General features: G+C 72.4%; 45 protein-coding genes (1 of these 45 running past the window's edge). 19 read left to right on the forward strand and 26 right to left on the reverse strand.

Annotated features, from left to right (window positions below; translation table 11 throughout):
* The 8 genes from P3T41_RS32730 to P3T41_RS32765 form a co-directional block, all read right to left on the reverse strand.
* A partial coding sequence (locus tag P3T41_RS32730) for an MFS transporter (protein WP_280694233.1) occupies positions 1-721 on the reverse strand: 721 nt, incomplete at its 3' end.
* The gene (locus P3T41_RS32735; RefSeq protein ID WP_280694234.1) at positions 718-2,283 is read right to left on the reverse strand and encodes a class I tRNA ligase family protein; all 1,566 of its coding nucleotides are present in this window, start codon (positions 2,281-2,283) and stop codon (positions 718-720) included. The genes P3T41_RS32730 and P3T41_RS32735, both read right to left, overlap by 4 nt.
* Positions 2,280-2,687: a cupin domain-containing protein gene (locus P3T41_RS32740; RefSeq protein WP_280694235.1), complete on the reverse strand. Its 408-nt coding sequence runs from the start codon at positions 2,685-2,687 to the stop codon at positions 2,280-2,282. Before P3T41_RS32740 ends, P3T41_RS32735 begins: the two co-directional genes overlap by 4 nt.
* An 80-nt stretch (positions 2,688-2,767) precedes the next feature.
* Entirely contained in the window at positions 2,768-4,075 is a 1,308-nt protein-coding gene (locus P3T41_RS32745) for a SidA/IucD/PvdA family monooxygenase (RefSeq protein ID WP_348533716.1), read from the reverse strand.
* 245 nt (positions 4,076-4,320) lie between these two features.
* Positions 4,321-5,382 (reverse strand): FAD-dependent oxidoreductase, encoded by a 1,062-nt coding sequence (locus tag P3T41_RS32750; RefSeq protein WP_280694236.1) that lies wholly within the window; start codon positions 5,380-5,382, stop codon positions 4,321-4,323.
* Complete coding sequence (locus P3T41_RS32755; protein ID WP_280694237.1) at positions 5,379-5,852, reverse strand: VOC family protein; 474 nt, start codon at positions 5,850-5,852, stop codon at positions 5,379-5,381. Before P3T41_RS32755 ends, P3T41_RS32750 begins: the two co-directional genes overlap by 4 nt.
* A gap of 239 nt (positions 5,853-6,091) precedes the next feature.
* Positions 6,092-7,423, reverse strand: a complete 1,332-nt coding sequence (locus P3T41_RS32760) for an MFS transporter (RefSeq protein ID WP_280694238.1) — start codon at positions 7,421-7,423, stop codon at positions 6,092-6,094.
* A 67-nt stretch (positions 7,424-7,490) separates the two neighbouring features.
* Positions 7,491-8,660, reverse strand: coding sequence for an ATP-grasp domain-containing protein (locus tag P3T41_RS32765; protein WP_280694239.1), 1,170 nt, complete (start codon positions 8,658-8,660; stop codon positions 7,491-7,493).
* Between the two features lie 552 nt (positions 8,661-9,212).
* Here P3T41_RS32765 and pepN point away from each other — a divergent pair.
* Positions 9,213-11,690 carry an aminopeptidase N gene (gene pepN / locus P3T41_RS32770; RefSeq protein WP_280694240.1) on the forward strand — a complete coding sequence of 826 codons (2,478 nt, stop codon included), beginning with the start codon at positions 9,213-9,215 and terminating at the stop codon, positions 11,688-11,690.
* Between the two features lie 59 nt (positions 11,691-11,749).
* Here pepN and P3T41_RS32775 read toward each other — a convergent pair whose 3' ends face one another.
* Positions 11,750-13,006, reverse strand: a complete 1,257-nt coding sequence (locus P3T41_RS32775) for an amino acid permease (protein ID WP_280694241.1) — start codon at positions 13,004-13,006, stop codon at positions 11,750-11,752.
* Between the two features lie 523 nt (positions 13,007-13,529).
* Between P3T41_RS32775 and P3T41_RS32780 the strand changes: the two genes are divergently transcribed.
* Positions 13,530-14,324 (forward strand): polysaccharide deacetylase family protein, encoded by a 795-nt coding sequence (locus tag P3T41_RS32780; RefSeq protein WP_280694242.1) that lies wholly within the window; start codon positions 13,530-13,532, stop codon positions 14,322-14,324.
* A 217-nt stretch (positions 14,325-14,541) separates the two neighbouring features.
* Complete coding sequence (locus P3T41_RS32785) at positions 14,542-14,865, forward strand: putative quinol monooxygenase (RefSeq protein WP_280694243.1); 324 nt, start codon at positions 14,542-14,544, stop codon at positions 14,863-14,865.
* Between the two features lie 33 nt (positions 14,866-14,898).
* Here P3T41_RS32785 and P3T41_RS32790 read toward each other — a convergent pair whose 3' ends face one another.
* The 3 genes from P3T41_RS32790 to P3T41_RS32800 form a co-directional block, all read right to left on the reverse strand.
* Positions 14,899-15,606, reverse strand: a complete 708-nt coding sequence (locus P3T41_RS32790; protein ID WP_280694244.1) for a DUF3592 domain-containing protein — start codon at positions 15,604-15,606, stop codon at positions 14,899-14,901.
* A 69-nt stretch (positions 15,607-15,675) separates the two neighbouring features.
* On the reverse strand, positions 15,676-16,692 hold the full coding sequence (locus tag P3T41_RS32795) for a LysR family transcriptional regulator (protein ID WP_280694245.1): 1,017 nt from the start codon (positions 16,690-16,692) through the stop codon (positions 15,676-15,678).
* A 107-nt stretch (positions 16,693-16,799) separates the two neighbouring features.
* The gene (locus P3T41_RS32800; RefSeq protein WP_280694246.1) at positions 16,800-17,411 is read right to left on the reverse strand and encodes a TetR family transcriptional regulator; all 612 of its coding nucleotides are present in this window, start codon (positions 17,409-17,411) and stop codon (positions 16,800-16,802) included.
* Between the two features lie 97 nt (positions 17,412-17,508).
* On the opposite strand from P3T41_RS32800, the gene P3T41_RS32805 reads away from it, so the two are divergent.
* Positions 17,509-18,348 (forward strand): oxidoreductase, encoded by an 840-nt coding sequence (locus tag P3T41_RS32805; protein WP_280694247.1) that lies wholly within the window; start codon positions 17,509-17,511, stop codon positions 18,346-18,348.
* A 47-nt stretch (positions 18,349-18,395) separates the two neighbouring features.
* Here the strand turns inward: P3T41_RS32805 and P3T41_RS32810 are convergent, their stop codons facing one another.
* Positions 18,396-19,301, reverse strand: coding sequence for an AraC family transcriptional regulator (locus P3T41_RS32810; protein ID WP_280694248.1), 906 nt, complete (start codon positions 19,299-19,301; stop codon positions 18,396-18,398).
* Positions 19,302-19,440: 139 nt separating this feature from the next.
* Between P3T41_RS32810 and P3T41_RS32815 the strand changes: the two genes are divergently transcribed.
* Positions 19,441-19,821 (forward strand): nuclear transport factor 2 family protein, encoded by a 381-nt coding sequence (locus P3T41_RS32815; protein WP_280694249.1) that lies wholly within the window; start codon positions 19,441-19,443, stop codon positions 19,819-19,821.
* A gap of 33 nt (positions 19,822-19,854) precedes the next feature.
* On the opposite strand, the gene P3T41_RS32820 is transcribed toward P3T41_RS32815, so the two are convergent.
* The 3 genes from P3T41_RS32820 to P3T41_RS32830 form a co-directional block, all read right to left on the reverse strand.
* Positions 19,855-20,949 carry a M20 family metallopeptidase gene (locus P3T41_RS32820; RefSeq protein ID WP_280694288.1) on the reverse strand — a complete coding sequence of 365 codons (1,095 nt, stop codon included), beginning with the start codon at positions 20,947-20,949 and terminating at the stop codon, positions 19,855-19,857.
* A gap of 174 nt (positions 20,950-21,123) precedes the next feature.
* Positions 21,124-22,044, reverse strand: a complete 921-nt coding sequence (locus tag P3T41_RS32825; RefSeq protein ID WP_280694250.1) for an alpha/beta fold hydrolase — start codon at positions 22,042-22,044, stop codon at positions 21,124-21,126.
* A gap of 205 nt (positions 22,045-22,249) precedes the next feature.
* Positions 22,250-23,614, reverse strand: coding sequence for a ricin-type beta-trefoil lectin domain protein (locus P3T41_RS32830; RefSeq protein ID WP_280694251.1), 1,365 nt, complete (start codon positions 23,612-23,614; stop codon positions 22,250-22,252).
* Positions 23,615-23,945: 331 nt separating this feature from the next.
* On the opposite strand from P3T41_RS32830, the gene P3T41_RS32835 reads away from it, so the two are divergent.
* From P3T41_RS32835 to P3T41_RS32855, 5 genes are all read left to right on the forward strand, one after another.
* Positions 23,946-28,628, forward strand: coding sequence for a choice-of-anchor D domain-containing protein (locus P3T41_RS32835; protein ID WP_280694252.1), 4,683 nt, complete (start codon positions 23,946-23,948; stop codon positions 28,626-28,628).
* A 263-nt stretch (positions 28,629-28,891) separates the two neighbouring features.
* Positions 28,892-31,660, forward strand: a complete 2,769-nt coding sequence (locus P3T41_RS32840) for a glycosyltransferase family 2 protein (RefSeq protein ID WP_280694255.1) — start codon at positions 28,892-28,894, stop codon at positions 31,658-31,660.
* A complete protein-coding gene (locus P3T41_RS32845; protein ID WP_280694257.1) occupies positions 31,661-33,241 on the forward strand; it encodes a glycosyltransferase family 39 protein in 1,581 nt (526 codons plus the stop codon).
* A gap of 87 nt (positions 33,242-33,328) precedes the next feature.
* Positions 33,329-34,027, forward strand: a complete 699-nt coding sequence (locus P3T41_RS32850) for an alpha/beta hydrolase (protein ID WP_280694258.1) — start codon at positions 33,329-33,331, stop codon at positions 34,025-34,027.
* Positions 34,028-34,167: 140 nt separating this feature from the next.
* Entirely contained in the window at positions 34,168-35,163 is a 996-nt protein-coding gene (locus tag P3T41_RS32855; protein WP_280694259.1) for an alpha/beta hydrolase, read from the forward strand.
* 21 nt (positions 35,164-35,184) lie between these two features.
* Here P3T41_RS32855 and P3T41_RS32860 read toward each other — a convergent pair whose 3' ends face one another.
* Positions 35,185-35,847 carry a DUF998 domain-containing protein gene (locus P3T41_RS32860; protein WP_280694260.1) on the reverse strand — a complete coding sequence of 221 codons (663 nt, stop codon included), beginning with the start codon at positions 35,845-35,847 and terminating at the stop codon, positions 35,185-35,187.
* Between the two features lie 190 nt (positions 35,848-36,037).
* Here P3T41_RS32860 and P3T41_RS32865 point away from each other — a divergent pair, with 190 nt between their 5' ends.
* The 3 genes from P3T41_RS32865 (at position 36,038) to cydB (ending at position 39,671) form a co-directional block, all read left to right on the forward strand.
* Positions 36,038-37,063 (forward strand): alcohol dehydrogenase catalytic domain-containing protein, encoded by a 1,026-nt coding sequence (locus P3T41_RS32865; protein ID WP_280694261.1) that lies wholly within the window; start codon positions 36,038-36,040, stop codon positions 37,061-37,063.
* Between the two features lie 179 nt (positions 37,064-37,242).
* Entirely contained in the window at positions 37,243-38,625 is a 1,383-nt protein-coding gene (locus P3T41_RS32870; RefSeq protein WP_280694262.1) for a cytochrome ubiquinol oxidase subunit I, read from the forward strand.
* Positions 38,626-38,651: 26 nt separating this feature from the next.
* Positions 38,652-39,671: a cytochrome d ubiquinol oxidase subunit II gene (gene cydB, locus P3T41_RS32875; protein ID WP_280694263.1), complete on the forward strand. Its 1,020-nt coding sequence runs from the start codon at positions 38,652-38,654 to the stop codon at positions 39,669-39,671.
* Positions 39,672-39,674: 3 nt separating this feature from the next.
* On the opposite strand, the gene P3T41_RS32880 is transcribed toward cydB, so the two are convergent.
* The 3 genes from P3T41_RS32880 to P3T41_RS32890 form a co-directional block, all read right to left on the reverse strand.
* On the reverse strand, positions 39,675-41,450 hold the full coding sequence (locus tag P3T41_RS32880; RefSeq protein ID WP_280694264.1) for a cation:proton antiporter: 1,776 nt from the start codon (positions 41,448-41,450) through the stop codon (positions 39,675-39,677).
* Positions 41,447-41,944 carry a gluconokinase gene (locus P3T41_RS32885; RefSeq protein WP_280694289.1) on the reverse strand — a complete coding sequence of 166 codons (498 nt, stop codon included), beginning with the start codon at positions 41,942-41,944 and terminating at the stop codon, positions 41,447-41,449. The genes P3T41_RS32880 and P3T41_RS32885 overlap by 4 nt, the downstream gene beginning before the upstream one ends.
* 62 nt (positions 41,945-42,006) lie before the next feature.
* Entirely contained in the window at positions 42,007-42,957 is a 951-nt protein-coding gene (locus P3T41_RS32890; protein ID WP_280694265.1) for a DUF389 domain-containing protein, read from the reverse strand.
* A 160-nt stretch (positions 42,958-43,117) separates the two neighbouring features.
* On the opposite strand from P3T41_RS32890, the gene P3T41_RS32895 reads away from it, so the two are divergent.
* From P3T41_RS32895 to P3T41_RS32905, 3 genes are all read left to right on the forward strand, one after another.
* Complete coding sequence (locus P3T41_RS32895; protein WP_280694266.1) at positions 43,118-44,938, forward strand: glycoside hydrolase family 15 protein; 1,821 nt, start codon at positions 43,118-43,120, stop codon at positions 44,936-44,938.
* An 89-nt stretch (positions 44,939-45,027) separates the two neighbouring features.
* Entirely contained in the window at positions 45,028-45,975 is a 948-nt protein-coding gene (locus P3T41_RS32900) for a cyclase family protein (protein WP_280694267.1), read from the forward strand.
* 36 nt (positions 45,976-46,011) lie between these two features.
* On the forward strand, positions 46,012-47,592 hold the full coding sequence (locus P3T41_RS32905; RefSeq protein ID WP_280694268.1) for a GMC family oxidoreductase: 1,581 nt from the start codon (positions 46,012-46,014) through the stop codon (positions 47,590-47,592).
* A gap of 21 nt (positions 47,593-47,613) precedes the next feature.
* On the opposite strand, the gene P3T41_RS32910 is transcribed toward P3T41_RS32905, so the two are convergent.
* Both P3T41_RS32910 and P3T41_RS32915 read right to left on the reverse strand, forming a co-directional pair.
* The gene (locus P3T41_RS32910; RefSeq protein WP_280694269.1) at positions 47,614-48,420 is read right to left on the reverse strand and encodes an SDR family oxidoreductase; all 807 of its coding nucleotides are present in this window, start codon (positions 48,418-48,420) and stop codon (positions 47,614-47,616) included.
* A gap of 182 nt (positions 48,421-48,602) precedes the next feature.
* A complete protein-coding gene (locus P3T41_RS32915) occupies positions 48,603-49,172 on the reverse strand; it encodes a PadR family transcriptional regulator (protein ID WP_280694270.1) in 570 nt (189 codons plus the stop codon).
* Between the two features lie 85 nt (positions 49,173-49,257).
* Between P3T41_RS32915 and P3T41_RS32920 the strand changes: the two genes are divergently transcribed.
* Entirely contained in the window at positions 49,258-49,689 is a 432-nt protein-coding gene (locus P3T41_RS32920) for a nuclear transport factor 2 family protein (protein ID WP_280694271.1), read from the forward strand.
* Positions 49,690-49,738: 49 nt separating this feature from the next.
* Here P3T41_RS32920 and P3T41_RS32925 read toward each other — a convergent pair whose 3' ends face one another.
* Entirely contained in the window at positions 49,739-50,113 is a 375-nt protein-coding gene (locus tag P3T41_RS32925; protein WP_280694272.1) for a hypothetical protein, read from the reverse strand.
* A gap of 124 nt (positions 50,114-50,237) precedes the next feature.
* Here P3T41_RS32925 and P3T41_RS32930 point away from each other — a divergent pair, with 124 nt between their 5' ends.
* Positions 50,238-50,690, forward strand: coding sequence for a hypothetical protein (locus tag P3T41_RS32930; protein WP_280694273.1), 453 nt, complete (start codon positions 50,238-50,240; stop codon positions 50,688-50,690).
* Between the two features lie 33 nt (positions 50,691-50,723).
* Here the strand turns inward: P3T41_RS32930 and P3T41_RS32935 are convergent, their stop codons facing one another.
* The 3 genes from P3T41_RS32935 to P3T41_RS32945 all read right to left on the reverse strand — a co-directional run bounded on the left by P3T41_RS32935 (position 50,724) and on the right by P3T41_RS32945 (position 55,880).
* Entirely contained in the window at positions 50,724-51,833 is a 1,110-nt protein-coding gene (locus P3T41_RS32935; protein ID WP_280694274.1) for a PP2C family protein-serine/threonine phosphatase, read from the reverse strand.
* A gap of 307 nt (positions 51,834-52,140) precedes the next feature.
* The gene (gene fusA, locus P3T41_RS32940) at positions 52,141-54,288 is read right to left on the reverse strand and encodes an elongation factor G (RefSeq protein WP_280694275.1); all 2,148 of its coding nucleotides are present in this window, start codon (positions 54,286-54,288) and stop codon (positions 52,141-52,143) included.
* A gap of 386 nt (positions 54,289-54,674) precedes the next feature.
* Positions 54,675-55,880, reverse strand: coding sequence for an aminotransferase class V-fold PLP-dependent enzyme (locus P3T41_RS32945; protein WP_280694276.1), 1,206 nt, complete (start codon positions 55,878-55,880; stop codon positions 54,675-54,677).
* 520 nt (positions 55,881-56,400) lie between these two features.
* Here P3T41_RS32945 and P3T41_RS32950 point away from each other — a divergent pair.
* Positions 56,401-57,671, forward strand: the 5' portion of a protein-coding gene (locus P3T41_RS32950; protein ID WP_280694290.1) for a S53 family peptidase. Its footprint extends 4 nt past the window's final position; only the first 1,271 of its 1,275 coding nucleotides appear in the window; its start codon is at positions 56,401-56,403; its stop codon lies off the right edge, out of view.

The following is a 57,671-nucleotide window of genomic DNA, read 5'->3' on the forward strand; positions in this document are numbered from 1 at the left end:
TGTTGGCCGTGGTCACGATGACGCTACCGATGCAGTACAAGGCACCGAGCCGGACCACCGGCCCGTCGTGGAGCCGTTCCGACTCCCGCTCGGCCAGAGCCGGTTGGGCCACCGGGCGATGGCGTCCGATCAGCAGCATGCACACCGCGGAGGCCAGGAAGGTCACCGCGTTGAAGAAGAACAGCGGTACCACCCCGGCGAACTGGGCGACCAGCCCGCCGACCAACCCCGAGAGCACCATGCCGGCCTGGACCGCCACCTCGTAGCGAGAACTGAACGTCCCCAACCGCTCGGTGGCGATCCGCTCCTTCACCAGCGCCTGGCTGGCGGGCGTGAAGAGCGCCGCCAGACAGGCCAGCACGAAGCTGACGACGTAGGCCCCGATCCGGGCGGATCCATGAGCCAGCAGCCACACCGGCAGCGTCAGCGCGGCCAGCGCACTGGCCACATCGGCCAGCAGGCACAGGGTCCGCCGGTCGAACCGATCCGCCACCCGCCCGAACAACGCCGAGAGCACCACCTGCGGAAGCGCCGTCACGATGTACACCCAGCCCACCGACAGCGCCGTGCCGGTACTGCGGTAGATCAGCAACGAGGCGGCGATCAGCTGGATGTTGTTGCCCAGATTGGTGACGAACGCGGCCGGCAGCAGCAGCCGTTCGGCCCGGCTCACCCGAGTGTGAGCGGCCGCGGCCTCCGGTCGCAGGAAGATCGAGGTCACGGCAGCGGCGGCAGACGAAACGGCGCGATCTTGTCGACCGGGTCCAGGGCGAGCGACAGCTCCACCCCGGCCTCGGCGGCCAGCCTCGCGGTGTCCACCAGGATCGGCGCCGCCCAGGCGAGCAGCGACCTCACGGCCAGCAGCAGGTCACCCAACTCCCCCTGCTCGCGGGAACGTTCGTCGAGCGTGGCGATCCGCTCGGCGATCAGCTCGGCCGCCCGGGCCAGGCTGAACCCGGACAACGCGAAGCAGCCGCGCAGCTGTGCCGCGAACCGCTCCTCCTCCGCCCGGCCCGCCGCCGTGACCTGCTGCGGCCCGCTGCCGGCCGCGTCCGTCAGGCCTGCCAGCCTGGCTGCCAGCTCGTTCCACGGACCGGTCAGCCGGCGGGCGGTGACCTCGGCCAGGTCGGCCCGGTCGAAGTTGGTCCGCTCCCGCTCGGGCAAGGTCAGCGCCAGGTAGAACCGGGCGGCATCGCGCGGGGTGGTGGCCACCAGCTCGGAGCCGCGGATCAGGTGGTTGCGGCTGGTGGAGAACTTGGCGTGGTCCAGCTCGTAGAACTCGTTGACCACACTCGCGCTCGGCCGGATGTAGCGCTCGCCGTGCGCCAGCAGCAGGACCAGGTCGATCAGGCCCCAGTGGTAGACGTTGTCGAAACCATGGAAGTAGACCAGCTCGGCGCCGTTCGACGCCTTCCAGTACTCGTCGTACGGGAGCTGCCGGTCCCCGCCATTGGCCCACCAGGTGGCGTACATCGCCGCCGGCATCGCCTCCACCCACGGGTAGACGATCTGACCCGGGGCCGGCGCGAACGGCGCCGGGACACCCCAACCACCCGGAACCGTCACCGGGATGACCGGCAACGGGCCGGCCAGCAGGTCCCGGATCAGCTGGGCCGGATGCGGACGCCAGCGCGGCAGCACCTCGGCGAAGTGCGCCTCCAACTCGGCCCGGTACTCCTCCATCGGCAGCACCAGGACGGTCTCCTCCCGGAACGACACCGGGTCGTCCGGATCCAGCGCGTAGCGGGCGTCGAGCAACTCGTCGAAGTTGTTCGGGTGACCGCAGTCCTCGCACGCGCCACCGCTGCTGCCGGCCCCACAGGACGGGCAACTGCCGGTCAGCAGACCGTCGTAGAGGTAGCGTCCGGCCCGCTCGGCGTACGGCAACCGCACCGTCAGCCTGCGCAGCCGGCCGGCCTCGTGCAACGCGGTGACGAACTCCGTCACCGCCTCCCGGTAGCGCGCGTCGACCGGCGGCAGCACCCGACCCTCAGGAGCGGTCGTCTCGATCCCCATCGCCGTCAGCGAACGCTCGATGGCGACGGTGGACTCCGCCGCCAGCCGGGCCGGCGTCGTGTCCTGGCGCAGGGCCGTGGCAAGGACGTAGGTCTGGCTGTCGTCGGTCGCCGTCGTGTACGTCACCGGCAGGCCGGTGGCCCGCAGGTACCGGGCGTACACGTCTGCGGCCAGGTACGGACCGGCCATGTGGCCCACGTGCAGGTCACCGTTGGGCGTCGGGGTGGCCGCGATCAGGATCCGCGGCCGCCGGTCGGAGTCGGTCATGCCCCGGCACCCTCAGCCGGCCCGGTCCCCGCGTGCGGGCCCGCCTGATGACGGGTCAGGAAGCCGCCCGCCAGGTCGGCGTCCCACCAGATCGCGTAGAACTCGAAGTCGGTGTCCGAGCCGTTGACCACCTGGTGCACGGTCTGCGGCTCGAAGTGGATGACGTCACCCGCGACGAACGGCACCTTCCTGCCCTCGGTGCGGATCTCCGCGGCGCCGGACAGCGCGATCCAGATCTCGTACTCGTGGTGCCCGTGCTCGCCCGACTCGTTCCCGGGTGCGACCACGCACCAGGAGCCCTCGAACGGGGCGTTCAGCAGCGGCCAGGGCACCAGCCGCTGGGCGCGCAGTTGGTTGTCGAGCTTCAGGCCTGCCCGGTCCAGCGAACGGACTTCATGCGCCATGCTGATCCTCCTCGAAGCGTGCTGGTGGAGAGTGTGAACCGCCGTGAGCTGACGGTTCGTCAGACCGTGTCGGGTGGAGGTCAGGCGACGTCGGCCAGCAGACGGGTCTGCCGGCCGTCCTGCCCGCGGTGCAGCAGCAGATCGGAGACGATCTCGCTGGAGCGGCCGGCCAGCACGCTGAGCAACGAGTCCGAAATGCCGTGGGTGGCCTCGTTCACGCCCTGCAGGTAGCACGAGGCACCGTCGGTGACCTGCGGAACATCCAGCCGGTAATGGCGGTCGACGGTGATCTCGGCAAGGCCGAGTTCGTCGGCCAACTCCTGGACGAGCCTCGGCATCGCCCCCTCGAATCCGGTGCCGAGCAGCACCAGGTCACAGCGCGATTCGCTGATCTTCCCGGTCTTCCGATCGCGCATCGACAGGACGATCTCCGAACCCTCCATGCGGGTCGCGGTGATCTCGGTCATCGTCACGATCTTCAGCCGCTCGGCTCCGCCCAGGCGCTCCAGATACCGCTGACGGTAGAGCGTGTCCAGCATGGCCGGCGCAAGTCCCGCGTAATTGCTCAGATGCATCTCCCGGAGCAGCTGCTCGCGGGCCTCCGGGGGCGCCGAATGGAACTCGTCGATGAACGAGGTGTAGTAGATCTCGTTGGTGAACTTGCTCGACTCGTAGTTCTTCAACCCGATCGAGCGCATCACCAGCGTGGTCTCCGCCCCCGGGAATCCCTGGTGCACCGCCCAGAGCAACTCGGCGGCGCTCTGCGCCCCGCCGATCACGGTGATCCGCTTCAGCCCCGCCGGGTCCAGGCCGGCGATCCGCGCGGAGTACTCCGCGCTGTGGATGACCCGCTCGGGCGGCAGCCCGGCGAACTCGGCGGGGATCCGGGCGTCCCGCCCGGCGCCGATCACCAGGTCCCGGGCGGCCACCTCGGAGCCGTCGGAGAAGCGGGCCAGCCAGCCCGTCACCTTTCCGCCGGCACCGCGCCTCGGGACGATGCCCTCGCACCTCCTGCCGTAGGCGACCCGCACCTCGCTCAGCTCGTCGGCCACCCACTGCAGGTACCCGGAGATCTCCTGGCGGTACGGCGTGAAGGTACCGAGGTTGATGAACTCGTCGAGCCGGCCGACCGAGTGCAGGTAGTTGATGAACGAGAACTTGCTACGCGGATTCCGCAGCGTCACCAGGTCCTTGAGAAAGGAGACCTGACTCTGCGTCCAGGGCAGCAGCATGCCGCGCTGCCAGACCACGGAATCATGCTGCTCCACCAGGAGGGTGTTTCCGGCCACCTCGCCGGGCGCCAATTCCTCCAGAGCGATGGCCAGCGCGAGATTCGCCGGGCCGGCCCCGATGGCGAGCAGTTCGACTTCCTGTCCGTCCAATGCCATCCCCTATCAGTGAACACAGGAACTCTGAAACTCTGGAAAATCACGATCTCTGGAGCTCGAGAAGACTGGAGCTCAGCAGGCTGGAAATCAAGAACTCGGGAACCGGGAGTCCGGCTGTCCAGGAGTTCGGGAACTGGAGAGTCCGGGGCTCGGGAATCCGGGAACGTGGGGGTCCGGGAGTCCGGGAGCTCGGCGGCTCGGGAATGAATCCGATGCTGCCAGCCGGCTATTCTCCCGGCAAGCGTTCAACTGCCCATTTCGGTGAGAATTTCACCGGAGATCAGCGCGGCGGCGGCCGAACGGCCCGCCCCGAGCGCGTACTTGGCCGCGCCACCGGTCCCGCCGGTGAACGTGAGCACCGGCGAGCCCGGCAGGCAGGCGCGCAACCGCAGCCCGCCGGACGGTGCGTAGCAGTCGGCGGCGGCCACCGTGACGGCGTCCGGCCCTGGCCAGGAGTCCAGGCCCAGCCGCGCCTCGGCGCACCCGGCGACCCGCTGGGCCAGCTCGGTGTCGGTCCGCAGCGCCGCCGGATCGACCCCCCAGCGGTCGGTGGGCAGGCCCAACAGGAAGCGGCCCGGGCCGGCCGGGCGTCCGTAGAGACCGGAGGTCTCGTCGACGAAGGCACCCAGGCCGGGCGGCGCACCCCGGCCCAGCGTGTACTGGATCTGTTTGACTCTCAACCCCCCGCCCGGAAAGCCCCAGGCGGCGAGCAGTGCCGGCGTCCAGGGCCCGGTGGCGAGCACCACCGTGTCGCAGTCGAGTCCGGTGCCGGCGGCCGTCCGCACGGTGCCCTCGGGCAGCACCCGGACCACCGGCTCGGGGCGGAGCACCGCGCCCGCGCGGACCGCCTGCTCCAGCAGGGCGTCCCGCAGTGCCGCCGGGGAGAGGTAGCCCGCCTGCTGTTCGACCACCGCGACGGCGCCGGGCGGGAGTCCCAGGAAGGCCTTCAGGTCGGGGAGTTCGCGCAGTTCGGCGGAGCCCGGCAGCAGCTCGTCGAGCAGCCGCAGCACGGCGGTGACCGCCGACCGGTCGGTGTCCGGCGGGAGGACCATGGTGGAGTCGAGCTCGCGGTAGCCGGCCCAGCCCCGCAGCAGGGGCGAGCCCCGCAGTTCGGCCAGGCTCTCGGCGGCCGCGCGGGCCGCCGCCGGGTCGGTCTCGAAGCCGCGCAGCAACCCGCCGGAGGCCTGGGTGGCATCCGCCGAGCGGCCCTGCTCACTGATGAATACCGTTGGTGTCAGGCCGAGTTCGGTGAGTCGCCAGGCGAGCACGGCGCCGGCCAGGCCGCCGCCGACGATGGCGGTTCTCACGGCGCGCCGGCCGCGGTGCCGAGGTGGGCGTCGGCGGGCGTCCCAGTGGGGCCCGCATCGGTGCGCCGGTACTCGACCAGCTCGATCAGCAGCCCCGCCGGGCGCTTGGCGTAGACGAAGGCCACCCACATGCCGGGACGCGCCCCCGGCTGCGGCTCGCTGTCCAGCGCGACCAGGCCGAGCCCGCGCAGCCGCGCCAACTCCGCTGCCACATCGTCCACTTCGAAGGCGATGTGGTAGAGGCCCGGTCCGTGTTCGGCCAGCCGGCGACTGACCGCCGCCTCGTCGTTCAACGGCGCGACCAGTTCGATGGCGCCGCCGCCCTTCTCGGCCTGCCAGAACTCACAACTGACGCCGTACGTCTCGGCGTTCCCGCGATCCCCGGCGGCCAGGCCCAGGGTGGCCAACAGGTCGCCCACACCCTGGGGGTCGCCGGTCGCCACGCCCACGTGGTCAAGTCTGATGATCACGATCTCCCCTCTCCGATCTGCCGTGCGCGCATGCGTGGCTGCGCGCATGCGTGACTGCTTTGGAACGTCGCGGAGTTCACACTTCAGCTCGCCGGCCGCCGCCACCCGCGGTCCGGCCCTGGCGTTCAACTGCACACTCTCACCGGTCGAACGCCGGCAGAACTCGCTGCCCGGCGCGCTCGACCGGTTGAGGTTGGCGGTGCGGGCCGGCCGTCCGTGACGACCGGCCCGCACCGGGCTCAGACGGACTCGGTGACCGGCTCCGGCTCCGGACTCCCGTCCTTGGCACCCTTGTCGGCGCCCGGGAAGGCGAACAACCCGAGCACGCAGGCCACGGCGGCGAGCAGGCCGAGCGTCGGCCAGACCGCCCGGCCCAGGCCCAGGAAGAGCTCGCCGCCGATGACCGGGCCGATCGCGGTGCCGAGGTTGAAGGTGAACTGGAAGCTGCTGATGTACACCGGCTTGAGGCGGGCCGGCCCTGCGATGGCCGGGAAGGAGAAGACCGCCGGGCCGCCCATGATCTCGGCGGCGCTCCAGATGAAGGTGCCGATCAGGATGACCGCCCCGCCCAGCGGGAAGCCGTAGAACATCTCACCGAGGCCGACCAGCGCCCAGGAGAGCACGACGCTCAGCCGCAGCGGCCACTTCTGGGTGAACTTGGTCAGCGGCAGCTCGAAGACGATGACCATGAAGCCGTTGAGCGCCACGGCCAGCGTGTACCAGAGCACGTTCACGTGCTCCTTGGCGACGTCCAGCGGCAGCGTGCTGGTGTACTGCACGTAGACGATCGTGTTGAACAGCATGCCGATCAGGAAGAACAGGTACCGGCGGTCCCGCAGCACCGCGCGGTAGCCGCTCTCCCCGGGCTCAGCGGACTCCGCGGCGGGCTGCTCGACGACGGGCTCCGCCGCCGGCTCGGTGGTGTCGGCCTTGGCCGACGCGGCGACGTCGGCCTCGTCGTGCTTCGCGGGGATCAGGAAGAAGGCGATCAGCGCGTAGACCACCGCGACCAGCGCCTCGCCCCAGAAGAGCACGGTGTAGCTCTTGTGGCGCAGGTTGAACAGGGCGTACCCGAGCAGCGGCGAGGCCATCGTGCCCAGGTTCAGACCCCAGCGGTAGATCGCGAAAATCATCACCTGCCGGGTGTCCGGGGTGAGTTCGGAGAGCAGCGAGGCCGAGGCCGGCCGGTACATCAGGCCGAGCAGGCCCACCAGGAAGACGGCGAGCACCTTCGCCGGGTAGCTCGGCACGTACACGATGGTGGTCAGCAACAGCGCCGAGCTGGCCATGCTCAGCACGGTGGCGTTGCGCGCGCCGAGCCTGCTGGCGAGCGCACCGCCGATCAGTACGCCCACCATGCCGCCGGCGCCGTAGGCCCCCAGGGCCAGCGAGGCCTCGGCGGTCGAGTAGCCCTTCGCGATCAGGTAGAGCACGAGGAAGATGGTGAGGAAGGCGCCGAGGCGGTTGACGATGACACCGGCCAGGATCGCCTTGACCGCGAGGTGCGATTCCTTGAACGTGACCCAGGCCCCCGGGCCTTGGGAGGAGGGCTGCTGCTCGTTCTCGGTCATTTGCTATGGCTGTCTTTCAGTCGGATGGCAGACGTCGGTCGGACGGCATACGGCGGGACGGAGTTGTTCAGACCGAGACGACGACCAGCGCGGCGCCGGCCTCGTCCAGCGCCTGCCGGCAGGAGTCCACCGAGTCGCCGGCCACGGTCGCGAAGGCGATCCGGCCCCAGACGGTGCCCCTGGGCGGCGGCGAGACGACGGCGCCGGGTGCGGCCACCACCACCGACTGGTCGACGGCGGCGGGCAGTTCGCCTTCGAAGGCGACGGAGCCGAGGGTGGTGTCCTCCTCGGCGACGTAGAAGAAGCGGACCCCGGTGACCTGGTGACGCAGCTGCGCCAGGTCGGGCGCCAGCCCGCAGGCCACCGAGGCGGCGGCGAGCCCCGGGTCGATCCCGGTGGCCAGCAGGCCCAGGTAGGGGATGAGGTCCCCGCCGAGCCGCCCGTTGACCTCGATCAGCTTGGGGCCGTCGGCCGTCAGCATGAACTCCGTGTGGGTCCAGGCGTTTTCGACGCCGAGCGCGGCGTGCGCGCCCGTCAGCGCGGCGACCAGCGCCGGGTCGGTGAGCAACGGGTCGTCGGCGTCGACGAAGTGGCCGATCTCCTCGGCGTACGGCGGGTAGCCGACCACCTTGCGGCCGACGAACAGCGGGGTCACCACGCCGTTGCGGATCACCGCGTCCACGCTGATCTCCTCGCCCGTGACGCACTCCTCGACCAGGTACGGCTCCGCGGAGTTGAAGAGGACCGGCTCCGGGATGACGATCGAGCTGGTGAAGGCGAAGCCCGCGCTCAGCGCGGCGGCGTCCTCGACCCGGATCACGCCGAGGCTGGCGCCGAAACCGCGGGGCTTGAGCACGACGGGGTAGCCGAGCGACTCAGCGGCCGCCAGGGCCTCCTGCGCGGTGGCGACGGGTATCGAGGCGGGCTGCGGCACGCCGGCCGCGGCGAGCGCCGCACGGGTCTGCCCCTTGTCGCGCAGCCGCCAGATCACCGCCGGGTCCCCGTTGGGCAGCCCGAGCGCCTCGGCGATGTACGCGGTGGCGTGGATGCGGACCTCGTCCCAGCAGAGCACGCCGGCCACCGGGGTGGCGGCGTGCAGTTCCAGCGCCGCCTTGGCCATCGCCGGCCCGTCACAGGTGTCGGGGAGCACCGTCCAGCCGTCCAGATAGGCCTTCTCCCAGGACGGTTCGACGGTGTGGAAAAGGTGAACCGTAAAGCGAGTGGCGATCGACCTCAAGAGATACTCGCGGTACGGACGCAGACCTGATGCGACCAGGAGGAGAAGTGGCCGCTCTGTCGCTTCGTCACTGCCGGTGACCATAATTCCGGATTCCTTCCCTGATCTCCATGCTCGGCCCGTCCGTGGCACGGGCCGAGTCGCCCCTTTGGAGTCTCAGTGAGCGCGATGGCACAACCTACAAGTCGTCCTGACGGACTGTCGAGGTGCCACCCGCGCCGCGAGCGCCGCCGGCCTCCCGTCGGCCTCCCGCAGGCCACTCCCAGGCCCGTTCAACCGGAGGTTCTCGACAGTTGAACAGCGGATAGCCATGCACTCCGGCGCATCTGACTGCTACTCAAACCGGTGTCCGCGTACATGGAGCCGCCACCACAGGCGCGGGCGTCAGGTTTTCCCCACCCGGACCCTGTCGACGACTCGCTCCGACAGGCATCATGTCCCTCTGTCGGCTCTCCCGGGGCCGGGACCGGGTCCGGATAGGCGAACCGCAGGCCACCGGACGTCTCCGGGTATTCCGGATTCCCCGAATACTTCTGGAAAGGGGAAAGCAGAATGTCCAGCCTCACCAAGGCGGAAGCCTCCCAGCGGGCTTCCGTCATCTCGGTCAACGGCTATCAGGTGAATCTCGACCTCACCGGGACGGACGAGATATTCCGTTCCACCACCACCATGCACTTCACCGCCGCACAGCCGGCGGCACAGACGTTCTTCGAGCTCCGGCCCGCGGTCCTGCACGAGGTCACCCTGAACGGCAGGCCGCTGGACCCGGCCCGGCTGAGCGACGGGCGCTTCCCCCTCACCGAGCTGGCCGGCGAGAACGAGCTGACCGTCGTGGCGGACATGCCGTACTCCCGCAGCAACGAGGGCCTGCACCGGTTCACCGACCCGGCGGACGGGCAGGTCTACGTCTACGGCTTCCCCTACGCGGACCAGGCGCCGCGGATCTTCGCCTGTTTCGACCAGCCGGACTTGAAGGCCCCCTTCGCGTTCACCGTCGCCACGCCGGCGCACTGGCGCGTCCTGTCCACCGCCGAGGCGACGCAGACCGCTCCCGGCCAGTGGGAGATCGGCCCGACCGCCCCCCAGGCCACGTACCTCACCACCATCGCCGCCGGCCCGTACGCCTCGTTCACCAGCGACCACGACGGTATCCGGCTCGGACTGCACTGCCGAGCCTCGCTGGCCGAGGCGATGAAGGCCGATGTGGCTGAACTCTTCGACGTGACACGGCGATGCCTCGACGAGAGCCACCGGCTGTTCGGGGTCCGCTACCCGCTGCCGAAGTTCGACCAGATGTTCGTTCCGGAGTTCAGCGTCATCTCGCTGGACCACCCCGGACTGGTGCTGCTCCGCGAGCAGTGGCTCTTCAACTCGGCGGCGCCCGACAGCGAGCGGGAGACCAGGGCGGTCATCCTCGCCCACGGCATCTCGCTGATGTGGATGGCCGGCCTGGTCACCAACGCCTGGTGGGACGAACTCTGGCTCGGCCAGGCGTTCGCCGACTACCTCGCGCACCGCATCCCCTCCGAGGTCACCCGGTTCACCGGCCCGCCGACCACCTTCGCGGCCCGCCGCAAGGGCCAGGCGTACGACGCCGACCAGCGCCCGTCGACCCACCCGGTCAGTGTGGCGGGCGAGTCCGTCGCCGCCGCCCTGCTCGACCTGGACCGGATCTCCTACTTCAAGGGACACGCGGCGCTGCGCCAGCTCTCCGCCGCGATCGGCGACGACGCGCTGCGCGCCGGGCTGCGCCTCTTCTTCGAACGGCACGCCCACCGCACCGCCACCTACAAGAACTTCCTGGACGCGCTGAGCGAGGCCGCCGGGCAGGACCTCACCCACTGGTCCGACAGCTGGCTCAAGTCGGCGAACGTGAACACCCTCTGGCCGGAACTGGAGACCTCCGACGGCGTCATCACCGCCGCCGCGATCCACCAGTCCGCCCCGCAGAGCCACCCCGTGCTGCGCCGGCACACCTTGGACATCGGCCTGTACGACGCCACCGGGACCCGCACCGCGCTGGTCCGCGCGGTGGCCGACGGCTCCCACACCCTCGTTCCCGAACTGGTCGGCCGGCCCGAGCCCGCCTTCCTGCTGCTCAACGACGGCGACCTGACGTACGCCAAGATCCGCCTGGACGAGCGCTCCCAGCAGGCGCTGCCCGGCCTGCTGGCCCACCTCGCACCGATCAACCGCGCGATGCTCTGGTGCCAGCTGCTGCTCGCGGTCAAGGACGGCGCCTACCCCGCCGCCGCGCACCTCGCGCTGGTCGCCGACATGGTCCGGGTGGAACCGGAACTGGCCATCATCACCGAGGTGTTGGAACAGGCACGGTTCCAGGTGGCGGACACCCTGCTGGACCCCGCCGAGCGTCCGGCGGCGGTGGCGAAGATCGCCGACGCGCTGCGCAGCCGCCTCGCGGGCACCGGGCCCGAGGCCGAGGAGGGCCTCACCCTCTTCCGCGGCCTGATCGACTTCACCCCGGATGCGGCGGAACTCGCCTCCTGGCTGGGCCCGGTGGAACTCCCGGCCGGGCTCACCCTGGACACCGACCTGGCCTGGCGGATCCGGTTGCGGCTCACCGCGCTGGGCGGACTGGGCGCGGCGGAGATCGAGGCGGCGCAGCAGGCCGAGCCCGGCTCGGACAGTGCGCTCGGCGCCCTCAAGTGCCGCTCCGCGCTGCCCGATCCGGCCGCGAAGGAGGCCGTCTGGAACGCGCTGCTCTCCCCCGGCGACCTCTCCAACTTCGAGGTCTTCGCGCTGGCCGACGGCTTCTGGCAGCCCGAGCAGGAGGAGCTCACGGCGCCGTACGTCGTCCGCTTCTTCGAGGAACTGCCGGCGGTGGCCGGGAAGCAGGGCGACCTGGTGCTGGACCTGCTGGTCAAGGCCCTCTACCCGAGGCACTCGGCCCGCCCCGCGACCGTGCGGCTGGCGCGGACGCTGCTGGACAGCGGCCAGCTGCCCGCCTCACTGCGCCGGGCGGCCGCCGACCTGACGGACGACCTGGCCCGGGCGGCCGCCGTCCGCTGACACGCTGTGGCTTGCGGGGGCGGGTGAACAGCACCCGCCCCCGGTCAGGTCAGGTCAGGTCAGGCCGGTTCGGTGCTCCGTGCCACCTTCGGCGCGCCCGGGCCGTACTTCCCGTACGCCAGCGCCCCGGCGCCCACCAGCAGCGGCCAGATCATGTAGCGCCCCGACATCACCAGCAGGACCGCCACCGCCACCAACGCCACCAGCGCCGCGGCCCGCGCCGCGCTCCGCTTCGGCAGCAGCTTCACCGCCGCCCCCACGCCCAGCGCGTACACCATGACGAAGGACCCGGTGGTCAGCAGCACCAGCGGCGCCGGGCCCACGTCGGCTGCTTCCACCGCGCCCAGCGCCAGCAGCGAGAGCACGGCCACCGCCATCAGGCTGCGCCGCGGCACCTCCCCCGCCATGCTGCCGCGCGCCAGCACGGCGGGCAGCTGCCCGTCCCGACCCAGCGCCGCACCGAGCTTGGACGCGCCGGCCCAGTACGCGTTCATCGCCCCCATCGTCAGCAGCAGCGCCGAACCGGCCGCCAGCAGACGGGCGTTGCCGCCCAGGCCGCTGGCCATCAGGTCGCCGAGCGGCGCGGTGGAGTTCGCCGCGCCGGGCCCGAGCACCACGATCACCGCGAAGGCCAGGGCGAGGTAGAGCGCACCGACGATCGCCACGGCCAGCCCGGTCGCCCTGGGCAGATCCCGGGCCGGGGAGCGGAACTCACCGGCCAGGTAGGTGATCGCCTCCCACCCCGCGAAGCTCCACACCAGCAGCGCGGCAGCCGGTCCGATCGCCGACCAGCCGTGTGGCGCGAACGGGTGCAGGTGGGCCAGCCGCGCCTGCGGCAGGGAGGCCGCGATCGCCGCCAGCAGCAGCGTCACCAGTAGGGCCGCGAGGCCGAGTTGGAGCCGTCCGGAGACCTTCAGTCCGACCCAGTTGGCCAGGCCCACCACCGCCATCAGACCGGCCGCCGTCACCACGACCGTGGCCTTCCCACCGCCGAGCGCCGACGAGACGTACGCCCCGCCGAACAGCCCCGCGGCCGCCGAGCCCGGCGGCACCGCGAAGTAGAAGCACCAGCCCGCGACGGCGGCGGCCCGGGGACCGAAGGCCAGCCGGGCGTAGTACGAGACCCCGCCCGCGTCCGGATACCGCGAGCCGAGCGCCGCGAACGCCGCGGCCAGCGGGGCGGAGAGCACCACCAGCGCGGCCCAGGCGAGCAGCGAGGCCGGCCCCGCCACCTTCGCCGCCATCGCGGGCAGGGCGATCACGCCGGTGCCCAGCACCGCGCCGACGTACATCGCGGTGCCCTGGACGAGGGACAACGTGCCGTGGTGCGGCGGGGATTGATCGGATCTACCGGGAATGTCAGCTGCATCGGCCACCGGCACACTATGACAGCTCCGAGTCCAAAACTCCCGAACTCCGGGGCGTCCCCCACCCGTCCCGGCGCTACCACCAGTCTCCGCGAACCGGGTGACCAACTCATGCAGTGGTTGGACCGCCTGATGGGGCGCCAGCGGCGTGTCCGGACCGAGCACCTCGACCTGCCCGAGCAACTGCCCGAGCCGACCGCGCGGGCCCCCGGTCGAGCAGCTGGTCCTCGACGCCGCCACCGCCGAGGACCAGCCGGGCCCAGGTGTGGGCGGGCCGGTAGTGCGCGTTCAGCCGGGTGCACCGGACGCGGCCCAGGTGCCGCGGCGCGGTGCAAGAGGGTCCGCCAGTAGGGGGCCGGCGTCGCGCCGACGCGCCGCCCCATCGCCTCGCCGACCCGCCTCGGCGACCCGCAAGGAGCAGCGTCCGGCGCGGCTCACCCCTGGTCGGGCCGCCGCCGCACAGACTGGTCCGATGCCACAGAGCCACCGTTCGCTGCCCCGCCGCCGCTTCCTCGCCGCGGGCGCCACCGCACTGCTCGGCCTCGGTGCTTCCTCGGGGCGGGCCGCCGCGCGCACCCGGTCGGTCCCGACGCCCGAGACCCAGGTCAACGCCGGTCCCATGGTGATGGCCCTCACCTTCGACGACGGCCCCAGCCCGCAGTACACGCCGCAGGTGCTGGACATCCTGCGTGACCACAGTGTCCATGCGACCTTCTTCGTGTGCGGCGACAACATCCAGTTGTACCCGGACGTCGTGCGCCGGATCGTCGCGGAGGGGCACACCATCGGAAACCACACCTGGTCCCACCCCCATCTCGGCGACCTCTCCGACGACGATGTCCGCGACCAGATCCAGCGGACCCAGGACGCCGTCACCCAGGTCAGCGGGCGGACGCCGGTGCTGTTCCGCGCCCCCTACGGCGAGTTCGCCGATGCCTCGCTGGCTGTCTGCGCCGACCTCGGCCTGCGCCCGATCTCCTGGTCGGTGGACCCGACGGACTGGGCCAACCCCGGGTCCGACGCCATCACCAGCCGGGTCCTCGCCGGGGCCGCCACCGGGGCCATCGTGCTGGAGCACGACGGCACCGAGGGCGGCGACGACGATCCGCCCGCCGGCACCGGCGGCGACCGCTCCCAGACGGTGACCGCCCTGAGCGACTACCTGCCGCAACTGCTCGACGCCGGCTACACGTTCACCACCCCCGACGCCCATCCACCGCTGCAGACCGGGCAGGCGCAGTGCCCTGAGGTACCGACAGGACGCTGACCTCGTTCCGGCAGGTCCCGGGCCGCACCGGGGCGGCGGCCAGGGCCTCTCTTACGGATCTTGTCGGATCAGCGCGCGGCGGTGGGCGCCCGGCTGGGCGTGCCGGCGAAGCGTCCTCGTACTGGGTCGTACTTGGATGATTCGCCGGTGCGTCCAGCCGGGATGCCCGGCGTCGTGCGCCCGGCAAGATCCGTAAGAGAGGCCCTAGACTCACTGAATGATCTTCATTGCCGTCAAGTTCCCGGTCCGGCCCGAGTACACCGACTCCTGGCTGTCCCACGTCGAGGCGTTCACCCTGGCGACCCGCGCCGAGCCCGGCAACCTGTGGTTCGAGTGGTCGCGCAGCGTGGAGGAGCCCGACACCTTCGTGCTCCTCGAGGCGTTCCAGGACGGCGCCGGCGAGGCCCATGTGAACTCGGATCACTTCCGCGCCGCGATGGAGACCCTCCGTCCGCTGGTCCAGCGGGCGCCGCAGATCGTCAGCACCACGATCGAGGGCGCCGACGGCTGGAGCAGGATGGGCGAACTCGGCATCGACTGACGTAGGGCGCCGGGGCGGGCTCGCGGCACGGCGTCAGTCGCACAGGTACTGTGCCGTGACCCACCAGACACCCAGTGCGATCGGGGTGCCTAGCGCGCCCAGGACGATCCCGATCCACAACCCCCAGTAGTCGCCGCCGAGTACGCCCGCCCGCGCCGGGTGCGCGGGATCGATCCGCACGCTCACCTGATGCCCGTCGGGCCACTGGTCGGCCGCACCGTCCCGGGTGCTGTACGCGCGCCCGTCCACCAGCCAGTGGTAAGTGCACGCGGTGCTGGAGTCACTGTCGGACTGGCAGTCGGTGACGGTGGCCGGCACCCGCAACGTGGCGTGCCGGTCGCGGTCCTGCTCGTGGAACAAGCCACTGAGAGCGAACGCGAAGAGGCCCGCGAAGAGGCAGAGCAGCACTGTCGACAGGGCGGTGTTGAACAGGGCGCCGGCCGCAGCGCCGAGTTGCCGGCCCTGGCTCAGGACCACGCGCACCGGGGCGGCCAGCGCCGCGAGCCCCGCGGCGATGCTCGCGCCGACCCAGCCGGCGAACCAGGGGTCCGATCCCCACGGCGCGAAGGCCGTCACGGCCGCGCCGACCAGGACGGCGGCGCAGGCGAGACGCTGGAACGTGCGCATGGCGCGGCCCGCCCGCTCGCGCCAGCGCCGGGCCCGGGGCGCCGTCCCGGTCGGCGCGGCGCGGGGTCGCTGGTCCTCGGGAGTGGGGGGTCGCTGGTCCTCGATGGTGGTCACCCGGTCACGCTGGCAGGCGGCCGCGCGGGACACCAGACAGCGGCGCTCACCCCCGGCGTTCAGCAACACTTACGGCATCGTGGCGGGCGGGCCCGGCTGCTCGGGCGAGGTCTGCTCGCTGGGGTCGACCAGGTGGGCGTTCACGCGCGGCTCGCCGTCGGTCAGGCCCTGGGCCGCCAGCCGCTCGCCCGCCATCAACAGCGCGTTCTGCAGCGCCTCGGCCGCCGCCCGCACCGCCGGCGCCGGCCCCCACGGGCCGGTGCGGCGCAGCAGGCGCACCAGGTAGGCGCCGGGCACCGGCAGCGTGGTGACGGTGCCGGCGCCCGGGGCGATCAGGGCGGCGGCGTTCGCGGGCAGGATCGCTGCGCCCAGGCGGGCGGCGAGCATGGTGTAGACGGCGAAGCGGTAGCGGGCCTGGTGCTCCAACGAGGGCACGATGTCGTGCTGGGCGGCCAGGCGTTGGAAGGCCAGCTGCCGAGGTGAGCCGGCCGGGGCGCTGATCCAGGGGCGGGCGGACAACTGGCCGGCGTCGGTGGGTGTGGGCCAGTCGGCCGGGACGACCAGGCGGTAGGCGTCCTCGAACATGACGCTCGCTTCGACGCCGGCCGGCAGCGGGGTGGGCTCCTGCTTGTCGTCCTCGATGACCAGCACGTCCAGCTCGCCCAGGCGCAACGCGCGCAGCCCCTCCTCCCGGCCACTCTCCACCAGGCGCGGGGTCAGGTCCGGGTGGGAGCCGGCCAGCAGGTGGACGACGCTGGTGGCGAAGAAGGTGATGGCGGGCGGCGGCACGCCGATGGCGACCGGGCCGGTGGCGATGCCGCCGAGTGCGCGCAGGTCGCGGGCGGCGTCCTGGAGCGCCTGGCCGATCCGCTCGCCGTAGCCGGCCAGCAGGCGTCCGGTGGCGGTCAGTTCGGCCCGTCCGCCGGCGCGGTCCACCAGCGGGACGCCGACCTCCCGTTCCAGCCGGCTCAGTTGCTGGGAGACCGCGGAGGGGGTGTGGCCGAGCGCGCGCGAGGCGGCCGCGACGCTGCCGGCCTCGGCGATCTGGCGCAGGATCAGCAGTCTCTTCGGGTCGAGCTCCACCACGCCTTGGCCTTTCGCGTCGCCCGAGGTACGGGACGCCCATCCTGTCCGGGACGCCCATCCTGGCAGAGCCGGCCGCACGCGCGGCAGCCGCGGCGGGCGCCCGTGCCTCAGGGGTTTGCTGTCGCAGGGCCGTCGGCGGTGAGGCGCCGGACCGCTTCGACCACCGCGGTGCGGTGGCGGTGGGCCTGCTCGACTCCGTGCTCGCTGCCGGCCACGGGGCTGGTGGGCATCCAGGCATTGGTGAGGGCGAGGGTGAAGACGAGCAGGTCCTCGGGTGTGAAGGCCGGGGTCAGCAGGCCGTCGGCCTGCGCCCGGGTGATCGCGTCCGCCTTGCGTCGCATGGAGGCGCTCAGCTCCGGCGGCTCGTGACCGGTGCCCGCGCGTTCGAGGCGGTTCCAGGTGGCCAGCCGCAGTTGGTGGGGGTTGGCGAGCAGGAAGTCGAACAGGCGTCCCGCGTAGCCCGGCAGGTCCTCGGGCGTGAACGGTACCTCGTCGAGGACGCGGGTGACGTGTGCGTCCATGACGGCGTCGAACAGCTGCTCCTTGTTGCCGAAGTGCGTGTAGATCAGGGCCTTGTTCGCCTTCGCTGCGGCGCCTATCCGGTCCACCCGGGCACCGGCGATGCCGCGGGCCGCGAACTCCTCCGTCGCGGCCTGCAGCAGGCGGGCCTTGGTGGCCTCGGCATCTCGGATCCGGGTGGCGGGCTGGTGCTGGGGCATGGTCCCAGCATAGGTAAACAACTGTTTATTTGACAGCGATCGCGGGCAGGTGCACTTTGTAAATGAACGTTTAGTTATCAGGAAGTGGAGACACCTCATGACCAAGACCTGGCTCATCACCGGCAGCTCCCGCGGCTTCGGCCGGGCGCTCGCCCACCACGTCCTCGCCAACGGCGACCACGTCGTGGCCACCGCCCGCCGCCCCGAACAGCTCAAGGACCTCGCCGACCGCCACGGCGACCGGGTCCGCACCATCGCCCTCGACGTCACCGACCCGGCTGCCGCACGGGCCGCCGTCCAGGCGGCCGTGGACGCGTTCGGCCGGCTCGACGTCGTCGTCAACAACGCCGGCTACGCCAACACCGCCCCGATCGAGGACATCCCGGAGGAGGACTTCCGGGCCCAGATCGAGACGAACCTGTTCGGCGTCGTCAACGTCACCAAGGCCGCCCTTCCCGTGCTGCGCGAGCAGGGCTCCGGCCACTTCCTCCAGTTCTCCTCCATCGGCGGGCGGGTGGGCGGATCGCCGGGCCTGGGCGCCTACCAGACCGCGAAGTTCGCCGTCGAAGGCTTCTCGGAGGTCCTCAACGCCGAGGTCAAGCCGCTGGGCATCAAGGTCACCATCATCGAGCCCGGCGGCTTCCGCACCGACTGGGGCGGCGCGTCCATGACCGCACTGCCCGTAAGCCCGCACTACGACCAGACCGTCGGCGCGATGAACCGCTACCGCGAGGAGACCGCCGCCACCTGGCCGGGCGACCCCGCCCGCGCCGCCAAGATCATCACCGACATCACCGACCTCGAAGAACCGCCGCTGCGCCTGCTGCTCGGTGCCGGAGCCGTCGAGATGGCCGCCGCCTCCTCCGCGAGCCGCGCCGCCGAAGCCGAACGGTGGGCCGACGTCAGCCGCGCCGCCGACTTCCCCCGGGGCGAATAGCCGGCGTCGCGCGCCCGGCAAGATCCGTAAGAGAGGCTCTGGCCCTCTCACCGTTGAGCGCGGCGGAACTCGCCCGGGGCGCGGCCGGTCTCGCGGGCGAAGAACTTGCCGAAGTTGGTGGCCTCGGTGAAGCCGAGCGCGCGGCCGATCGCGGCCACGGGCAGGTCGGTGTGGGCGAGCAGCCGCTGCGCCTGCAGGGCGACGCGGGCGTCGGCGAGTTGCTTGGCGCTGCGGCCGGTGGCGGCCAGGCACGCGCGGGTCAGGGTTCGCGGGGAGTAGCCGAGCCGCGCGGCGTACTCCTCGACGGAACGGGTGGTGGCGAAGGAACCTTCCAGCTCACGCCGGAAGGCGAGGTACACCTCGGCGCCGGGCGCGGCGGGGCCGGGGCGTCCGGCCGGGTCCGCGAGGCGCGCCAGGCGGATGAGCAGGGCGCCGAGGAGCTGGCGCAGCAGCGCTGCGGTGAGCTCGACGTCGGTGTCGGCGGGCGGTGTCGTGTGAACCGTCCGGTATTCCGCTTCCAGCTCCGTCACGGCGCGATCGAACGTGGCGAACTCGTCCGGCGGGAGAGGCCAGGCGACCGGGCCGAATCCGTCGAGCACCTCGCTTGTGGCGGGCAGCGGCGGCGGGAAGTCGGCGGTGAACAGCAGCAGGACGGCATCGAGGTCCGCGGGGCGGCCGTCCGTGCCGTACGGCAGGCGCTGCACCTGACCGGGCCGCAGGTGCAGCAGCGTGCCGCGGGCGCACGGGTACGTGACGAAATCGACCATCGCGGTGCCCTCGCCGCCGCGCACCAGCATGAGCTGGTGGAAGTCGAGCCGGCTCGGCCGGCGGGCCACCGAGCCCTTCAGGCGCAGCTTCAGCGCATCGAAGGTCAGCACCTCGACGCCGGTGTGCAACCGGTCGGGATTGTCGTAGGCGATGTCGATGACATCGTGCTGTCCACTTTCGACCATCTCGAGTCCCGACTCTACCTCGTCCGGACGGCGGCCGCGGGGGCATCGTGGAATCACGGCCGAACGGCGAGCGGCCACACCGGGCACCGCGCCGACGAGCCGTCACCACCACCCCTTCGTGAAGTAAGGACCCTTCACCATGTCCCCTGTCATCACCGACCCCGCGAAGCTGCCGATCCTGTTCCAGGACGCCCTGAACGCCGGCGACGTCGACGGCGTGCTGGCCCTGTTCGCCCCAGGCGCCGGCATGCGCACGGTGACCGGCGAGCACCTCACCGGCGCCGAGGCGCTGCGTGCGGAGATCGGCGGAACCGTTGCTGCCCACGGCAAGCTGACGAACGTTTCGCGGCACACGCTCGTCGGCGCGGAAACCGCCCTCCTGGTCACCGACTGGACCATGGAGATCGACGGCCCCGACGGCGAACGGATCGCCCCGACCGGCACCACCGCCAACATCGCCCGCCAAGGCGCCGACGGCGGCTGGCACTTCACCCTCCTCAACCCGCTCGGCACCGCCTGAGCGCGCGCACCGGTCGCGGACGCCCGCGTCCCCCTACGGGTTCCGAATCGCGTTCACCAGTCCCGCGACCAGGTTCGCCCGCTCCGCCATCGCCTCGATCACCAGGTACTCGTGGTCGGCGTGCGCACCACCGCCGACCGCGCCCAGGCCGTCGAGTGTCGGCACCCCCAGGGCGGCCGTGAAGTTGCCGTCGCTGCCGCCGCCGACTGCCTTGCCTTCGAGGCCCGGCAGCAACCGCTTCGCGAGCGCGAAGAGTTCAGCCGATGCCGACTCGGGCATCGGGGGTCGGCCGACAGCTCCCTGGACCGCGATCTCCGCCTCGTCGAGGTGCGGGGCCAGCGCCGCGAACGCGGATTCGATGCGTTCCTTCTCGTCGGCCGACTCGACCCGGACGTCGACGAGGATGGTCGCGGCTGCGGGCACGACGTTGTCCAGGGTTCCCGCGGAGGCGACGGTCGGGGTGACGGTGGTGCCGATCTCGGGGCGGCCGAGCGCTGCGATCTCCAGTATCTGGTGAGCCGCTTCGATCAGGGCGTTGACGCCGGCCGCGGGCTCGAGACCGGCGTGCGACGCCCTTCCGGTGATGGAGACTTGGAACGTGCCGCAGCCTTTACGGCCGGTCTTCAGGGCTCCGCCGTCCGCCGCGCCCTCGAACACGAGGACGGCGCCGCAGGCAAGCGCCCGTTCTTCGATCAGAGCGCGAGAGGAGCGGGAGCCGACCTCTTCGTCGGCGGTCACCAGGATCTCGACGCCCGACCGGTCGTCGAGCGTCGCCAGGCCGTGGACGGCCTGCACCAAGCCGCCGAGCATGTCGAAGACCCCGGGGCCGGTGGCGTGCCCGTCCTCGACCTTGAACGGGCGGCGTCGAACGGTACCGAGCGGGAACACCGTGTCGTGGTGACCGAGGATCAGCACTCTGGGGGCGCCGCCGGCCGACCAGTGGACGTGCGGGCCGGCCTCGCTCTCGACGAGGACGGCCTGCCCGCCCAGGCGGCGCTCGATGACGGCGGCGACAGCCTTCGCCGATACCGTCAAGGCGTCGAGATCGCGGGACGGAGACTCGATCTCGACGAGTGTCCTGAGATCCTCGATCATCGCTTCGACGCTCACGCCGATGGTCCTGTGCATCGTCACGCGGCAAGGGTACTTCGTACGCCGCGCCGGATTTCGCCGAGGCCGGGGACGGCCGAGAGATCCCGACCGTCGAGGCGCCCCTGAACGAGCACAACGGCCCGAGCGGCACATGGCGCAGATGACTCCAAGTCATGGATCAAGTCACAGAGGCAGTCGCCAGGACGCAGCTCAGCCGGTGGCGAAGGCCCGCCGGAAGTGCTCGACGCCGGCCGTGACCGCGGCCTCCACCTGAGCCCGGCCGTCGTAGAAGTCGAACCGGGTGCCCTTCAGCCACAGCAGCTCGCCGCCCGACCGCAGCTCGCCGTGGAACCGCCGCACGCCCTCGGGCAGCGGCACGTCCTCGCCCTGCACCACCAGGGTGGGCGCGCCGATCCGCCCCGCGTGCGCGATCGGGTCGAAGGCCAGCAAGTCCGCCCAGGCCAGCACCGCGAAGCGGTTCGACCACTCGGGCACCGCGCCACGAGCGGGATCCAGGTAGTAGTCGAACGGCCCGTACATCGCCGCGGCGGGATCCGTCTCGCTGACCGCCGGGACGTAGCGCACCTGACCGGTCGTCACGTACTCGTCCCGAGCCGCGGCCGCCGCCGCCAGCCGCTCGCGGACCACGTCGGGGCTGCCTTGGACCGCCTCCGCCGGCCCCGCGTCGTGCCACCAGGGCACCACCAGGGCCAGCGCGCCGACCAGCGGATCGCTCGCCGCCGCCACCGCCGCGTAGCCGCCGCCCGCACCCACTCCCAGCAACGCCACCTGCCCCGGGTCCACCAGGCGGTGGCCGCACAGGAAGCGCACCGCCGCCGCCAGATCCGCCACCTTGCGCGCCGGGAGCTCCGCATCCCGGGGCCCTCCGCCGGAGCCGGAGCCCCCGAAACCCGTGAAATCGAACGCCAAGGCGCGCACCCCCCGCTCCGCCAGACACCGCGCGTATAAGCCGGCCGTCTGCTCCTTCACGGTGGTCCACGAACCCGCCACCACCACGCCCGGGCCCCGCACCTCGACCCCGCCGGCCGGTACGGGGTGGTAGAGGTCGCCCACCAACTCCGCACCCGCGCTCGGGAAGGTCACGCGCTCCCGGCGAACAGACCCTGCCATGAACATCTCCTCAGATCGTCAGCACATCAGAATCACCGGCGGCCGCCCGGGGACCTCGCCCCGCACGATCCAACAAGCTTGGTGACTCTCCGTCAATGTTGCTGTCAATCCGAGTCGGCCGGCGTACCGCCGGCTTCCCCAGCCGGTAGCGGTGGTTCGACGGGCGGGCCGCCAGGGGGCTCCCCCCGGCGGCCCGCCCAGCGCCTCAGGAGGGCAGGTGCCACACCTGGTTGGCGCCGCCCGTGCAGTCCCAGATCTGTACCTGGGTGCCCGGCGTGGTGGACCATCCGGTGTCGTCCAGGCACCTGTTGGACTGCGGGTTGTACAACGACCCGTTGGACTGCGGTATCCAGACCTGCGAGCCGGTGTTGTTGCAGTCGTAGAGGTCCACCGCGGTACCGTTCGCGGTACCGCCCCCGTTCACGTCCAGGCACTTGCCCAGCACGTGCAGGGTGCTGCCGGCCTGGACCACCGTCCACTGCTGGGCGGCGCTGCTGTTGCAGGTGTAGACCTGCACCGGGTTGTAGTTGGCGGTGGAGGCCGAGCGGTCGTCCAGGCACAGGCCGCCGTAGCCGGTGATCGCCGAACCGCCACCACCGCTGCCGCCACCGGTGGTGGTGTAGGCCGCGACGTACCCGACGCTCATCGTCGCGCCCGAACTGGTCGAGCCGTTGGGCGTGGTGCAGCCGCAGACGCCGTTGGGGAAGCCGCCCCCGATGGCCAGGTCGAAGATGATCGAGAGGTTGTGGTCGAAGGCCTGCTGCCAGGTGGCCGTGCCGACCTGACCCTCCGTCACGCTGAAGTACTGGTTGCCGTCGAGGTACCAGGTGATCGACTCGGCGGCGGTGTTGGTGCGGTCCAGGATCACCGTGTAGGTGTGGTAGCCGCTCTGGCAGCCCGGGCAGGCCTTCAGGCCGCTGCCGATGCCGTTGCCCTCGTTGCAGGGGCCGCCCGGATACGTACCGCAGTGGATGGTGCCGGCGACGTCGGAGAGGGCGTTGACGTCCTCCATGATGTCGACCTCACCGTTCTCGGGCCACTGGCCCGGGCCCAGCATCCAGAACGCCGGCCAGTAGCCCAGCCCGCTGCCCGGGTTGGGCTGCATGATCGACGCCGTGACCTCCAGCTTGCCACCGGCCGGCGCGCCGACGTTCGCGCTCGGCGTCTGGATCCGGCCCGAGGTCCAGTTGCCGCCGTTGTTCAGGGCGGTGATGTTCAGGTGGCCGTTGCCGTCGAGCGAGACGTTGGCGGTCGAGTTGGTCATGGTCTCGATCTCACCGGTGCCGAAGTTCGAGCCCGGGCCGGTGTCGTAGATCCAGTTGGCCCCGGACGGCGGCGATCCGGCCGAGCCCGAGAAGTCGTCGCTGAACACCGTCGTCCATCCCGCCGGCGGCCCGGGGACGGTCGTGGCGGTGGCGGCCGGCGCGTGGGTCATCAGCGCGAGGAGCAGGGCCAGGATCGCCGGCAGCGCGAACCGGCGACCGGATCGGGCCGATCGGCCGGGTCGGGCGAGTCGGGTGAAGAAGTGAACGCGCCGGGCGGAGTGCCGGCGTGGAAGGTCACGGGTCATCTGCGGCTCCCGACAGAAGGGGGGCGCGGGCCCGGCGGACGAGGTGGGAGCCGGTCCCGCGGTGCGGAGCTACTGGAATCATCCCATCGCGTGCTGAGCTGACGTTCATTCAACTCCTGTACTTGTCAAAGCGTCAAGATGTCGGAGAGGCGTTCCGCCACGTCACTTCATGAACGCGGCTTTCCTGGGCGAACCGGTTGTGACGATCGCGTGCGGACAGAATCCGCATAACCGCCATGACTACCTCACCAGACCGATAATCTGACCGTTCGTGAGGTGGTAACCCGCCACCTCACCTGTGTTCATGGTGTGTTGCAGGGGGTGGGGGCTGGTGGGGACCGTTCTGCGTGCCCGAAGGGGCCTGGCGTCGCGTCGACTGGCGGTGCTGCTGGTCGTCGCGCTGGCGGTGGCGTTGCTCGGGTTGACGGGTGGCCGCGCCGGCGCCGATGTCACGACGGCGTCGACGGACTCGCTGCGCACCGGCTGGGATCCCAACGAGCCCGGGCTGGGTCCGAGCTCGGTGCAGTCCTCGGACTTCGGGCAGCTCTTCGCCACCCAGCTGGACGGGCAGGTCTACGCCCAACCGCTCTCCGTCCACGGGACGGTCATCGCGAACACCGAGACGGACAAGGTGTACGGGCTCGACCCGGTGAACGGCACCGTCAAGTGGACCCGCGATCTCGGGCCGACCTGGCCCTCCTCGGCGATCAACTGCGGTGACCTGGCGCCGAACGTCGGCTCCACCTCGACGCCGGTCTACGACCCGGCGACCAACGCCGTCTACCTCACCACCAAGGTGAACGACGGCCCGGACGTGCAGCACCCGCACTGGTACCTGCACGCGCTCGACCCGGCCACGGGAGCCGAACGGCCCGGCTGGCCGGTCACCATCGCCGGTGCGCCGAGCAACGACCCGAGCGGGGCGTTCGACCCGTACCGGCAGATGCAGCGTCCGGGCCTGCTACTGCTCGGTGGCGTGGTGTACGCGGCGTTCGGCTCGCACTGCGACTTCGGCCCGTACCGGGGCTACGTGGTGGGGGTGAGCACCGGCAAGGCGGCGGTCTCCTCGATGTGGGCCAGCGAGGTCGGCTCGAGCAACGACGGCGGCGGCATCTGGCTGTCCGGCGGCGGGCTGGTCTCGGACGGGCCGGGGCGGATCTTCCTGGCCACCGGGAACGGCATCAACCCGCCGCCCGGGCCCGGCCTGACCCCGCCCGGCGGCACCCCGCCGGGCACGCTCTCCGAGTCGGTGGTCCGGCTCCAGGTGAACAGCGACCAGAGCCTGTCCACCGCCGACTTCTTCAGCCCGGCGAACGCGCCGACCCTCGACCAGAACGACACCGACATGGCGTCCGGCGGGCCGATGGCACTGCCGGACAGCTTCGGCACGCCCGCGCACCCGCACCTGCTGGTCCAGCAGGGCAAGGACGGGCGGGTCTTCCTGCTCGACCGCGACAACCTCGGGGGCCGCTCGCAGGGCCCGGGCGGCACCGACGCGGTGGTCGGTGTCACCGGCCCGTACCAGGGGCAGTGGGGGCACCCGGCGGTCTGGGGCGGCGACGGCGGCTACGTGTACCTGGTCGGCAACGGCGGGCCGCTGCGCGCGCTCAAGGCCGGGGTGACCGGCGCCGGCACGCCCGCGCTGTCGCTCACCGGGACCAGCAAGGACACCTTCCCGTACACCAGCGGCTCGCCGGTGGTGACTTCGGACGGCACCACCTCGGGCAGCGCGCTCGTCTGGGCGGTCTGGTCGAGCGGGCCCAGCGGCGACAACGCGACGCTGCGCGCCTACAACCCGGTCCCGGACGCCAACGGCACCCTGCAGCTGGTCTGGTCGGCGCCGATCGGCACGGCGGTCAAGTTCACCACCCCGGCCACCGACGGCAACCGGATCTACGTCGGCACCCGGGACGGCCGGCTGCTCGCCTTCGGCCGTCCGGCGCAGACCTCGCTCAACGGGCAGCCGGTCGAGTTCGGCAACACCGCCGTGGGCGGCACCGCGAGCGGCACCGCCACCCTGACGGCGAGCAGCGCCGTGACGGTGACCGGGGTCACCGCCGGGTCGCCGTTCGGCGTCACCGCGCCGACGCTGCCGCTCGCCCTGACGGCGGGTCAGCAGCTCGCGCTGCCGGTCTCCTTCGCGCCCACCGCCGCCGGCGCGCTGAGCGGCCAGCTGACCGTCACCACCACCGCCGGCAGCTTCCTGCTCAGCCTGCACGGCGTCGGCACCAAGCCGGGGCTGGCCGCCTTCCCCGGCGCGGCGGCCTTCACCGACCAGCCCAGCGGGACCAACGCCACCGTCAACGTCCAGGTGACCAACACCGGCACGGCCGCCGAGACGATCGGCGCCGCCACGCTGCCGGCCGCGCCGTTCACCGTCACCGGCGTGCCCGCGGCCGGGACGGCGGTGGCGCCCGGCAGTTCGTTCGTCGCCTCGGTGACGTACGCACCCACCGCCGCCGGCACCGACACGGGCGCGCTGACGGTCACCAGCACCTCGGGCACCCTGACCGTCCCGATCAGCGGCACCGCCACCGCCGGGCAGGGGCACTTGACCTTCAGCCCGCCCTCGCTCTCCTTCGGCAACGTCGCGGTGGGCGGCTCCGCGACCGCGAGCTTCGACATCACCAACACCGGGAACGTGCCGGTGACCATCACCAAGGCGAAGGCGCCGAACTCCGACTTCACCAGCGCCACCCCGCTCGCCGAGGGCCTGGTGATCGGTCCCGACCAGGTGGTCCACCAGTCGGTGACCTTCACCCCGAGCGTGCCGGGCGTCCAGAACGCGGCCTACGAGGTGACCGGGGACGCCGGGCAGGGCGCCATGCTGGAGCAGCTGACCGGCACCGGCACCGGCACGCTCCCGGCGCCGGCCGCCGGCCGGTGGAGCGCCAACGGCACCGCCACGCTGCCCGGCGGCGGCGCCATCCAGCTGAACGGGCCGACCAACCAGTCGGCGGGCTCCGCGTTCTTCGTCGACCCGCTGCCCACCGACGGCCTCAAGGCGGGCTTCACCGCGCAGCTCGGCCCGGGCACCGGCGGTGACGGCCTGACCTTCAGCCTGCTCGACGCGAGCAAGGCGAGCTCGGCCGGACTCGGCGTGACCGGCGGCGGCCTGGGCTTCTCCGGGTTGACCGGCGTCTCGGTCGACCTGGTCACCTCCTGGAACGGGCAGGCCGGCTCGGGCAACTTCGTCGGGATCGCCGTCGGCCCCAACAGCGGCGCCGACAACCTCCACTACCTCGCCACCGCCCCGCTGCCCGCCCCGCTGCGCACCGGCACCCACCAGGTGGCCGTCGCGGTCACCGGCGGGCATCTGACGGTCAGCGTGGACGGCACCGCCTACCTGGACAGCACCCCGGCGCTGCCCGCCACCGCGTACGCCGGCTTCACCAGCGGCACCGGTGCGAGCGCGGACGCGCACGCGATCAGCAACGTCACCATCAGCACCGGCACCGCACCGGCCGGCCCCGCGCTCAAGGCGGCGGCCGGGTCGCTGGACTTCGGGACCGTGCCCACCGGGAACACCGCCGACCTGACGCTCCAGCTCACCAACAGCGGCAGCGCGCCGGCCGCCGTCACGGCCGTCACCGTGCCCGGCGTGCCGTTCAGCGCCACCCTGCCGGCCACCGGGACCAGCGTGCCGGCCGGCGCCAGCATCCGGATCCCGGTCGGCTTCGCTCCGGCGGCGCCCGGCACGCAGACCGGCTCGCTCGCCGTGACCACCAGCGGCGGGACCACCACCGTGCCGCTGACCGGCACCGGCGGCGCGGTGGCGCCGGCCGGCCAGGTGCTGCCGGCGACCACCGACGCCGCCTGGGTGCGCAACGGCTCGGCCGCACTGAGCGGCACCGATCTGCTGCTCACCAGGGCGGGCGGCGGCTACGGCGCCGGCTCCTCGTTCTACCCCATCGCCGTGCCCTCCGCCGGGCTGCACGCCGGCTTCACCGCCGAACTCGACGGTGGCAGCGGCGCGGACGGGCTGACCTTCGCGCTGCTCGACCCGGTGGCCGGCTCGGCGAGCGCGCTGGGCAGCGCGGGCGGCGGGCTCGGCTTCGCCGGGCTGCCCGGCGTCTCGGTCGACCTGGTCACCTCCTGGAGCGGCCAGGCGAACTCGGGCAACTTCGTCGGGATCGCGGGCTCGACGGCCGGCGCCACCGGCGACCTGGGCTACACGGCGACCGATGCCGCCGTGCCCTCGCTGCGCGCCACCCCGCACGCGGTCACGGTCGACTACACGCAGGCCGGCCACCTGGTGGTCCAGCTGGACGGCGCCCAAGTGCTGGACACCGCCGTCCAGTTGCCGCCCAACGTACTGGTCGGCTTCACCGCGGCCAACGGCGGCAGCGACGACAACCACCTCGTCAGAGCCGTCTCGATCACCGCCGGCCAGCCGCTCACCCACACCCTGCCGGCCTTCACCGACCCGAGCTGGCAGGCCAACGGCACGGCGACCACGGCCGGCACGGTGGCCACGCTCACCGCGGACGGGCAGAAGTTCGCGGCCGGCTCGGTGGTCGACAGCACTCCGGTGCCCTCGGCCGGGCTGCACGCCACCTTCACCGAGCAGCTCGGCGGCGCCGGCAGCACCGGCGCGGACGGGCTAACCCTGGCGCTGCTCGACCCGGCCGGGGCCGGTGCCAACTCGCTCGGGGCGACGGGCGGTTCGCTGGGCGTCGGCGGGCTGCCCGCGACCTACGTCGGCTTCCAGACCTATCCCGGCGGCGGCGTGGACTCCTACAACTTCGCCTCGATCGGCAGCACCGCTGCGGCCTCCACGGCGCTGACGACGCTGCGGTCCACCACCGCGATCGGCGCGCTGCGCGGCGCGAGCCACACCGTGGACGTGCGGGTCACCCCCGCCGGGCACCTGGTGGTCTCCCTCGACGGCGCCCAGATCATGGACGCCGCCGTCACGCTGCCGCCCATGGTGCTGGTCGCCTTCACGGGCGGCGCGGGCGGGTTGTGCGACAACCACGTGGTGAGCAGCCCGACGGTGAGCTATCAGGCCTGAGCGTTAATTCGATGTGACATTCAGATTTACATGCACATGACGCCCCATCAGGTAGCACCATGGTGCACGGGGGCAACGGAACGTCACGAGGGCCCTGGGGGGCTTTCGAAGGGGGCAGCTGTGCGGACAGCACCAGCAGGGCGGCCGCGCGCCGCGCGGGCGCAGGCCGGATCAGGTCGGACCGTCAGGGCGCACCGGTGCGCCGTTCAGGAGGAGCGCTCGGCGGCGCCCGGGCGCCGCCGTGGGAGCGAGGGACGCGCGCGGTGACCTCGATCCTGGACACACCGCCCGCGCGCAGCGCGAGCGAACTCGGCTCGTACGAGACCACCCACCCGCCCACCGCCTACCGCGAGCCGGGTCGGCTGGCGCTCTGGGGCGGGCGCGTCGCACTGGCCGGCGGCGGTGCGGGCATCGCGTGGTACCAGCCGGGGCCGCTGCTGCCGCTGGCCACCCTGTTGCTCGGCGTCTGCCTGGCCTGGGTCGGCGGCTGGCACGGCCGCAACCTGCGGCTGATAGCGCTTGCGCTGGCCGTCTACGTGAGCGCCGTCGACTACCTCTCCTGGCGGCTGTCGGTCCTCTCCTGGTCCGGCTGGTGGATCGGCCTGCCACTGTTCCTCGCCGAACTGCACGCCGCCGTCCACACCGTGGGCCTGCACGTCACCATCTGGCCGCGCCGCCCCGAACCGGCCCGGCTGGACCAACTCCCCTGCCGCCAGCCGATCTTCGTCTTCGTGCCGACGGTGGACGAAGGCACCGAGATCGTCGGCGAGACGCTGGCCGGCATCCTGGCCGCCCGCGACCGCTATCTCGCCGAACACCCGCACGCCACCATCACGGTGGTGGTCTGCAACGACGGCGGCGTGGCCGGCGCCGCCTGCAGCGAGGCGGTCGTCGCGCTCTGCGAGCGGCTCGGCGTGGTCTGCGTGACCCGCACCACGGGCGGCGGCGCCAAGGCCGGCAACATCGAGCACGCCCGCCAACTGCTGGGCGCCATCGGGGATGCGCTGCTGGTGGTCTTCGATGCCGACCAGATCCCGCGCGAGGAGTTCTTCCTGCGCACGCTGGCCCCGCTGGCGGACGCCCGGGTCGGCTGGGTGCAGTCGGGCCAGTTCTACGGCAACCGGGAGAATCCGGTGGCCCGGTGGGCCGACGACCAGCAGTCCCTCTTCTACCGGCTGCTCTGCCCCGGCAAGGCCCTGCACGACTCGGCGTTCATCTGCGGCACCAACGTGGTGCTGCGGGCCGCCGCCCTGGACGAGATCGGCGGCCTGCCGACCGACTCGGTCACCGAGGACTTCGCCGCCTCGATCCGGCTGGCGCCGCGCTGGCGCAGCGTCTACCTGCCCGAGGTGCTCGCCGTGGGCCTGGGCCCGGTGGACCTCGACTCCTACCTCAAGCAGCAGGAGCGCTGGGCCCGCGGCACGCTGTCGGTGCTGCGCGGCCACTGGCGCGACCTGCTGCTGCCCCGGCGCGGCGGCCTGCGCGCCCAGCAGCGCCTGCAGTACGGCCTGGCGGTCACCCACTACCTGTCGGGGGTGCGGGACCTGGTCTTCCTGCTCGCCCCCGTGCTCTACCTGCTCACCGGGGCGACCGGGGTGCGCGGCGCGACCCTCGGCGCGTTCCTCGCGCACTTCGCGCCGTACTACCTGCTGGCCACCGTGGCGTTCGCGCACGCCGCCTGGCGGACCACCAGTTGGCGCAGCATCGTGGTCGGGTTCGGCTCGTTCCCGGCGCTGCTCCGGGCCGCCTGGATGACGCTGACCGGCAACCGCGGGCGGTTCACCATCACGCCCAAGCGGCGCACCGCCGGCTCGGCCTGGCGCACCGCCCGCTGGCACCTGCTGTCGCTGGCGGCCTGCGGCCTCGCGCTGGTGCTGGCCGTCACGCTGCACCGCCAACCGGCCTACTACCTGGCCGCGTTCTGGCTGGCGTACCTGTGCGTGCTGATCGTGGCGCACCTGTCGCTGGTCCGCCAGGACGTGCGGGCCGCCGCCCGCCCGGCCGCCGCGCTGCCGGCGGTGCGGGTGGTGCGCGGCGAGGGGCCGTCCTCGCGCGGCCGCACGCCTCGCCTGCCGTCCCGGGCCCGGCGGTTGCTGCCCGGCGGCCTGCTGGCCGGCGTGCTCGCCGTGGTCGCGGCAGCCACTCTGGTGCCCACGGCGGGCGGCTCCGGCGCCCCGGCCTGGCTCCCGCCGACCGCCGTTCCCGGGCATCCCCGGGTCGGTATCGGCTTGGTGACCGACCGTCAGGCCACCACCGTGTCAGGGATGTTGGGAGTCGGCCTGGGCCTGCGCGGGCGGACCGACGAGATCGACGCGCAGTTCGACAGCGGATGGGCCGGCTCGGTCAGCGCCGCCGGCGGCGTGCCCTGGCTGACGCTGGTGCTCTCACGCCACGGGCAGCCGGACCTCGACTCCTCGCTGACCGCCGTGGCCAACGGCGTCGACGACGTGGCGCTGCGGCGCTGGGCCCGGGGGATCGCCGAGTACGGCAAGCCCGTCTACCTCACCGTGCTGCCGGAGGCGGACCGCAACTACGCCGCCAGCTCGGCGGTCGCCCGCGGCGGCATCCCGCAGGACGTGCGGCCCGCCTGGAGCCGGATCCAGCGGATCTTCCACGACGCGGGGGCGCGCAACGTCGGCTGGGTCTGGGGCCCGGCCGACCCGGCCCACGACCAGCCCTACACCCCGCCGGCGCCGGCCGTCGACGCGGTCGCGGTGACCCTCTTCGAGTACCCGGGGACGGCCTGGGCCGACCCGGCGGCCGCGCTGGCCGGCGCCGCCGCGGCGCACCCGGGCAAGCCGCTGCTGATCGACGTCAGCGTGGCGGGCCCGCCCGAGCAGCGGGCCGCCTGGCTGGACGGGCTCGGCGCCGCCGTGGCCACCCGCCGGGACGTGGCCGGCGTGGTCTACCAGGAGACCGGTCCCGAACTCGACCCCACCTCACAGCTCGCCCGGCGCTGGTCGCTGAGCGCGGACCCGCTGACCACCGAAGCCGCCGGCCGGCTGCTGCGCACCATCGCCGGAGGCTCCTGAGTGACCGTCACCATCCCTGCCCAGGCCCACCGTTCGGGGCCTGCGGGCGGACTCCGCAGCGCGCTCGCCCGCCCCTGGACCGGTCCCGGCTGGGCTCCCGTGCGCACCCGCATCCCGCTCTTCGGCCTGCTGATGCTGCAGGCCGCACTCAGCCTGCGCCTGGGCAACAGCGCCTTCCAGGACGAGTCGCTCTACCTCTACGCCGGCCATCGGGAGATCGCCCAACTCCTGCACCACACCCCGACCTTCGACAACTACTCGGCCTACTTCTCCGGCGCCCCGTTCCTCTATCCGGTACTGGGCGCGCTCGCCGACCAGCTGGGCGGGCTCGCCGCGGCCCGGGCCGTCAGCCTGCTCTTCATGCTGGCCACCACCGGCCTGCTGCACGCGCTGACCCGGCGACTGTTCGGCCGGCAGGCCGCGCTGCTGGCCGCCGCCGTCTTCGCGGTGACCGGCCCGACCCTCTTCCTGGGGCACCTGGCCACCTACGACGCGATGGCGCTCTTCCTGCTGGCGCTGGCCTCCTGGACGGCGGTGCGCACGGCGAGCCTGCCCGCGCTCAGCGCCGCCCTGGTCGCCCCGCCGCTGGTGCTGGCCGCGTTCACCAAGTACGCCGCGCTGCTCTACCTGCCCACCGTGATCGCGCTGGCCGTGCTGGCCGCCGTCCCCGACCGCGGCCGCCGGCACGGCCTGCTGCGCGGCACGATCGTGGTCGCCGCCGCGGCGGGCTGCGGGTACGGCCTGCTCGGCCTGGCCGGCCGGGCGTTCGTGGCCGGGGTACGGAGCACCACCACCGCGCGGCAGGCCGGCACCGATCCCACCGGCCTGCTGGTGCGCTTCTCGGTCGAGTACGGCGGCGCGGTGTTCCTGCCGGCCATCGTCGGCACCGTGCTGCTGGCCCGGCACCGCACCCGGACGGGCGCGCACGGCGGCGGCCGCCCGGGCCGGCTCGCGCTGGGCCTGCTGCTCACCGGCACCGCCCTGCTCGCCCCGGCCTACCAGATCCACCTGCACACCCTCACCTCGCTGCACAAGCACGTCGGGTACGGGCTCTTCTTCGCCGCGCCGATGGCCGGCTACGCGCTCTCCCGGCTGCTCGGCTCCCGGCTGCGCGACCCGCGCCGGCTGGGCCTGGCGCTGGCCGCCTGCCTGGCGGTGGCGGGCCTCGGCATCCAGCAGTCGGCGGACCTGTTCCGGCAGTGGCCCGACGCGAGCGGACTGGTCCAGGTGCTGCGCGCCCAGGTCCGGCCGACCACCGGGCGCTACCTGGCCGAGGAGTCCGAGGTGCCGCGGTACTACCTGCGCGACCTGGTCCAGCCGTACCAGTGGTCGGGCACCTACTTCTTCGAGTACACCGACCAGCAGGGGCGGCACTACAGCGGTGCGCCCGCTTACCGGGCCGCGATCGCCGACCGCTACTTCGACCTGATCGTGCTCCGGTACGGACCGACCGCCGCACTGGACCGGCAGATCGACGGGGATCTGACGGCCGGGCGCGGGTACCAGCTGATCGCCACGGTCCCGGCGGAGAGCGGGTACGGCACGGGGACGTGGTTCGTCTGGCGCGCTGTGGCGGAGTGAGACGGGGCGAGGCGGGGCGCGGCGGCGTGGCCGGCACTCGATGTCGGTGCGGCCGAGTACGGTGGCAGGCGCTGAAGGAGGTTGACCATGGCCATCCACGTCCTCGTCCCGGGTGCCGACGGCCGCGCCTGGTACTGGCACCGCCTCGTGCCCGAACTGCGCGCCAGGGGCCACGAGACGGTCACCATGGACCTGCCCGACGAGGACTCGGCCGGCCTGGCCGAGTTCGCCGACGCGATCTGCGAGGCCGTCCAGGTCACGGTCGGCGAACGCGCCGGGCAGCAGCGGCTCGTCGTGGTCGCCCAGTCGCTCGGCGGCTTCTCCGCGCCGCTGGTCTGCGGGCGGCTGCCCGTCGACGAGCTGGTGCTGGTGAACGCCATGGTGCCGGTGAGCGGTGAGAGCGCCGGGCAGTGGTGGGAGAACACCGGCCAGCCGCAGGCCAGAGCCGCGTACGCCGCCGCCTCGGGCCGGGATCCTGACGCACCGTTCGACGTGCGCGCCGACTTCTTCCACGATGTCCCGCGCGAGCTGACGGAGCAGGCGTTCGCGGCGCAGCCGCCCCCGCCGCCCCCCTCGGCGCTCTTCGCCGAGCCCTGGCCGCTGCCCCGGTGGCCCGAGGTCCCGACCCGGTTCCTCCAGGGCCGCGAGGACCGTTTCTTCCCGCTGGAGTTCCAGCGCCGGGTGGTGCGCGAGCGGCTGGGACTGGACCTCGAGGAGCTGCCCGGCGGACACCTGGTCGCGCTCAGCCGTCCACGGGAGCTCGCTGAGCTGCTGCTGTCGACGTAGGGGTCAGGCCGGTTTGCCGAAACGGCAACAAAGCTCCGTCGCCCCGGACCGTCCCCGGCATGATCGACAGCGAGCCGCCGAACGCGGCCCGGCCGGTGCCCTCCCAGGCACGCGGCAGGTCGAGAACCCAGGAGGACCGCATGTCACAGCAGGCCACAGGCTCGCAGCAGGCCACCGCCGCCACCCATCGGCTGGTCGCCTCGCCCGCCGGGCGGATCCACCTGGTGGAGCAGGGCACCGGGCCGCTGGTCCTGCTCGTGCACGGGTTCCCGGAGTCCTGGTACTCCTGGCGGCGGCAGCTGCCTGCGCTGGCCGCCGCCGGATACCGCGCGGTCGCCATCGATGTCCGCGGCTACGGGCGCTCCAGCAAGCCGACCGACCCGGCCGCCTACCGGATGCTCGACCTGGTCGAGGACAACGCCGCGGTGGTGCACGCCCTGGGTGAGCGGTCCGCGGTGATCATCGGCCACGACTGGGGCGCCACCATCGCCGCCCACTGCGCCCTGCTCAGGCCGGACGTCTTCCACGCGGTGGGGCTGCTCAGCGTCCCCTACGCCCCGCCGGGCGGACCGAAGCCCAGCGAGGTCTTCGCGCAGATGGGCGGCGACGAGGAGTTCTACGTCTCCTATTTCCAGCAGCCGGGCCGCGCCGAGGCCGAGATCGAACCCGATGTGCGCGGTTGGCTCGCGGGCTTCTACGCCGCCCTGTCCGCCGACACCATGCCCGGACCGGACGCCCCCTCCCCGCACTTCGTCCGCCGGGGCCGGACCCTGCGCGACCGGTTCCCCACCGGCCGACTGCCCAGCTGGCTCACCGAGCACGATCTCGACGTCTACGCCGGGGAGTTCGAGCGCACCGGCATGACCGGCGCCCTGGCCCGCTACCGGAGCATGGACCGGGACTGGGCAGACCTCGCCGACTTCGCCGGCGCCCCCGTCCCCCAGCCCGCTCTCTTCGTCGGCGGCGGCCTGGACGCCTCCACCACCTGGCTGGCCGACGCGATCTCGGCCTTCCCCACCACCCTGCCAGGCCTGCGCGCCGCCCACCTCCTCGAGGGCTGCGGCCACTGGATCCAGCAGGAACGCCCCGCCGAGCTCAACCGGCTGCTGACCGAGTGGCTCGCGTCCCTGGCCTGATGCCCGGGCCCACCGCCACGCTCACCGCCGCCCCGGTCGCCGGGGGTCGAGCGACTCCTTCCCCCCGCCTGAGCGCATCCCGACCGCCCCGGCGGGGGCCCCGTAGGCGCAGGAGACCACCACGATGAACGGCCAGCACGACTGAGTGGTGGTCAACACCCGTTCCACCGCCCCGGCGGGGCCGTGACCGCGCAGCGCGATCAGGAACCAGGCCGCTCCGGCCAGCATCGACCCGGACACCAGCAGGGCCGGCACGGGCCTGAGAGCCCATGGGCGGATGCCGCCCGGCTGGGAGCGGAGGCCTACGGCCAGCCAGGGCCAGACCGAGAGCAGCGCGAAGCCCAGCCCCACCACCACCCCGTGCCGCAGCGACCCGCCGCTCAGCGGTGGCGGGAAGAGCGCCACCAGGATCGAGCAGACTCCCCCGCCGGCCAGCGCGATGCGGCCGAGGAGCGCGGCGGGGCGCAGCCCGAGCGCCGTGACCAGGTGGCAGACCCCGAGCGCCGCGAGCCCGCCCACGATCAGCCAGCGGTACGGGGCTCCGTCCGCCTCCAGCGAGCTGATGGTCTGGGCGGCCGGGTCGTACCCGGGTCCGCGCAGCAGGCCCGCCAGCACCCAGCCGCCGATCAGGACCGCGGGCGCGCAGACGGAGGACAGCACAGCCCACCACGGAATGACTCGCACCCGCCCACCGTAGATCGCGATCGCCGGTCGGCCACTCGCACACGCTGGCGGTACGCGTCTCCTGCGCGGCGGCGGCACCCGGCCGGTGGCAGGCGGACGCCGGGCGGACCAGAGTTGGTGGTGGGGGCGGTCAGCACCGCCCCCACCGCCAGTCCACCTCCGCTCCCCGCGTCACGGAAGGACCTCCGTCATGACCTCCACCACCACCCGCGCCATGCAGGTAGCCGAGCCCGGCACCGGTTTCACCCTGGTCCAGGTCGACACGCCGCCGCCGGGCCCGGGCCAGGTCCGGGTCGACGTCGAGGCGTGCGGCATCTGCCACTCCGACGCGATGATCACCGGCGGCTACCTCCCCGGCACCACGTTCCCGGTGACCACCGGCCATGAGATCGCCGGGCGGATCGAGTCGATCGGCGCGGGGGTCACGGGCTGGGCGGTCGGCGACCGGGTCGCGGTCGGCTGGTACGGCGGCAGCTGCGGGCACTGCGACGCCTGCCGTGAGGGAGACGGGATCAACTGCCCCGAGGTGCGGATTCCCGGGGTCGCGTACCCCGGCGGGTACGCCGACCAGGTGCTGGTCCCGGCCGTCGCGCTGGCCCGGATCCCGGACGGGCTGACCGCTGTCGAGGCGGCGCCGCTGGCCTGCGCCGGTGTCACGACGTACAACGCGCTGCGCCGCAGTTCGGCCCGCGCCGGGGACGTCGTGGCGATCCTCGGCCTGGGCGGGCTGGGGCATCTCGGTGTGCAGTTCGCGGCCCGGATGGGGTTCGTGACGGTGGCCATCGCGCGCGGCGCGGACAAGGCGCCGCTCGCCCACCAGCTGGGCGCCGCCCACTACATCGACAGCACCACTGAGGATGTCGCGAAGGCGCTGCAGCGGCTCGGTGGTGCGAAGGTCGTCCTCGCCACGGTCACCAACAGCGCCGCGATGGCCGCCACCGTCGACGGGCTGGCCCGGCGCGGCGAGCTGGTCATCGCGGGCGCCACCACCGACCCGCTGCCGATCAGCGGCCTGCAGCTGATCGGGGGAAGCCGGAGGATCCAGGGCCACGCCTCCGGCATCGCCACGGACACCGAGGCGACGCTGCGCTTCGCCGCCCAGACCGGCATCCGCCCGTGGACCGAGGAGGCACCGCTGGAAGAGGCGGCGGCGGCGTTCGAGAAGATGCTGTCCGGCGCGGCCCGCTTCCGGATGGTCCTCACCACCGGCAGGTGAATCGGCGCCCGGCCTTCGACGAGCGGCTGCCCCAGACTCCCTGACGGTCCGTCAGGGAGTCTGGGGCATGGGCCGACCGGCCCAATCGCGGAGCGCCTGCGGACGATGTCCGCAGGCCCCGTGATTGAGTGCGGCCGAGGGGCGGCACGGCCCCCGACGTCATCCTGATCGGGAGCAGCATGAGTCAGCTCGACCTCGCCCGGTTGCAGTTCGCGATGACGTCGATCTACCACTTCCTCTTCGTCCCGGTGACCATCGGCCTGGGGTTTCTGACCGCGTTGCTGCAGACCGCGTGGCACCGCTCCGGTCGGGCGGACCACCTGCGGCTCACCCGGTTCTTCGGGACCCTGCTGGTGATCAACATCGCGGTCGGCGTGGTGACGGGCCTGGTGCAGGAGTTCCAGTTCGGCATGGACTGGTCGGGCTACTCGCGCACCGTGGGGGACGTGTTCGGCGCCCCGCTGGCGATGGAGGGGCTGGCCGCGTTCTTCCTGGAGTCGACGTTCCTCGGGCTCTGGCTGTTCGGCTGGGACCGGCTGCCCAAGCGCGTGCACCTGGCCACGATCTGGGCGGTGGCGCTGGGCGGGGCGCTGTCGGCGGCTTTCATCATGGCGGCGAACTCGTGGATGCAGCGCCCGGTCGGCTACGCCATCAACTCCGCCACGGGGCGTCCCCAACTGAACGACGTCTGGGCGCTGTTCACCAACCCGGTCTTCCTGCGCGGGTATCTGCACGTCCTGCTGGCCTCGCTGGTCACCGGGGCGGTCGTCATGCTGGCCGTCTCGGCCTGGCAACTGCGCAAGGGGAGCACCCCGGAGGTGTTCGGCGCGTCGGCGCGGCTGGCGCTCTTCGTGCTGGTGCCCGCGCTCATGCTGGCGATGCTGGTCGGCAGCGAGCTGGGCGTGACCGAGGGCAAGTACCAGCCGATGAAGATCGCGGGTGCGGAAGCCCAGTGGACCACCTGCCAGCCCTGCTCGTTCTCGCTGATCCAGGTCGGCGGCGGCAAGAACGACCAGACGCCGACGAAGATCGTCGCCGTGCCGCACCTGCTCTCGCTCCTCGCCACCAACCACTGGAACGGAAAGGTCCTCGGACTCGACCAGGTCCAGAGCCAGTACCAGCAGCAGTACGGACCGGGCGACTACGTACCGAACATCTTCATCCAGTACTGGTCGATGCGGGTGATGGCCTACCTCGCGGTCGTGGTGCTCCTGGTCGGCCTCTGGGGTCTGTGGCTGGTCCGCAGGGGCACGCTCGGCACCTCCCGCTGGTTCCAGCGGGCCGCGGTCTGGGTGGTCGTGCTCCCCTTCCTGATGAACACCGCGGGCTGGCTGCTCACCGAGAACGGCCGGCAGCCGTGGATCGTGCAGGGCCTCCAGCTCACCAGGAACGGGGTCTCCCCGTCGATCAGCACCAGCACGGTCGCGATCAGCATCCTGGTCTTCTTCCTCCTCTACGCCGCACTGGCGGTGGTGGAGGCGATCCTGATGACGCGTTACGCACGCATGGAGCCGGCCCCGCCGCCGGCCGAGGACGCGTCCGTCCCCGCCCTGACCTACTGAGTCCCCGTCACCTCCGAGGTTGCGCGATGCCACTCGCCACGTTCTGGTTCATCCTCGTCGCGGTTCTGTGGGCGGGCTTCTTCGTCCTGGAGGGCTTCGACCTCGGCGTCGGCATGCTGCACATGCTGGTGGCCCGCGACGAGCCGGGCCGGCGCGCGGCGATCAACACGATCGGGCCGCTGTGGGACGGCAACGAGGTGTGGCTCATCGTCGCCGCGGCGGCCATGTTCGCCGCGTTCCCCGACTGGTACGCGACGATGTTCTCCGCCCTCTACCTCGCGCTGGTCCTGCTGCTGGTGGGGCTGATCGTGCGCGGCGTGTCCTTCGAGTTCCGCGGCAAGGTCGACAACCCCCGCTGGCGGCGCACCTGGGACCTGCTGCTGACCTGCGGGAGCGTGCTGGTTCCGTTTCTCACCGGGATCGCGCTGGGCGACCTGCTGCACGGCCTGCCGATCGGGCAGGACCGCGAGTTCAGCGGTTCCTTCGGCGATCTGTTCCCGCCGTACGCCGTCTTCACGGGGATCACCCTGGTCCTGCTCTGCCTGCTGCACGGGGCCACCTTCATCGCCCTCAAGACCACCGGCGGCGTGCGGAGTCGGGCGTCCCTGCTGGCCCGCCGCCTCGCACCCTTCACGGCGCTGGCGGTGCTGGCCTTCCTCCCCTGGACGCACACCACGGCGGGCAAGGGCGTGCTGCCGGACATCATCCAGCTGCTCGCGGCCCTCGCCGTGCTGGCCGCCGCCTGGCTGGTGCTCGGCAGGCACGACGGGTGGGCCTTCGTCGCCACGACCTGCACGATGGCCACCACCATCCTGTCGATCTTCACGAACCTCTACCCCCGGGTCATGGTCTCCAGCACCAACCCGGCGTACAGCCTGACCGTGGACAACAGCGCGTCGGGGAACTACACGCTGAAGGTCATGAGCATCGTCGCGATCGTCCTGTTCCCGGTCGTCCTCGCCTACCAGAGCTGGACCTACCACGTGTTCCGCCTGCGGGTCTCGCCCGACCAGTTCAGCGTCCCGAGCGAGCCGACGCCCGAGTGAGCGTCAGGCGGACGGTGCGCGCCCGTCGCCCGCCGGTCCGAGCAGCACGAGGTGGTCACCCGTCCGCGGCACGGGCGTGGCGCCCTCGGTGACGGGGTCCAGCCGACCGTCGTCGCGGACCACGAACAGCAGGTCGTGCCCGGCCGGGAGCGCGGCGGCCACCGGCAGGACGACGATGGCCGCCCCCCGCGCGTACCGGTCGCTCAGCGCGGACCGGGTCAGCCCCGCGCCGAACAGGATGTCGCCGCCCAGGAACGGAGCCACCACACCGTGGCTGTCCGGCGGCGGCCCGGTCCGGTAGACCGCGCTCTCGGCACTGCCCCGCAGGATCTCCGCCGCCAGCGCGTTGAAGTCGTCCTCGGCCGTGAGCAGCAGCACCGCGGTGATGCCGGCCAGCTCGGCGCCCTGACCGGCGGCGGCCGCCAGCAGCTCGCCCGGCGCCACCTCGATCCCGGCTCGCTCGATGCGCTCACGCTGCTGTTCGGGGCCGGCCCACATCAGGACTTCGAGGCCCGCGGCCCGCAGCGCCAGCCCCAGGTCCACCGCCCAGGGTTCGGCACCGACCAGCAGCGGCCGGGACCGGGCGGAGCGCAGGACACCCAGGCGCCGCGCGACCGGAGCCGCGGTCAGCCCGTACAGCGTCACGGTGGCGACGATGACCACGAAGGTGGCCGGGAGGATCTTCGCGGCACCGCCGATCCCCCGGTCGACCAGGCTCGCCGAGAAGGTGGAGGCGGTCGCCGCGGCGACGATGCCGCGCGGCGCCATCCAGCCGACGAAGCCGCGCTCCCCTTTGGACAGGTCGGTGCCGAGCGCGGACACGGCCGACACCAGCGGTCTGACCACGAGCACCAGGACGGCGCTCAGGGCGAGGGCGGGCAGCAGCACGTGCTGCAGCGAGTGCGGGGTCACGGTGGCCGAGATCGAGACGAACAGCACCCCGAGGATCAGGCTGACCAGGGTCTCGAAGAACGCCCGCCGCACCGGCTCGTCGAAGCTCCGCAGATTGGCGACGGCGAGCCCCATCACGACCGCGGCGATGAGCCCCGAGTCGTCCCGGATCACATCGCAGGCCGCCGCCACGCCGACCACCACCGCGAGCTGCGCCGTGGTGCCGAGCAGCTCCCCGAGTCCGATCCTGCGCAACAGCACCCACAGCACCGCCGTGCCGACCAGGCCCCCGGCCACCCCGACGGCCGCGCTGCCCAGGAAGTGCAGTGCCCCGCTGCCGACCTGACGGCCGGTGCTCGCATCGACCGCATGGAAGACCAGCGCGCCCAGGACGCCGCCGACCGGGTCGATCAGCGATCCCTCCCAGATCAGGATGTGCTGCAGCCGGTCCTTCGGGCGCACGAAGCTCAGCAGCGGCCCCACCACGGTCGGCCCGGACACCACCAGGATCACCCCGAGCATCAGCGACGCCCGGCCGTCCATCCCGAGCAGCGGCCCCGCCAGGAGCGTGACGACCACCCAGCTGAGCAGCACGCCGATCCAGATCAGCCGGACCACCACCTGCCGGGTGTGCCCCTTGAGCCGCGCCAGGTCGAGCCCGAGGCCGGCGTCGTAGAGGATCACCGCCACGGCGAGCGAGACCAGTGGCGAGAAGGCCGCGCCCAGCAGCCGCTGGGGGTTGACGTCACCGGTCGCCGCGCCGGCCGCGAAGCCGACCGGCAGCAGCACGATGAGCGCGGGGATGCGCAGCAGGCTCGCCAGGATCTGCGAGCCGACCGCGAGCACCAGGATCAGCCCGGCACCGATGAGCACCTGGTTCGTCGTCATGTCGTGGCTCCGGGCTCGGCGCCGAGCGCCGCGAGCGCCCGGTCGACGGTCTGCTCCGGGGTGCCCGCGAGCGGCACCACGGCGGCGTGCTCGTCCGGCGCCGGCTCCTCGAGCTCGTCGAACTGGCTCTCCAGCAGGCGGGCCGGGAAGAAGTGACCGCGCCGGGCGGCCAGGCGCGCGGCGATGACTTCGCGGCTGCCTTGCAGATACAGCAACCGGACCTGCGGCCGGCCGTCCCGCAGCCGGTCCCGGTACGAGCGCTTCAGTGCCGAGCAGGCCAGCACGCCCGAGCCGCCCTGCCGGATCCGCTGGTCCAGCCAGTCGGCGAGGGAGGCGAGCCAGGGCTGCCGGTCCTGGTCGCCGAGCGGACGGCCGGCAGCCATCTCCGCGCGGGCGTGGGCCGAGTGGAAGTCGTCCCCCTCGGCGAACGGCAGCCCGAGCCGGGCGGCCAGCAGCGCGCCCACCGTGCTCTTGCCCGAGCCGGACACGCCCATGACCACGATGATGACCGGCCGCGCCGTGGACTCCCGGCGCTCGCCCGTCACCGCAGCCCCGGTCACCGGCGGGAACGGCCGGCCCGCAGGCCGATCCGCCGCCAGACCGCACGCTGGAACCTGAGGGCGAGCACACCCACCAGGATCAGCACGACGATGTTGACCAGCAGTTGCACCAGCGAGCCGCGGGCCTCGCGCCAGCTCTCGAACGCGCTGGAGACGCCGATGTCGGCGGCCGCCGGGATCGTGGTGACCGAGATGAACACGCCCAGCAGGGCGCCCGTCCTGGCCTGCGTCAGCGACATGATCCCGACGACGCCGGCCAGGAACGCCACGGCCACCGAGAAGAAGTCGGGCGTGTTGATGAGGTTGGAGACCGGCCGGATGCCCAGCGTGAAGGCCTTGGACTGGAAGCCGAAGCCCCGGATCACCAGCGAGAACAGGAAGGTCACGACGATGGCGAGCAGGAAGCCGACCAGCAGGGCCAGCAGCCCTTGCCGGACCCGCGCCCCGCTCCCCTGGTCGATTCCCAGCGCGACACTGGCGATCGCGCCGTACTCGGGCCCGACCACCATCGCCGCCACGATCAGGATCTGGGAGTTGGTGACGATCCCCACCGAGCCGATGAGGCCCGCGATGATCAGATAGAGGTAGAAACTCGGCCGATAGGTCCCCTCGGCGCGGATCCGGGCCTCCACGAGCTCCCACACCGGCTCGTGTGCCAGCGGCCCGAGCCGCCGGGTCTCCGCTGCCGCGGCGATGCCGGAGTAGGCCATCTCGACCGACTCGATCACCAGCGCGCCCCGGCGCTCCACCTGCAACGCGCGCAGGCCGCGCAGCACGTCGTTGGCCGCCCCGGCCAGGACGTCGCACTCGACGGCGTCACCGTCCGGACTGCGCACCACGCCCGGCAGCGCGACGAGGTCGAAGACGTGGCGGTTACCGGCGAGCGTCCCGACCACCTGCTCGGTGAGGTCCGGTGGACTCACCAGCCGGATGTGGACCATCTCCATTCGGACCTCCGTACCGCAGGGACCACCCTGGCCCAGTAACACCGCAGTAGCCGTGGTCAGCAAGCCGGGCGGCGATCGATCGTGGTATCCGCAGCGCGCCGTGGCGGCCAGGCGGATAGTGGAGAGCGGGGGACGCTCCCGATTCCTGCGGAGACTCAGCATGGACCGCTATCCGCCGATCGCCGACCACGGCCTGGTGGGGGACCTCCAGACCACCGCTCTCATCTCGTCGCAGGGGGTCGTCGACTGGTTCGCGGCTCCCCGCTTCGACTCGCCCAGCATCTTCGCCGCCTTGCTCGACCACGACCGCGGCGGCTACTTCCGGATCGCCCCCGAGCATCCGGAGGCCGCCACCAAGCAGCTGTACTACCCCGACACGGCCATCCTGGTGACCCGCTTCATGTCGCCGGACGGGGTCGGCGAGGTCGTCGACTTCATGGCACCCGACCGCACGGGCACGCCCACCGACCGTCACACCCTGCTGCGCGGTGTCCGGGCCGTGCGCGGCACGGTCCGGTTCTCGCTGGAGTGCCGGCCCCGGTTCGACTACGGCCGCTCCGACCACACCCTCGAACTGCGGCCGGACGGCGCCGTGTTCCGCGCCCCGGGGATGACCGGCCACCTGCAGTGCAGCTTCCCCGTGGGGCGTGACGGCCAGGACGTCCAGGGGGAGGTCACGCTCAACGCCGGCGAGACGGCCGCCGCGGCCTTCACCGTCTGCGCTCCGGACGGCGAGCCACCCGCCCCGCTCACGATCGCCGCGGTCGAGGACCAGCTCGTCGCGGTCGGCGAGTACTGGCAGGCCTGGCTGCGCAGCTCCAGCTACCGCGGGCGCTGGCCGAACATGGTCGCCCGCTCCGCCATCACGCTCAAACTGCTCACCTACCACCCCACGGGCGCCCCGATCGCGGCGGCCACCATGGGCCTGCCCGAGCAGGTCGGCGGCGAGCGCAACTGGGACTACCGCTACACCTGGGTCCGGGACGGCTCGCTCTCCGTGCGGGCCCTGCTGGACCTCGGCTTCGTCGAGGAGGCGACCAGGTTCACCCGCTGGCTGGGCGCCCGGCTGCACGAGCGGGCCGACCTGCCCGGCGAGCGGCTGCAGATCATGTACCGCGTCGACGGCGACCCCGACATCCCCGAGGAGATCCTCCAGCACTTCGAGGGCTACCGGGGCTCGGCCCCCGTCCGCGCCGGGAACGCGGCCATGGACCAGCTGCAGCTGGACATCTACGGCGAGGCCCTCTACGCGCTGTCCGAGGCCCGGCAGGTGGGCGAGCAGCTGGACTACCAGGGCTGGAAGGGACTCGCCACGGCGCTGGACTGGCTCGCCGACACCTGGGACCGGCCGGACGAGGGCATCTGGGAGACCCGCGGTGGACGCAAGGACTTCACCTACAGCCGGGTGATGTGCTGGACCGCCTTCGACCGCGGCATCGCGGCGGCCACCGAGTTCAGCCGGCCCGGCGACACCACGCGCTGGACGGCGGCCCGCGACGCCATCCTCGAGCAGGTCATGACGCGCGGCTGGAGCGAGCAGGAGCAGGCGCTCGTCCAGCACTACGACGGTGACGTGCTCGACGCCTCGCTGCTGCTCGTTCCCCGGGTCGGCTTCCTCGCCGCCAAGAGCCACGGCTGGCTGAGCACGCTGGACGCGATGGACCGCAAGCTCGTCTCCGACAGCCTCGTCTACCGCTACGACCCGGCCGCCTCGCCCGACGGACTGCGCGGCTCGGAAGGGACCTTCAGCCTGTGCACCTTCCTCTACGTCGACGCCATGGCCCGGGCCGGCCGCACGCTCCAGGCGCGGTACGCCTTCGAGAAGATGCACACCTACGCCAACCACGTCGGCCTGTTCGCCGAGGAGATCGGCCCGAGCGGGGAACAACTGGGCAACTTCCCCCAGGCGTTCACCCACCTGTCCCTGATCATGGCCGCCAGCACCCTCGACAAGGCACTCGACCTCGAGCAGCGTCGCTGACGCTCTCCCCGCCCGCTCGCCTTCGCCACGGTCCGGGAGGCCCCCCGTTCCCGGACCGCCGGCCAGGCGTCACACCAGGACCAGGATCGATGGCAGCACACGCAGGATCCAGTGGACCGGCACGGCTCAGCTCGGCCGAGTTCGGCGCCCTGTACCAACGGGTGCGGCGGCAGGCACCTCAGGGGGCGGCCGACCACGGCGCGCTGGACACCATCACCGCGGCGCAGGTGCTGACAGCGGTCGCAGAGGTCCGATCCGGTCGCACGGTCACGCTCGCCGCGCCGGTGGAGACCCGCCCCGGCCCGCACGATCCCGATCCGGCCGAGCACCGGATGACCGGTGCGGTCGCCGGCGCGATCGCGCCGCGCGGGCTGCAGTTCGCCACGGACCGCTTCGCCATGAACGTGCACGGCGACGCCGACAGCCATCTCGACGCGCTCTGTCACGTCATCTATGACGGAACGCTGCACAACGGCGTGCCCGCGAACAGCCTGACGCCGGCCGGCGCGAGCGCGCTCTCGCTGGACGTGACCCGGGACGGGATCGTCGGCCGCGGTGTCCTGCTGGACATTCCGCGCCTGCGCGGGGTGCGGTGGCTGGACCCCGGCGACCATGTGACCGGTGACGAGCTCGAGGCCGCCGAGGCCGCGCAGCATCTCCAGGTGACCCGCGGCGACCTGCTCTTCGTCCGGGTCGGCCACCGCCGCCGCCACCGCGAACTCGGCGCGTGGGACGCGGCGGCGGCCCGTGCCGGGCTGCACCCCACGGCGATGGAGTTCCTGGCACGGCGGCACGTCGCGGTACTCGGCAGCGACGGCAACAACGACACCGCGCCCAGCAGCACGCAGGGCGTCGACTTCCCGGTGCACGTGCTGGCCGTCCACGCCATGGGACTGCACCTGCTGGACTACCTGCAGTTCGAGGACCTGGTGCCGCTCTGCGAGGAGGCGCACCGGTGGTCGTTCCTGTGCGTCATCGCGCCCCTGCGACTGCCCGGGGCCACCGGCGCACCGGTCAATCCGATCGCGATCTTCTGATCACACACTGGCAGCGACTCGAGAACGGGAGCCCTCATGGCCGACGATCGGCACTACGACGTCATCATCATCGGTACCGGAGCGGGCGGCGGCACGCTGGCCCACCGGCTGGCGCCTTCGGGTAAACGCGTCCTGATCCTGGAGCGGGGCGGCTACCTGCCCCGGGAGATCGACAACTGGGACTCCGGCGCGGTGTTCGTCAGGGCCAAGTACCTGGCGCGGGAGACCTGGTACGACAAGCACGGTCACGAGTTCCCGCCGGAGGTCAACTACTACGTCGGCGGCAACACCAAGTTCTACGGCGCCGCCCTGTTCCGGCTGCGCCCCGAGGACTTCGGCGAGCTGCGGCACCACGACGGGATCTCCCCCGCCTGGCCGATCCGCTACGAGGAGCTGGAGCCCTACTACACCCAGGCCGAGCACCTCTACCTGGTGCACGGCAAGCACGGCGAGGACCCCACCGAAGGCCCGGCCAGTGCGCAGTACGCCCACCCGCCGGTGGCGCACGAGCCGCGCATCCAGCAGCTCAGCGACGACCTGGAGAAGCAGGGACTGCACCCCTTCCACCTGCCGATCGGGGTGAACCTCAAGCAGGACGAGAACGGCGGGGCGACCCATGACAGCGTCTGCATCCGCTGCAACCGGGTCGACGGCTTCCCCTGCCTGGTGAACGGCAAGTCCGACGCCCAGGTGATCTGCGTCGACCCCGCGCTGGAACACGACAACGTCAGCATGATCACGGGTGCCAACGTGCGGCGGCTGGAGACCGACCCGGCCGGACGCACCGTCACCAGGGTGGTGGCGGAGCTGGCGGACGGCTCGACCGCGGGCTTTGCCGCCGACGTCGTCGTGGTCGCCTGCGGTGCGGTGAACTCCGCGCTGCTGCTGCTCCGTTCGGCCAACGACCGGCACCCGAACGGCCTCGCCAACAGCTCGGACGTGGTCGGGCGCCACTACATGCGGCACAACAACCTGGCGCTGATGGCGGTTTCGAAGGAGCCCAACCCCACGCTGTTCCAGAAGACCCTGGCGCTCAACGACTGGTACCTCGGCGCGGACGACGTCGACTACCCGCTCGGCGGCATCCAGATGCTCGGCAAGTCGGACGCCGAGCAGATCCGTGGTGAGGCACCGCGGTTGGCCGGCAAGCTCTCTCCGGACATGCCGTTCGAGGTGCTCGCTCACCACGCGGTCGACTTCTGGCTCTGCGGCGAGGACCTCCCGCTGCCCGAGAGCCGGGTGACCCTCGACCGCGACGGGAAGGTCACCCTGTCGCTCGACGAGCAGAACAACACGGCCGGCCTCAGGAAGCTGCAGCAGAAGCTCCAGGGCATGCTCGGGGACCTCGGCATGCACCCGCACCGCCTGCTCGACCACAGCATCTACCTGCACAAGGGCATGCCGATCGGGGCCACCGCCCACCAGGCCGGCACCGTGCGGTTCGGTGACGACCCGCGCAGCTCGGCCCTGGACGTCAACTGCAAGGCCCATGACCTGGACAACCTGTACGTGGTCGACACCGCGTTCTTCCCGAGCATCGGCGCGGTGAACCCCTCGCTGACCGCCATCGCCAACGCGCTGCGGGTCGGCGACCACCTGATCGAGCGGCTGGGCTGAGGGAGGGCTGACCTGCGGTGCTCAGCCGCCGGTGGCGAAGCCGGGGAAGAGCGTCATCCCGCCGTCCACGTAGAGCGTGCTGCCGACCACGTAGTCCAGCAGGTCGGAGGCCACGGCCACGACGGCGTTGGCGATGTCGTCGGGGTCGCCGACCCGGCGGTAGGGGATCAGCCGCAGGAGCTCGGCCTCGGCCTCCGGCGTGTCCCAGGCGCTCTGGTTGATGGGGGTGCGGATCGCGCCGGGGGCGACCGCGTTGACCCGGATCTTCTGCGGCGCGAGCTCCTGGGCGAGCGTCTGCATCATCATGCCGACGCCGCCCTTGGAGGAGGCGTAGTTCACGTGGCCCGACCAGGGAATGATCTGGTGGACCGAGCTCATGCAGATGATCTTTCCGGCGGCCTTGGACACCTCCGGGACGACACCGCGCCGCAGGAACTCCTTGGCCGCCTCCCGGGCGCAGAGGAACTGGCCGGTGAGGTTGACGTCGAGGACCTTGTGCCACTGGGCGGCCGTCATCTCCGTCACCGGCGCGTCCCGCTGCAGGCCGGCGTTGGCGACCATGATGTCGATGGTGCCGAACTCGTCGACCATCCGCGAGACCATCCCGACGACCTGGTCCTCCTGGGACACGTCCGCCTCGTGGGCGTAGGCGCGGACCCCGAAGCCCTTGATCTCCGCGACCACCTTCTCGGCTTCGTCGGCACCGGCCACGTAGTTGACGACGACGTCCGCACCGGCCCGGCCGAGGGCGATCGCGGTCGCCTTGCCGATGCCGGAGTTGGCTCCGGTCACCAGCGCCTTCTGCCCCTGCAACAGCTGCGTGGACATCGCCACACGCTGCTCACCGCTACCACTGACCACGGACTTCTCCCTCGGGACGACGGACGGTCGGCACGCCGGCTCCAACACACCACCCAGGGCCACCCGCAGGGCACACCGGCACGCTCCCGGCGGCCATTCGCGCGGATCTGTCACACGACCGGACGCGCCGAGGATCACGTCGCGGTCATTCAGTGGTCGGCGCGAGTCACCTGCCGTTCCCGCAGGACGGCGGCGATCCGCAGGCACCAGTCCCGGTGCTCCTGCTCGAAGGAGAGGCCGCGCAGGCAGGTCAGGTACGGTCCGATCCGCTCGCCCCGGCGCAGGTACTCCTCCTCGTCCGCATCGCCGCGCAGCTGGCCCAGCAGCTTGCCGAGCAGCTCGATCTTGGCCTCGGCCGCCAGGGCTCGTTCCTCGAGCTGTCCGATCACCGGCCCGGTGCCGATCCGGTCGGCGGCCTGGACCTTGACGAGCAGGTCGTCGCGGATGAACGAGGGCTTCGCGGCGGCTTCGGCGAACTTCTCCAGCTCGGCCCGGCCGGCGTCGGTGACGTGGAAGAGGCGCTTGTTGGGCCGGCTCTCCTGGACCACCTGCCGACCGGCGACCAGCCCCTCCTTCTCCAACCTGGCCAGCTCGGCGTACAGCTGCTGTGGCAGGGCGTGCCAGAAGTTCGCGACGCCGACGTCGAACGCCTTCGCCAGCTGGTATCCGCTGTACTCGCCGTCCAGCAGTGCGGCCAGCACGGCATGTCGCAAGGCCATCGGGGCAGCCCTTCCCTTTCGTGGTCCGTCACTGCATCATAGTCAAGAAAATGACTAGTCATATTCTTGACTACCAGGAGGAACCATGGAGAGTGCCGAACGCTTCCGGGTCGCCGTGGAGCAGGGCGATCTCACCGCGCTGGACGGCCTGTTCACCGAGGACATCCGCTTCTACAGCCCGGTGAAGTTCACCCCCTTCGAGGGCAAGCCCATGGTGCTGGGACTCTTCGGCGTCCTGCTGCGCACCTTCGAGGACTTCCGCTACGTCGGACACTTCGAGGGCGCGGCCGAGACCGGTACCGACGGCAGTCAGGCCCCGTCGGTCATCCTGCCCTTCCGGGCCACCGTGCGGGGCAAGGAGATCCACGGCATCGACCTGCTCCAGCTCGACGAGGCCGGCCTGGTCAAGGAGTTCACCGTGATGGTCCGCCCCCAGTCCGCGGTGCACGTCCTGAGCGAGGCGGTCCTCGCCGGTCTGGTGGCCGACGGCCTCGTCCCCGCACCCCTCGACCGCTAGGGCCTGTCCGGCCGCGCCGACTGCGGAACGCTGCTGACGGAACGTCAGGTCAGGCACGCCGCCCGGCCACCGGGGCGAGCAGCGGCCAGCCGTCCAACTCCTCGGGTGCCGGGTCGTCCGGTTGCCAGCCGCCGGCCAGCGCCGCGTCGAGCAGGGCCCGCACCGTACCCGGCTCGTGCAGGTTCAGCCAGGCGCCTGCCGTGCCGACGGCCCCGGAGGGGACCCATCCGTCGGGGATCAGCCGATCGGGGCCCTCCTCGAAGACGACCAGGACTCGCCCGCGCGCACCGAGGCGGCGGATGGTGAGGACGAGCCGGGCCGGCGCGGGCCGGCCTGGTTCGGCGGGGCGGCCGCCGCCGAGCGACCAGAGGTAGGTCTCGCCGTCGACCGCCAGGCTGCGGGTCCGCTTGCTGATCCGGGGCATCGGCTGGTTCACCTTCCCTGCTGGGAGCTCACACCCGGACAGTAGTCGCTCCGTGCTGCCTCTTCGCGAGGAGATTCCGTCAATCCCGGCCTCCCGGCGGGAGGCGGCCGGTACCCTCGGCGGCGTGGAGCAGAAGATGAATCCCGCCGAGGTGGCGCTGCACGACCAGATCCGCGCGGCCAGTGCGGACGCGGCGGGCCTGGGGGCGACCGAGGGGTGGGGAACGCCGCGCAAGGTCGCCATCGACCAGGCGCCGCAGTGGTACCGCACGGCCTCGGCCACCATGCAGCAGGCGCTGGCGACCGGCGAGCTGACGTTCTGTTCGCACCTCAACGGCGGTCCGCAGCCGGTGGCGCTGCTGGCCGAGGAGCCGAAGCGGTGGTACTGCCTGCCGTGCTTCCGCCGCGCGCAGGCCACCCGCCGGTGTCTGGGGTGCGGGGTGTTCGCCGGTGAACTCACACAGACGGGCGGGCACGAGGACGTGATCCAGGGGCCGGTGGTCACCTACTCGATGGTCCGCTGCCTCCCCTGCTACCAGCGCGGGCAGACGGTGCCGGCCACCTTCGGCCGGGGCTGAGCGGTCGTAGGGTCGGGCCCGCCTGACGAAGCGTCAATAGGTCTGAACCGGTGGCGGGCGACGGCGGCGGGTCACCGCCAGCAGCGCCATGTCGTCGTCGCGCGGCCCGCCGGTCCAGCACTCGACGTCCCGGGCCACGGCGTGCACCAAGTCCAGCGGCGCGGCGCGGTGGCCGAGGGTGGGCAGGCGCGGGGTCGGGTCGTAGAACTCCCCCGCGCTGTTCCTGGCCTCGGTCACCCCGTCGGTGACCAGCAGCAGCGTGTCCCCCACCGCGAATGGCCAGCGATCCGGCACCGGACGCGGGCCGCCGAGCGCGCCCATGCCCAGCGGAAGGCCGGGATCGCGGGCGTCCAGGCGGCGGGCCGGGCCGCCGTCGGCCGGCAGCAGATACGGCCCCGGGTGGCCGCAGTCGAGCAGCCGCAGCTCGTCGCGTTCGGGGTCGAACTCGCCGAGCAGCGCGGTGATGAAACCCTCCATCCGCAGTTCCTCGCTGGCGCGCGCGACCTCGCGGATCAGGGTGTGCTCCACGGCGTCGGCGAGCGCGACCAGATCGGGCGCCCGCTCGGCAGCCTCCCGGAAGACGCCGAGCAGCACCGAAACCGCCGTCACCGCCTGCAGGCCCTTGCCCCGGACGTCCGCGATCAGCACCCGGACGCCGAACGGGGTCTCCTGAACGGCATACGCGTCGCCGCCGATCAGCGCCTCCGTCTGGGCCGCGCTGTAGTGGGTGGCCACGCTCAGCGGTCCCACCTCGGGCGGTGGGACAGGCAGCACCGCCTGCTGCGCCGCCCGCGCCACCGACCGCACCGTCCGCAGCCGACGCCCGTGCCGGGCGACCACCTGGTTGACCCAGAGGCCCACGGCGACGGCGACGAGCGTGTTCACCAGTTCGAGGTAGCCGTTGTCGTTGCTGACCGAACCGTCATGGGCGGTCAGCACGACGATCCCCAGGAAGATGGCGGCGCCGACGACCACGGTGTCGCGCAGCGTGAGGAGCGCGCCCGCCAGCACGGCCGCCGCCGCCAGCATCGGGTCGCCCCAGTACTCGGCGGGGGCCAGGAAGTTCCAGGTGAGCCCGCCGACGATCAGGGCCCACGGGGCGAACCGCACGTAGCGGGGCAGTCGTAAGGCCTTCGACGCCATGGCGACCACGATCCATCGGAGGGGTGGGGGCCATACCGATTTTATCGGTCTGTCGACTTGCCGGCCGGGCGCAGGCGAGGCACCGGCGCGAGGCCGGGTCTCGCCGCTGATTCTCAGCGGCGAGACCCGGTCCGGGCCGGCGCTAGGACCTGTACGGCGGATCTTTTCGGGCCCGCGACGCCGGGCATCCCGGCTGGACGCACGCCCGAATCGCCCAAGTACGTCCAGTACGAGGACGACTCGGGCGCACGCCCAGCCGGGCGCCCAACGCCGCGGGCTCATCCGAAAAGATCCGCCGTACAGGCCCCTAGCGGGCGCGCACGCCCTCGGCGAGCCCGCTCGGCACCGGGGCGTACCCGGCGGGCCGGGTGGTGAAGGTGCCCCGGCCCTGGGTACGGCCGCGCAGCCGGGTCGCGTAGCCGAACAGCTCGGCCAGCGGCACCGTCGCGGTGACCTGCGCCGTGCCGCCCCGCGAGGTCTGGCCCGCGATCCGGCCGCGCCGGGCGGCCAGGTCGCCGAGCACCGCGCCCACGGCGTCGTCCGGGACAGTGACCGTGACCTCGGCCATCGGTTCCAGCAGCACCATCTCGCTGGCCCGCAGCGCCGCACGGAGCGCGAACCGGCCCGCCGTCCGGAACGCCAGCTCCGAGGAGTCCTTGCTGTGGGTGGCCCCGTCGGTCAGGGTGACCCGCAGCCCGGTGACCGGATGGCCACCGAGCGGACCCTCGGCCAGCGCGTCCCGGCAGCCGGCTGCCACCGCACGCACGTACTCCTGCGGCACCCGGCCGCCGATGACGGTGGAGCCGAACGCGAACTCCGCCGCAGCATCAACCCCCTCCGCCGCGACAGCCGCATCGGTCGCGTCGGCCGGCTCGGCAGCCAGCGGTGCCACGTCGATGACGACATGCGCGAACTGCCCGGCGCCGCCGTCCTGCTTGACGTGCCGGTACACCAGCCCGGAGACCCCACGGACCACCGTCTCCCGGTAGGACACCTGCGGCCGGCCGACGCCCACCTCCAGCCCGTGGGCGCGGCGCAGCTTCTCCACCGCGACCTCCAGGTGCAGCTCGCCCATCCCCGACAGCACGGTCTGCCCGGTCTCGGGGTCGGTGCGGACCACCAGCGACGGGTCCTCCTCGACCAGCCGGGCCAGCGCCGACGCCAACCGCTCGGTGTCGGCGCTCCGACGGGCCTCGATGGCCACCGAGACGACCGGATCGGCCGCCGTCGGCGGTTCGAGGATCAGCGGCGCGGACGGCGTGCAGAGGGTGGCACCGGCGCGGGCGGCCTTGGGGCCGACCACCGCGACGATGTCCCCGGCCACCGCCCGTGCCACCTCGAAGTGGCGGTCGGCCTGCACGCGCAGGATCCGCGCGATCCGCTCGGTGCGCTTCGCGCCCACGTCCAGCACCGCCTCTCCCTTGCCCAGCGTTCCCGAGTACACCCGCAGGAAGGTCAGCCGCCCGGTGGGCGCCGCCTGCACCTTGAAGACCAGCGCCGCGAACGGCGCCGCCGGATCGGCCGCCCGCTCCTGCGCCGTACCGCCCGGGTCCGCCACCGTGCCGCGCACCGGCGGCACGTCGAGCGGCGAGGGCAGGTACGCCACCGCGGCATCGAGCAGCGGCTCGATCCCCCGGTTGCGGTACGCGGAGCCGCAGAGCACCACGACACCCGCACCGGTGCGGGTCACCTCGCGCAGCGCCGCCGTGAGCGTGCGTTCCGCGAGGGCCCCGGTGGCGCAGAACTCCTCCAGCGCCTGCGGGTCCAGCTCCGCCACCGCTTCCTCCAGCAGCCGGCGCCGACGGGCCGCCTCCTCCAGCAGGTCCGCCGGCACCGGCACCTCGGCGACCGTGCTCCGGCCGTCGGGCCACTCCAGGGCGCGCATCCGGACCAGGTCGACCACGCCGGTGAAGCCGTCCTCCCGGCCGATCGGCAACTGCACCACCAGCGGTACGGTGCGCAGCCGCTCCCGGATCGAGGCGACCGCCGTGTCCAGCTCCGCCCCGGCCCGGTCCAGCTTGTTGACGAAGGCGATCCTCGGCACCCCGTGCCGGTCGGCCTGCCGCCAGACCGACTCGCTCTGCGGCTCGACCCCGGCGACGGCGTCGAACACCGCGATCGCGCCGTCCAGCACGCGAAGCGAGCGCTCCACCTCGTCGGCGAAGTCCACGTGACCCGGGGTGTCGATCAGGTTGACCCGGTGGCCGTCCCAGTCGCAGCTGGCCGCCGCGGCGAAGATGGTGATGCCGCGTTCCCGTTCCTGCGGGTCGAAGTCGGTGACGGTCGTGCCGTCGTGGACCTCACCGCGCTTGTGCGTGGTGCCGGCCAGAAACAGGATCCGCTCCGTGACGGTGGTCTTGCCGGCGTCGACGTGGGCGAGGATGCCCAGATTGCGCACGGTGGCAAGGGGGTTGACGGACTGCTGGTTTGGGGACTGGTGCAGGTCGGTACGCACGGCCGATGGCCTTTCCTGGTGATTCCGCTAGCGGGCGGCGCGATTCACCGGGCGATGCGGCCTCCGTTGAGGCCGCACGCGTTCCCCCGCGCCGGCGTCGGCAGGCGGGCAGGGGTCAGGCGTTCGCCACGGTCATCCGGTGCCGGCCGCGCAGCGGGCACCGGAGGGGCGAAGACACCGGAATCACCTCGGAGAGCGACGAGGGGACGACGGCAGCGATGCGCTCACGCATGGCCGGGCCCCCTTCTCGTCGCGGGCGCACCGCCGTTCGGTTCGGCGGTGCGCGATCTGAGAGCGAGTGTAGGCACGCCGCGCGGCCGCCGAAAGCGAATTACCTGCCTGATCTGACAGCGCGTCAGACCACCGACGGCCGGACCGGACAGGCCCTACCCGCGACCCGGCAGCGCCTCGCAGAGCCGGTCGAGCTCCTCCTCGGTGTTGTAGTAGTGCACGGAGGCGCGAACCAGGGAGTCGAGCCCGCGCGCTTCGAGGTCCCAGCGGGCGGAAGTCACCACGGAGACCGACACGTTGATCTGCCGGGCCTGGAGATCCTGGGCGATCCGGTGGCTGTCCCGGCCCTCGACGGTGAAGGAGACGATGCCGCTCTGCCGAGTACCGCGATCCTGGACGCGCACGCCGGGCAGGGCGCGCAGGCGCGTTCGCAGGGCGTCGGCGAGGTGGGTGACCCGGGCTTCGATGGCGTCCAGTCCCAGGTCGAGGGCGTAGTCGACGGCGACGCCGAGGCCGATCTTCCCGGCGTACGAGGTCTCCCAGGTCTCGAACCGGCGGGCGTCCGCGCGCACCTGGTAGCTGTCGGCGGTGGTCCAGGTCGCCGCGTGCAGGTCCAGGAACGGCGGCTCCAGGCTCTCGCGGATGCGCGGTGAGCAGTAGAGGAAGCCGGTGCCGCGCGGGCCGCGGAGGAACTTGCGGCCGGTCGCGGTGAGCAGGTCGCAGCCGATCTCGCCCACGTCGACCGGCAGTTGGCCGACCGACTGGCAGGCGTCCAGCAGGTAGGTGATGCCCGCCTCGCGGGCCACCTTGCCGATCTCGGCCGCCGGGTTGACCAGTCCGCCCTGGGTGGGGACATGGGTGACGGCGATCAGCTTGACCCGCTCGTCGACCAGTCGCCGCAGCGCGTCGACGTCCAGGGCCCCGGTCTCGTCGTCGGGCACCACCTCGACCTGGACACCGTGCCGGCGGGCGGTCTGCAGGAGGGCGATCGCGTTGCTCGCGTACTCGGCACGCGAGGTCAGGATCCGGTCCCCCGGGGCCCAGGGCAGCGCGTAGAAGCCCATGTCCCAGGCTCGGGTGGCGTTCTCCACCACCGCGATGTCCTCGCGGGCCGCGCCCACCAGCCGGGCCAGTGCGTCATAGGTGTGCTCGACCCGGTCGGCCCGCGCGACGGCCGCCTCGTACCCCCCGATCTCCTCCTCCAGCCGCAGGTGCTCCACCACCGCGTCGACCACCGGACGGGGCTGCAGGGCCGCCCCGGCGTTGTTCAGATGCGTGACCCGCGCGCAGCCCGCCGTGTCCCGCCGCACCCGTTCGACGTCGATCCCTGCCGTCCCTGCTGTCCCTGCTGTCCCTGCCATCCCCGTCGTCCCCACCGTCGCCTCCGGCACCTCGGCTGTCCACGCATACTCCGACTTCCCCAGAACGCTCCAGCCCATGCCGTTGTCCCCACGTGCACCTGCCGGTTCCAACGGCTGACTCGACGCCGCCCCCACATCGGGCTGACCACGCCGACCAGCACCACCGCGAAGGCGATCGGCCGGCGCTCACCCGACGCGACCGCGAGGCCGGCCCGGGATCCGACCTGGGATCCGGCCTGGGATCCGGCCTGGGATCCGACGGAGCGTCAGCTGTGCGTAGCACCGGTGCAGGTCCAGGCTTGATCGACGGTCAGGTGAGGGGATTCTGTGAGTTTCCTGGGAGCCCCATTGTTGTCATGCCCACGCGCCCCTACTCTCTTGCCAAGCCGCTCAGTTGACCCGGCCCCTGACGACGGCACACCGTCAGCGACCGTGCGCGGCCGGCCCGAGGGCACCCCACGCCCGAAGGGCCTCACCCCCACTGGTGCACCCGCAGAGGAGCACGTTTTTGCGTACCCCCATGAACCCGAAGGTCCGGCGTACCACGCTGGCCCTCACCGCCGCGACGGGCCTGGCGATCGCCGGACTCGGGATCGGCAGCCAGGCCGCGTCCGCCACCGCGGCCACGGCCGACCACGCTCACCACAACGTGACGTTCACCCGGTCCTGCGCGGTTCCGCAGCACGCCGGCTACCTGGCCTGCAACGCCCTGCGGGTCACCGGCGGGAGCACCGTCAAGACCCGGCTGGCGCACCCGGCCGGCACCCGGACCGCCCAGGCCCAGGCCGACGCCTCGGTGTCCGGCTACGGTCCGGCCGACATCCAGGGCGCCTACAACCTGGCCAGTGCGGCCGCCGCCAACGGAGCCGGCGAGACGGTGGCGATCGTCGACGCCCAGGACGACCCGAACGCCGAGTCCGACCTGGCCGCCTACCGCAGCCAGTTCGGCCTGCCCGCCTGCACCTCCGCCGGCGGCTGCTTCACCAAGGTGGACGAGAACGGCGGGACCAACTACCCCTCCCCCGACTCCGGTTGGGCCGGCGAGATATCCCTCGACCTGGACATGGTCAGCGCCACCTGCCCGAACTGCCACATCCTGCTGGTCGAGGCCAGCACGGCCAGCACCCAGGACCTCGGCACCGCGGTGAACCAGGCGGTCTCGCTGGGCGCCAAGTTCGTCTCCAACAGCTACGGCGGCTCGGAGTCGTCGGACGAGACGTCGGCCGACAGCTCGTACTACAACCACCCGGGTGTCGCGATCACCGCCTCGGCGGGTGACAGCGCCTACGGCGTGGAGTACCCGGCGGCCTCCCCGTACGTGACCTCGGTCGGCGGCACCTCGCTGACCCAGGACTCCAGCGCGCGCGGCTGGAGCGAGTCGGTCTGGGGCACCAGCGCCACCGAGGGCACCGGCTCGGGCTGCTCCGCCTACGAGGCCAAGCCGAGCTGGCAGACCGACAGCGGCTGCGCCAACCGGACGGTGGCCGACGTCTCCGCGGTCGCCGACCCGGCCACCGGTGTCGCCGTGTACGACACCTACGGCGCCTCCGGCTGGAACGTCTACGGCGGCACCAGTGCCTCCTCGCCGATCATCGCCAGCGTCTACGCGCTGGCCGGCAACCCCGGCGCGAACACCACGCCGGCCGCCGACCTGTACGCCAACCCGTCCGCGCTGAACGACGTCACCACCGGCTCCAACGGTAGCTGCGGCTCCTACCTGTGCACCGCCGGCCCGGGCTACGACGGCCCCACCGGCCTCGGCACGCCGAACGGCACCGGGGCGTTCAGCGG

Source organism: Kitasatospora sp. GAS204B, from assembly GCF_029892155.1.
GTDB lineage: Bacteria > Actinomycetota > Actinomycetes > Streptomycetales > Streptomycetaceae > Kitasatospora.

Coding starts and splice junctions, on each gene's coding strand:
- P3T41_RS32735 (WP_280694234.1), bottom strand. CDS start 2,283: ATGACCGACTCCGACCGGCGGCCGCGGATCCTGATCGCGGCCACCCCG.
- P3T41_RS32740 (WP_280694235.1), bottom strand. CDS start 2,687: ATGGCGCATGAAGTCCGTTCGCTGGACCGGGCAGGCCTGAAGCTCGAC.
- P3T41_RS32745 (WP_348533716.1), bottom strand. CDS start 4,075: ATGGCATTGGACGGACAGGAAGTCGAACTGCTCGCCATCGGGGCCGGC.
- P3T41_RS32760 (WP_280694238.1), bottom strand. CDS start 7,423: ATGACCGAGAACGAGCAGCAGCCCTCCTCCCAAGGCCCGGGGGCCTGG.
- pepN (WP_280694240.1), top strand. CDS start 9,213: ATGTCCAGCCTCACCAAGGCGGAAGCCTCCCAGCGGGCTTCCGTCATC.
- P3T41_RS32780 (WP_280694242.1), top strand. CDS start 13,530: ATGCCACAGAGCCACCGTTCGCTGCCCCGCCGCCGCTTCCTCGCCGCG.
- P3T41_RS32785 (WP_280694243.1), top strand. CDS start 14,542: ATGATCTTCATTGCCGTCAAGTTCCCGGTCCGGCCCGAGTACACCGAC.
- P3T41_RS32800 (WP_280694246.1), bottom strand. CDS start 17,411: ATGCCCCAGCACCAGCCCGCCACCCGGATCCGAGATGCCGAGGCCACC.
- P3T41_RS32805 (WP_280694247.1), top strand. CDS start 17,509: ATGACCAAGACCTGGCTCATCACCGGCAGCTCCCGCGGCTTCGGCCGG.
- P3T41_RS32810 (WP_280694248.1), bottom strand. CDS start 19,301: ATGGTCGAAAGTGGACAGCACGATGTCATCGACATCGCCTACGACAAT.
- P3T41_RS32815 (WP_280694249.1), top strand. CDS start 19,441: ATGTCCCCTGTCATCACCGACCCCGCGAAGCTGCCGATCCTGTTCCAG.
- P3T41_RS32820 (WP_280694288.1), bottom strand. CDS start 20,949: ATGCACAGGACCATCGGCGTGAGCGTCGAAGCGATGATCGAGGATCTC.
- P3T41_RS32825 (WP_280694250.1), bottom strand. CDS start 22,044: ATGGCAGGGTCTGTTCGCCGGGAGCGCGTGACCTTCCCGAGCGCGGGT.
- P3T41_RS32830 (WP_280694251.1), bottom strand. CDS start 23,614: ATGACCCGTGACCTTCCACGCCGGCACTCCGCCCGGCGCGTTCACTTC.
- P3T41_RS32850 (WP_280694258.1), top strand. CDS start 33,329: ATGGCCATCCACGTCCTCGTCCCGGGTGCCGACGGCCGCGCCTGGTAC.
- P3T41_RS32855 (WP_280694259.1), top strand. CDS start 34,168: ATGTCACAGCAGGCCACAGGCTCGCAGCAGGCCACCGCCGCCACCCAT.
- P3T41_RS32865 (WP_280694261.1), top strand. CDS start 36,038: ATGACCTCCACCACCACCCGCGCCATGCAGGTAGCCGAGCCCGGCACC.
- P3T41_RS32870 (WP_280694262.1), top strand. CDS start 37,243: ATGAGTCAGCTCGACCTCGCCCGGTTGCAGTTCGCGATGACGTCGATC.
- cydB (WP_280694263.1), top strand. CDS start 38,652: ATGCCACTCGCCACGTTCTGGTTCATCCTCGTCGCGGTTCTGTGGGCG.
- P3T41_RS32880 (WP_280694264.1), bottom strand. CDS start 41,450: ATGACGACGAACCAGGTGCTCATCGGTGCCGGGCTGATCCTGGTGCTC.
- P3T41_RS32885 (WP_280694289.1), bottom strand. CDS start 41,944: ATGGGCGTGTCCGGCTCGGGCAAGAGCACGGTGGGCGCGCTGCTGGCC.
- P3T41_RS32890 (WP_280694265.1), bottom strand. CDS start 42,957: ATGGAGATGGTCCACATCCGGCTGGTGAGTCCACCGGACCTCACCGAG.
- P3T41_RS32895 (WP_280694266.1), top strand. CDS start 43,118: ATGGACCGCTATCCGCCGATCGCCGACCACGGCCTGGTGGGGGACCTC.
- P3T41_RS32900 (WP_280694267.1), top strand. CDS start 45,028: ATGGCAGCACACGCAGGATCCAGTGGACCGGCACGGCTCAGCTCGGCC.
- P3T41_RS32905 (WP_280694268.1), top strand. CDS start 46,012: ATGGCCGACGATCGGCACTACGACGTCATCATCATCGGTACCGGAGCG.
- P3T41_RS32910 (WP_280694269.1), bottom strand. CDS start 48,420: ATGTCCACGCAGCTGTTGCAGGGGCAGAAGGCGCTGGTGACCGGAGCC.
- P3T41_RS32915 (WP_280694270.1), bottom strand. CDS start 49,172: ATGGCCTTGCGACATGCCGTGCTGGCCGCACTGCTGGACGGCGAGTAC.
- P3T41_RS32920 (WP_280694271.1), top strand. CDS start 49,258: ATGGAGAGTGCCGAACGCTTCCGGGTCGCCGTGGAGCAGGGCGATCTC.
- P3T41_RS32925 (WP_280694272.1), bottom strand. CDS start 50,113: ATGCCCCGGATCAGCAAGCGGACCCGCAGCCTGGCGGTCGACGGCGAG.
- P3T41_RS32935 (WP_280694274.1), bottom strand. CDS start 51,833: ATGGCGTCGAAGGCCTTACGACTGCCCCGCTACGTGCGGTTCGCCCCG.
- P3T41_RS32945 (WP_280694276.1), bottom strand. CDS start 55,880: ATGGCAGGGACAGCAGGGACAGCAGGGACGGCAGGGATCGACGTCGAA.